The organism is Bradyrhizobium sp. WSM4873 (genome assembly GCF_055811355.1).
The window spans coordinates 1-55281 of record NZ_JBVVPS010000016.1; the positions used below are offsets into that span (position 1 = coordinate 1).

Below are 55281 nucleotides of genomic sequence, written 5' to 3' on the forward strand. Positions count from 1 at the left end.
GCTTTCGAACGAGTAGGTCTTGTCATTGCGATTCTGGCCCTGGTAGTCGTAGGTGCCGTAGGTGAATTTGCCCACTGCCGTAAGCCAGCGGCGGAAGTCGTGATCGACTTCGATCCCGTAGGTATGCACCAGCACGCCGGAGGAGCCGGGGATGGTGGTCTCGGCGATCTGCGTGTCGGTGGCGAATTTCACCGTGGTGAGGCCGCTTGCGTTCCAGATCAGCGAGCCCGAGGTCAGGAAGCCCGCAAGCTGGCTCAGTCGCGGGTCGACATAGTTGCGCGCGGAATAGCCGACCGAGACCTCGCCGGTGAGGATGCGCGAGAATTCGAATGACGTGCCGACCTTGGCGTAGCCGCCGTTTGAATCGCGGAAGTAGCCGTTGCGGTCGGCGGCCTGGTCATGCACGCGGGTGTCGCCCTGGACCTCGACGAACGGTTTCAGGCCCGGCTTCAGTTCGTAGGAGAAGCGCCCGACGCCGCCATACTGGTTGAAGTCGCGGTCATCGTTGCTGAAGGTCGAGCCGTCGGTGAGCTTGGAGTTGGTGTAGGCGGTGCGATCCACGGTGGCGCCGGCCGCGACCTGGAAGCGGTTGAAGGTCTGGTCGAAGCCGACGGTGGTGCCATAGGTGGCGTAAACAGGATATTTCTGCAGGCCGGCCTGCACGTTCGGGCTGCCGGGATTGTCGGTGGCGAGCCGCAGGCGCAGCTGCGTGGTCAGCTTGAGATCGCGATTGACGTCGATGCGGCCGTCGACGTGGCCGTTGAAGTCGGGCCGGTCGACCTCGACCGGCGAGGGCGAGGCAAAGCCGTCGATCGTCGCGGGCATGTTGTTGGTGTAGCCCGAGAACGAGCCGCGCAGATCCGCGACCAGCGCGTGGCGCTCCCAATCGGACACCACGAGCAGGTCGGGCGCGACGACATAGGCCGGCGAGCCGACCGGCTTGTTCAAACGCGCCGGGTTGGTGTCGTAGCCGGTGGAGAGCTCAAGCCCGCCCTTGATCAGGAAGCTGCCGGCATAGTCGCCGACCGCGCCGAACGCATCCTCGTCGAGCTTGAGGCGGCGGCGCAGCGGCTGGCCGGGGACGTTGCCGGCCAGCGCCGGCGGCACCGGCGTCTTGTGCGCGGTCTCGGACGGCGGCGGCGCGATGCGCGGCGGGCCGAGCGTCCGCTCAGGCGTCGCCGGGGGCACTGGCGAGCCGGGGCCGACCGGGCGCTTCGGCTTCGGTTGTCCGGGATAGAGCTTCGGCTGCTGTCGCTTGCGGTTGAGTGAATCGTAGCCGGAGGCGCTGGCGCCATTGGCAGCGGGCAGGCCGTAGATCGGGACCTGATTGGTCGGGTTTGGGTTGGTCGAGTTTTGGCTGTTCGGGTTCTGGCCTGGGCGCGCCGGCGTCTGCTGGCGCTTGCGCAAATCGGCGTTGGGGTCGGGCAGCGTCGGCAGTGCATCCGACGGTGCCTGCGGCACGCCCGCGGTGCGGCGCGTCGGCAGCGTGTCGGGCGAGGCGAAGCCACCGCGGTTGGGACTGAACAGGTCTGGGGTGAGGCTCTGGGCGGCCACGGGGGCGCTTCCGAGGACCGTCAGCGCAAAGCACGGCAAAGCCGCGCGCAGGAAATGCGCGCGCTTGCTCCGGCTCGTGCCTGGAGACGACCCCACGATGGAAGAACTCCAACGAAATCAAACACTTTCGCGATTGCCCCCACCGATCGACGGGAACCATCGTTAATGGAGTTAAAACAACTATGGTTAACGACCGGTTGAGGGTTGGGGCGCCCTCGTCGCCTCGAAGGCCGTGGCGTGCTAAGCAGGCGCCAACGGGCGAACACCCCTCCTCCCTGGACCAGAACATGCCGAGTTCGAAACCGCTGATGACCCAATCATCCGGCCCCATTCCCGACAGCGTCGAATCCGCACTCCGCACGCTGGAAACCGAGAGCGGCGGTATCAATGCGCTCGCCGTCGCCCTGCGCGGCCCGCTTGGCGCGAGCTTCGCCCAGGCGGTCGATCTGATCCGCAACGCGAAGGGCCGCGTCATCGTCACCGGGCTCGGCAAATCGGGCCATATGGGGCGCAAGATCGCGGCAACGCTGGCCTCGACCGGCACGCCCGCCTTCTTCGTGCACACCGCCGAAGCCGCCCATGGCGACCTCGGCATGATCACCACCGACGACGTCATCATGGCGCTGTCCTGGTCCGGCGAGCAGCCGGAGATGAAGACACTGGTGAACTATTCCGCCCGGTTCGCCATCCCGATGATCGCGGTGACGTCAAATGCGGCATCCTCGCTGGGACAAGCGGCCGACATCGTGATCGAGTTGCCGAAAGCGCGCGAGGCCTGCCCGCACAATCTGGCGCCGACCACCTCGACGTTGATGCAGGCTGCGATCGGCGATGCGCTCGCGATCGCCCTGCTCGAAGGCCGCGGCTTCACCGCGCTGGAGTTCGCGCACTTCCACCCGGGCGGCAAGCTCGGCGCCATGCTGAAATTCGTCCGCGACTACATGCGCACCGGCGCGGAGATCCCCCTCAAGCCGCTCGGCACCAAGATGTCGGACGCGGTGATGGAGATGTCGGCCAAGGGCCTCGGCTGCGTCTGCATCGTCAACGATGCAGCCGAGGCTGTCGGCATCATCACCGACGGCGATTTGCGCCGCCACATGCGGCCGGACCTGCTGACAGCGTCGGTCGATGACGTCATGACCAGGCAGCCGAAGACCGTGCCGCCCTCGATGCTGGCCACCGAGATGATCGAGGTGCTCAACACCCGCAAGATCACGACACTGGTCGTGACCGAGGCGGACAAGGTGGTGGGTATCGTGCACCTGCACGATCTGCTGCGGGCGGGCGTGGCGTAGCGCGTCCCTTTCTCTTTCGTCATTGCGAGCGCAGCGAAGCAATCCAGACTGCCTCCGCGGAAAGATTCTGGATTGCTTCGCTACGCTCGCAATGACGGCGGTTAGAGCGGCGCAGGAAATCTTGCCGCCGTCTCCTCCAGCGGCAACCGCAACCCGTTCGCCAGATACGACACCGTGCGGTAGAAGCCGCACAGCAACATGATCTCCAGGATCTGCGCCTCGTCGTAATGCGCCGACAGCGCGGCGAATTCGGCGTCGTCAAGCGACGCACGGTGATGCAGCGCGTCAACGGCGGCGATCAGCGCCTGCTCGGCCGGGGACCAGCACGGCGACGTCGCATCGCCCTGCATGGTGGCACGCACCTCCGGCTCACTCAGTCCCGCCGGCGCGGCAAAGATCGCGACGTGCACGCCCCATTCATATTCGCATTTGTTCAGCGCGCAGGTGCGGTCAATGACGATCTCGCGCTGGCGCAACGAGAGCGGGCCGGGATCGAGCAGGCCGCCGGCGCGAAACTTGTCCCAGGCGCGGGTGTGGCCCGCCATCACCTGGAACAGCAGCAACGGCGGCGCACCGCGCATGATGCGGTCGAACTGCGCCTGGATCTCCGGGGGATAAGGCGGGGTAAGCGGGGCAATGCGCGGTGTGGCCTGGGACATCAGCCGTCTCTCTTGCTACATTTGTTGTAGCGATACGCTACACTATTTGTAGCGACACGCAAGAGGGCGACGATGGCGAAACAGACCTCCTCCAGATCGCGCAGCGTCCGTGGCTCGCGCTCCGGGCGACCGATCATGGCGCTGCTCGACATCCTGGGGCGACGCTGGAGCCTGCGAATCCTGTGGGAGCTGCGCGATGCCCACCTCACCTCGCGCGCATTGCGCACCGCCTGCGACGAGGCCTCGCCGACGGTGCTGCAGGCGCGGCTGGACGATTTGCGCGAGGCCGGATTCGTGGAGCTGGGCGAAGCCGGCGGTTACGGGCTGACGGCGCTCGGGCGGGAATTGTGCGAGACGTTCATGCCGCTGCACCAGCTTGCGGAGCGGTGGAAGAAGGGTTGAGACTGCTGTTCTCCCTCTCCCCGTTCTTACGGGGAGAGGGTTGGGGTGAGGGGCTGCTCCGCAAACAAGGTGAGAGACGGACTCGCCGAGACTCCCCCTCACCCGGATTGCATCTTCGATGCAATCCGACCTCTCCCCGCAAGCGGGGCGAGGTACGATAAGACTACGCCGCCGCCACTGTCAGATTCGCACCGTCCACTTGCACCACCTTCACACGCGTGCCCGCTGGCGTATCGGGGCCCGCGATGCGCCAGACCGTGTCGCCGATACGCATGGTGCCGTTGCCGTCGACGATCGGCTTCTCCAGCGTGAACTCGCGGCCGAGCAGCGCATCCGCGCGCTTGTTGAGGAAGGGGCTGGCGGCAATTGCATCCGGCTTCGGCCGGGCGAGCCGGCGCCATACCGGCACGGCGGCGACGGCGAAGATCGCGAACATCACGAGCTGGATCTGCCAGGATATCGCTGCTCCGAACGAGATCAGGCCGACCAGCAACGCGGCGAGCCCGAGCCAGAACAGGAAGATTCCCGGCGCCAGCACCTCCAGCGCCATCAGGACGAAGCCGAAGATCAGCCAGTTCCAGGTGCCGAGCGATACGAACATGTCGGTCATGACACGACCTCTTTGAAATGGCGCATGCCCTTGTCGGAAAACCGGTGTCCACTTTTCCGGGGCATGCGCTTTACCCCTGCCGCGGCGGCACCGCCGGCGGCGTGCTGCCGGTGGTCGTCGGCACCGAACCGCGACGAGCGGCGGCAGCGGCGGATGCCGCACTCTCGCCGAACGTCGCCTTCGCAATCTCGCCGATGCCGGCGAGCGAGCCCAGCATGCTCATCGCTTCAACCGGAAGCATGATGACCTTCTGGTTCGGCGACTCAGCGAGCTGCCCGAACGCCTTGATATATTTGTCCGCGATAAAATAATTCAGCGCCGCGACGTCGCCCTTGGCGATGGCTTCACTGACCATCTGCGTCGCCTTGGCCTCGGCTTCCGCAGACCGCTCGCGTGCTTCGGCGTCGCGGAAGGCGGCCTCGCGGCGACCTTCCGCCTGGAGGATCTGGCCCTGCTTGGCACCCTCGGCGCGCAGGATCTCGGACTGGCGTGCACCTTCAGCCTGAAGGATGTCGGCGCGTTTGACGCGCTCGGCCTTCATCTGTCGGCCCATGGCTTCGACGAGGTCTGCCGGCGGCACGATGTCCTTGATCTCGATACGATTGACCTTCAGGCCCCAGGGTGAGACGGCGGCATCGACCACACGCAGCAGGCGCTCGTTGATTTCGTCACGGTGCGACAACACCTGGTCGAGATCCATCGAACCCATCACCGAACGGATGTTGGTCATGGTCAGCACCGTGACGGCTTGGGTCAGGTTGGAGACCTCGTAGCTCGCCTTGGCGGCGTCGAACACCTGAAAGAAGGCGACGCCGTCGACCGTCACGGTGGCGTTGTCCTTGGTGATCACCTCCTGCTCGGGAATGTCGATCACCTGCTCCATCATGTTGATCTTGCGCCCGACGCGATCGAAATAGGGCACGATCAGATTGAGCCCGGGGCTCAGCGTCTGGGTGTATTTGCCGAACCGCTCGATGGTCCAATCATAGCCCTGCGGCACCGTCTTTACGCCGGCCACCAGCGTGACGATGACGAGCAAAACCAGGACAATCGCGAAAATGTCGAAACCGCTCATATTTCCTCCAAGGCGGAAAGGATTGTCGGGAAAAGGCCTTTTCCGCGCTGTCATTGGTCGGGATCACGACCCTACCGGTTCAGCGGTCGCGATTCACGTCGGTATCAGCACGATTCTGCACAAGACGCGCTTGGAGGGAACGGCCATGATATGTATTTCCGAAAGGCTCTTGAAACGTGCGGGCGCAAACCTAGCGGCGAAAGTTAACGAATCCGGACATGTCGTCCGTCACAGCCGAATTCATTCGATGACTTCGTTCGCGATTGCGAGCAAGCCCGGCGGAAGCGTGACGCCAAGCGCCTTGGCCGCCTTGAGGTTGACCGTGAGCTCGAACTTGGTGGGGTTCTGCACCGGCAGGTCGGCAGGCCGCGCGCCCTTCAGGACGCGATCGATATAGCCTGCGGCGCGGCGGAGCTGCTCGGCGCTGTCGGTGCTATAGGACATCAGCCCGCCGTCCTCGACGAAACTGCGGCTCCAGAACACCGCGGGCACGTGCGCCTCGGCAATCGCCGCGAGCAGATGGGCGCGGTTGGCCATGGTGAAGAAGTCCGGCAGGATCAGGAAGCCGCCGTCTTTGCGCGACACCAGCGCCGCGATCGTGTCTGCGTCATGGACGGGCGTGGGCTCGACCATCACATGAAGCGTCCGCGCAGCGTCCTCGATCGTACGCAGCATCAGGGGCGCGAACGGCGCGGTGGCGGGATTGTAGACCACGAACACACGGGACGGTCTTGGCGTGACCTGCGTCAGCATCTCAAGCCATTTGCCGGCCAGCGGGCCGTCGTAATCGGTGAAGCCGGTGATATTGCCCCCGGGATGGGCGAGATTCTGGACAAAGCCCTGGCTGACCGGATCGGTGACGACGGCGAAAACGATCGGGATCGTCGTCGTGCGCCGGCGCAGCTCCTCGACCGAGGGCGTGCCGACCGCAAGCAGGATGTCGGGCTTGAGCGCCACGAGTTCGTCGGCGAGTTGCGCGATGCGCGCACGGTCGCCGCCGCCGTTACGCCAATCGATCTCAAGGCTGCCGTGCTCCTTCCAGCCCTGCCCGGCAAGCGCCTCGACCAGGACCGCGCTACGCGTCTGCCCGATCGCGTCGTCCGCCGCAGTGACCGAGAGCACGCCGAGCCGGCGCGTCGCATTCGGTTGCTGCGCCAGCACCGAGGCCGGCAGCGCCGCGGTCACCCCAAGAAGCGCCAGAACCTCGCGGCGGTTCATGGGGCGCTCCTCGGATCCAGGCTCACTAGATCCAGCCCTGGAGCTCGCGCAGCACCAGCGTTCGGATCACATCCATGCCGGGGGCGCTGTCGTTGAGGCAGGGGATCGCGGAAAACTGCTCGCCGCCATTGTGCTCGAAGATCTCGGCATTCTCCTGCGCGATCTCCTCCAGCGTCTCGAGGCAGTCGGCGGAAAAACCCGGCGTGATCACCGCGATACGACGCACGCCCTCTTTCGCCAGACGCTCCATGGTCTTATCGGTGTAGGGCTGCAGCCACTCGTCGAATCCGAAGCGCGACTGGAAGGTCAGCAGCAGCTTTGTCTCGTCCATGCCGAGCCGGCGCCGCAGCGCCTCCGTGGTCGCGACGCATTGGCTCTGATACGGGTCGCCCTTGTCGACATAGGCCTTCGGCATGCCGTGGAAGGAGGCGACGATCAGCTCCGGCGTGAACGGCAGGCTCGCCAGATGCGTCTCGAGCGAGGAGGCGAGCGCCTCGATGTAGGCTTCGTCCTCGTAATAAGGCGGCGTCACCCGCAGCGTCGGCTGCGCACGCAGCCGCGCAAGCACGCGAAACACCTCGTCGCAGACGGTGGCCGACGTCGCGGCGGAATATTGCGGATAGAGCGGTACGGCAAGGATGCGGTCGCAGCCCTTCGCAATCAGTGCATCGACGCCCGACTTGATCGAGGGATTACCGTAGCGCATCGCCCATTCCACCGTGACCTGCTCGCGGTCCGACAGCATGGCTCCGAGCTTGTCGCTCTGCGAGCGCGTGATGGTCTTGAGCGGCGACTCGTTCTTCTCGGTGTTCCAGATCTTGAGATAGTCGCGCGCCTTGGCGCGGGGGCGGGTGCGCAGGATGATGCCGTTCAGCACCGCCTTCCAGATCAAGCCCTGATCCTCGATGACGCGGGCGTCCGAGAGGAACTCCTTCAGATACACCCGCACGCCGCGCGCGTCGGCGGTATCGGGCGTGCCGAGATTGACCAGGAGTACGCCGACGCGCGGCTGGCCGGACTGGGGCAGCGGCTTCGTGGTTTTGAGAGGGGCCAGGATTGTCATGCCTCGTTGGGTCGCGCGTTGCCCCGAGCTTGTCAAGATCAGGCCGGTTTCGCTAGGGTCGCACCGAGGCGGGGAGGAAAGATGACACTCGCGGAATGGTGCGTCTTCGGAGCATTGCTGCTCTATTTGGTGACGATCGTCTCGGTCAAATGGATCAGGTTTCGCGGCTTCGACAATTCGCGGCCGCGCGACCCCGCTTTCTTCGAGGACGCCATCGCGCAGCGCGCGCTCGGCGCGCACCAGAACGGCATCGAGACCTTTCCGTTCTTCGCCTTTGCGGTGCTGCTGGCCGAATACAGGGATTCGCCGCAGCGCCTGATCGACGAGCTCGCGGTGCTGTTCCTGATCGTACGGATCGCCTATGTGCTGACCTATCTCGGCAACCGCCCGACGCTGCGCTCCATCCTCTGGAGCATCGGCTTTGCGATCAATCTCGGGATCTTCTTCATGCCGGCCTTGAAGCGGTTTCTGCCGGTGTGATTCTTTTTCTTCCTTCTCCCCTTGTGGGAGAAGGTGGCGCGAAGCGCCGGATGAGGGGTTCTATCCGCGAACGCAGCTGCAAGAGGATCGCTCGCGGAGACAACCCCTCACCCGCCTCGCCGCTACGCGGCGAGCCACCCTCTCCCACAAGGGGAGAGGGAAAAACTCAAAAACACGTCGTCCGTTCGGCCGCGATGTAACCCAACAACAGGCCTGCACCGAACAGCAGCACGAGCCCGGCGGCGGCGAATTCGATGCCGCGCATGAACAGTGCGCCATTGCCGTCGCGTCCGGCGCTCAGGCGGGCGGCGATGTCCTTGGCGGAGACGGCGACCACCGCGATGGCCGCGACCGTGATCGCTGTGCCGAGCCCCATCAGCAGGGTCGCGGCGATGCCGGCCCAGAACAGGCCTTGGGCCAGCGCGAACACCAGCACCAGGATCGCGCCCGAACAGGGGCGGATGCCGACGGTCAGGATGGCGGCTAAGCCGCGCCCCCAGCCACCGGGGCCGGCGAGCTCGCTCGGCGTGGGGCCGTGGGAATGGCCGCAATGCTCGTCATGGACGTGGTCATGCCCGTGATCGTGATGGGCGTGATTATGGTGATCGTGGTCATGATGGTCATGCACATCATGATTGTGGTGATGGTCGTGATCACCGTGATGCGGCACACCCGCGATCGCGGGCACCGGCTGAACCGCCTGCAGCGCACGGATGAAGGTGCGGCCCTTGACCCAGACCAGGCGCAGGCCAAACAGCGCGATCAACGCGTAGCTTGCGATCTCGATCGCGCCTTCCGCCTTGCACATGGTCTTGGCGGTCGCATTCAGCACCCAGGCCGAGATGCCGACAATCAGGATCGCCACCAGCGACTGCATCAGCGCGGAGGCAAACGACAGCACGATGCCGCGCCGGGCGGTCTCGCGATTGGCGACGAGATAGGAGGCGATCACCGCTTTGCCGTGGCCCGGGCCTGCCGCGTGGAAGATGCCGTAGGCAAAGGAGATGAAGAGCAGCGTCCACACCGCCGAGCCGTCGGACTTCGCGGCGCGGATCGTCGCAGACATCTGGCGATAGAATTCCGACTGTTTTGCCAAGAGCCAGCCGATGAGGCCACTGGCCTCAGGCTCAGCCGCCGGCGCGGATCTTGGGGCGCCGAAAGGGTTCTGCGCGAGGAGATCGTGGAGTGCGGCGTCGGCCGCGGCCACGACGAAAAGAACGCCGGCGCAGACGGCGAGCCCGCGCGCCAATGGCGTGAGTTGCGGCTTCAAGGGCAATCCACCGTGATCTTGTTGGCGAACATCATGCCGAAATTGGTGTTCTCGCCGTTCATGAAGGTCTGCTCGTTGAGCTTCTGGGCACTGGCGGTGCCGTCGCTCGGCCGGTCAAGTTTCATCTGGCAGCCGGCGGGCGCGCCGACCAGCTTGACCGGGTTGTCCTTGGCCATCTGGAAGTCGATGAAGAAGGAGCGGTCGAACACTTCGAGCATCAATTGCTTGGGCTTGACCGGGTTCTTCAGCGGCAGCGTGAAGTGCAGGGTCAGGACCGTATCCTTGTAGTCGAGGAAATAGTCGACTGGCTCCTGGAACCGCTCCTTCTTGCCGTCGGCTCGCGCGAAGGTGAAGTAGGCATATTCCTTCAGCGATTCGACATTGGTCTGTGCCAGTGGAGCCAGCTCCTCGCGGGTGTAGGCGCCCTTGGCCTTGCTCTCCAACCCCTGCACGGCATAGGCCGAGAACATGTCGTCAAAGGTCCAGGCGTGGCGCACGCCGGTGATGGTGCCGTCCTCGGCGTAGAGCAGCTCACTGGTGGCCGTGATCCAGACATGCGGATGCGCCCGCGCCGCGCCTGATGCGAGCGACAGGGCGACGGCAAGCAACAGTCCGAACAGGGCGCGCATGCCCATCAGGCCGCCTTCGGGGCGTCGAGCAGGCCGCGACGGTGCAAGAGCGCGTCCGGCTCCGGCGGCCGGCCGCGGAAGGCCTCATAGGCGGCTTCCGGATCGACCGATCCGCCGCTCGAGTAGATGTCGTCGTGCAGGCGCTTTGCGACGGCGGGATCGAAGATGTCGCCGGCTTCCTCGAATGCACCAAAGGCGTCGGCGTCCATCACCTCCGACCACATGTAGCTGTAATAGCCGGCCGCATAATGATCGCCGGTGAAGATGTGACCGAATTGCGTGGGACGGTGACGCAGCGATATCTCCTCGGGCATGCCGATCTTCTCCAGCTCGCGTCTCTCGAAGGCGCGGACATCCTGCGCGGCGATGGCCGGCTGGGTGTGGAATTCGAGATCGATCAGCGCCGAGGAGACGAACTCGACGGTGGCGAAACCCTGGTTGAATTTTCGCGCGGCCAGGAATCGTTGCAGCAGATCGTCCGGCAGCGGCTCGCCAGTCTGGTAGTGGCGGGCGAACTGCTGCAGCACCTCCGGCCGCTCCTGCCAGTGCTCGTAGAGCTGTGAGGGCAATTCGACGAAGTCGGTGAACACGGAGGTGCCCGACAGCGACGGATAGGTCACGTTGGAGAGCATGCCGTGCAGGCCGTGGCCGAACTCGTGGAACAGGGTGCGGGCATCGTCGGGCGACAGCAGCGAGGGTTCCCCGTCCGCGCCCTTGGAGAAGTTGCAGATGTTGAGGATTAGCGGCGCGACCTCGCCGTCGAGCTTCTGCTGGTCGCGCAGCGAGGTCATCCAGGCGCCGGAGCGCTTCGACGGCCGGGCGAAGTAGTCGCCATAGAACAGCGCCTTGTGCTTGCCGTCCCGCCCCTTCATCTCCCAGACCCGGACGTCCGGATGCCAGACGGGCACGTCCTTGCGCTCGGCGAAGGTGACGCCGAACAGGCGCGTGGCGCAATCGAAGGCGGCGGCGATCATGTGGTCGAGCGCTAGATACGGCTTGATCGCGGCGTCGTCGAAATTGGCGCGCTGAAGGCGCAGCTTTTCGGCATAGAAGCGCCAGTCCCAGGGGGCGAGCTTGAAATTGCCGCCCTCCTCGGTGATCAGCGCCTGCATGTCGTCGCGATCCGCGAGCGCTCGCGCCCGCGCGGGCGTCCAGACCCGCTCCAGAAGGCCGCGCACCGCTTCCGGCGTCTTGGCCATGGAATCCTCGAGCCGGTAGGCCGCGAAGGTCGGATAACCCAGGAGATTGGCGCTCTCCTCGCGCAGCTTCAGGACCTCGACGATGGTCGCGTTGTTGTCGTTGGCATTGCCGTTGTCGCCCCGCGCGGTGAAGGCCTTGTAGGCCTTCTCGCGCAGGTCACGCCGGGCCGAGCTTTTCAGGAACTGTTCGACCGAGGAGCGCGACAGGGTGAGGATGGCCTTGCCGGCCATGCCGCGTTCTTCTGCCGCAGCCTTGGCGCTGGCGACAAAACTCTCCGGCAGGCCCTGGCGGTCGGCCTCGCCGAGCTCCATGAACCATTCCTGCTCGTCGCCGAGCAGATGATGGCTGAAGCTGGTGCCGAGCTGGGCGAGCCGCTCGTTGATCTCCGCCATCCGCGCCTTGGCCTCTTCGGAGAGGCCGGCGCCGGAGCGGTGAAAGCGAGTGTAGGTGCGCTCGAGCAGGCGGAGCTGCTCCGGTGTCAGACCGAGATTGGCGCGGTTCTCGTGCAGCTGAGCGATGCGGCCAAACAGCACGGCGTTCATCATGATCGGATTCCAGTGCCGCGCCATCCGCAAGGAAACCTCCTTGTCGATCTCCAGGATGGCTGGGTTGGAGTGCGCCGAGACGAGGTCGTAGAAGACCGATGCGACCTTGCTGAGCAGCTTGCCCGAGCGCTCCAGCGCCGTGATGGTGTTGGCGAAGTCGGCGGCGGTCGGGTCGTTGGTGATCGCTGCGATCTCGGCGGAGTGGTCGGCGAAGGCCTGCTCGAAGGCCGGAAGGAAGTGCTCCGGCTTGATCTCGTCGAAGGGCGGGGTCGCAAATGGCGTCACCCACGCCTTCAGCAGCGGGTTGGTCTCGGAGTCCGTAGTTTGGCGGGGTTCTGACATTACAAGTCCCGATTTGTGGCTCGATTGTTGCGGCCAGCTATAGCACGCGATGGGGCTTTTTTGGGCCATTTGCCCTTGCTCCCGGCTGCCTTTTCGGGGAGATTGCGGCCCTCCAAGCCTAGGACCCCTGAGCTCATGAACGCGACCTCCTCGTCTTCCCGTCGGATCGTCTGGCCGAGCGTCATCACCGTCATCAGCGCCGCCATCCTGATCGGCGCCGAGGTGTTCGGCGCGGCGTTTGCTGGCGGCTGGGCGCTCGCGATCCTGTTCGGGCTGGGCGAGCAGGGCACGCACATCCTTCAGGCCGCGCTGTTTGCACTCGGCGTGTTCGTGATGACTGCCTTCATCCGCGCCGCTCAGCGCGTCGAGCCGTTCACGAAGCGCGGCTGAAGCGCGTAGGCGTGCGAGAGACACGCGCGCAGAAAACTTAACGCGCGTTCATCTTCCGCGTCGCTCGCGCAACACTGCGCAAGCAGATGTTAGGCAATTCTGTTCGCAGGCTAAAAAATCTCTTGCGAAGCAGAGTCAAAACACTTATGTGCGGATTGCCCAATTTCGCACGTGCCTGTGGTCGTGTGTCAGTCGGTAGGTATCCGGACAAGAGGCCGGACAGCCGCCAAGGGGTGAAGAAGCCGAGGGGCTCTTCGGAAGTGCGGAAGTCGGAAGGCTCATAGCCGGAAGACGAAAGCAAACCCGGAGCGTCCAGCATCTCTCTCAAAGAGATGCCTTGTCGAAGGTGACTTTGCTCTTTGCAACCGTGACTGGCAGCCGGAGGCGAACCGGCGCACCCCGCTCTCAACGGGGGACGCGACTTAAAGCAACGACGGATCGGGCTTTTTTGGTCTCTACCGGCAGTCCAACGCCGGCGCGGGCTACTGAAAAGGCTTGTCCTTCATTGCCAGGTGTGCGGGCGGGAACATTCCCAACCAATCCACGGCAGCACAGTCTGATGTGAGTCTTTGGCTCGTCGCGCCTCCATCGCGCGATTTGGCCGGAGCGCTCTTATCCGACGTCATTTTTTGAACGGATCCCCGTCGCTGGGCCGTTTGGGAGAGTGCTATGACCGACCGTATCCAGGAATTCCTGCGCAACCGCCGCAGCGAGGGCCTCGACACCGAGCCTTGCCTCGTCGTCGACCTCGAAGTCGTGCGCGACAATTACCAGACCTTTGCCAAGGCGCTGCCAGACAGCCGCGTGTTCTATGCCGTCAAGGCGAACCCGGCGCCGGAAGTGCTGGCTTTGCTCGCCTCCATGGGCTCCTGCTTCGACACCGCGACGGTCGCCGAGATCGAGATGGCGCTGGCCGCCGGTGCGACGCCCGACCGCATCTCCTTCGGCAACACGATCAAGAAGGAGCGCGACATCGCGCGTGCCTTCGCGCTCGGCATTCGGCTGTTCGCGGTCGATTGCGCCGCCGAAGTCGAGAAAGTCGCCCGTGCCGCGCCCGGCGCAAAGGTGTTCTGCCGCATCCTCTATGACTGCGCCGGTGCCGAATGGCCGCTGTCGCGCAAGTTCGGCTGCGATCCGGAGATGGCCGTCGACGTGCTCGACGTTGCCAAGCGTCTGGGCCTGGAGCCGTGCGGCATCTCCTTCCATGTCGGGTCGCAGCAGCGCAAGGTGAAGGCGTGGGACCGTGCGCTGGCGATGGCCTCGCAGGTGTTCCGCGACTGCGCCGAGCGCGGCATCAACCTGACCATGGTCAATATGGGCGGCGGTTTCCCGACCAAGTACCTGAAGGACGTGCCGCCGGTGGTGACCTACGGGCGCTCGATCTTCCGCGCGCTGCGCAAGCACTTCGGCAACCAGATTCCGGAGACCATCATCGAGCCGGGCCGCGGCATGGTGGGCAACGCCGGCATCATCGAGTCCGAGGTCGTGCTCATCTCGAAGAAGAGCGACGAGGACGAGGTGCGCTGGGTCTATCTGGACATCGGCAAGTTCGGCGGTCTCGCCGAGACCATGGACGAGTCGATCCGTTACGCCATCCGCACCCCGCATGACGGCGCGGACATGACGCCGTGCGTGCTCGCTGGGCCAACCTGCGACAGCGCCGACGTGCTGTACGAGAAGAACCCGTATCCGCTTCCGGTGACGCTCGAGATCGGCGACAAGCTGCTGATCGAAGGCACCGGGGCCTATACGTCGACCTATTCGGCGGTGGCGTTCAACGGCATCCCGCCGCTGAAGACCTACCACATCTGATCCGCCTCTCGTCCGAGGCCTGACGAACCCGGGAGCCGGCTTGCCGGCTCCCTCCCTGACATTTCGATTTCTGACGACGCCTTGGACCGGCGTGCTTTGCGCACGTCCGTTTCAAGCGGGGACTGACGCGCCATGACTGCTCTTCGGAAGACACAGGTTGCCCCCACCTCGAAAGCCGCTCCGTTCGCGATCCGCAGCGAGCGTGCTGGCGACGTTGCGATGCGTGAAGCGCTGCTCGATGCGTCCTTTGGCGAGAACCGCCATGGCCGCACCTGTCAGCGCCTGCGTGACGGACGCGCACCCGCTGCCGGCCTTGCGCTGGCCGCGATGCGCGAGGGGAAGCTCGTGGGAACCGTGCGGCTGTGGCACGTCAGCGCCGGAGGCAGGCCCGCTCTGGTCCTCGGACCGCTGGCGGTGGACCCTGCCTGCCGCGAGCTCGGGATCGGCGCCGCGCTGATGCAACAAGCGCTGGCTGTCGCCCGGGCGCACGGGCATGCCGCCGTGATCCTGCTCGGCGATGCCCCTTATTACGCCCGCTTCGGCTTCTCGCCTGAGAAGACCGGCGAGCTGTCGCTGCCCGGCCCGTTCGAGCGCGACCGCCTGCTGGCGATCGAATTCACGGCCGGTGCGCTGGATGGCGCCGCGGGGATGATCGTCCCGACTGGCGCGACCCTGCCCAAACGGAGGGTAGTTCGCGGCCTCGAGGCGCGCGCGGCGTAAGGGATTGCCATGATGGCGACAACCAAGCCGCGGCGAGCAGAGATGCTCGCGCGTGCCCTTTGCTTTAGGGTTGCGCGGGCCTGAGAAACGCCCTTTAACCCGCCAAACGCCCCCTTCAGTCGAGGCCCACGACCATGTCCCGTCGCCTGATCTCCACCGGCTCTCCGCTTGAGAAGACCGTCGGCTACAGCCGCGCCGTGATCGACGGCGAGTTCGCCTTCGTCGCGGGAACAACGGGCTATGACTACACCACGATGACGATGCCGGCCGATGTCACGAGCCAGTCACGCAACTGCTTCAAGACCATCCAAGCCGCCCTGCAGGAGGGCGGATTCGAGATGGCCGATATCGTCCGTGCAACCTATTACGTCACCGACGCCAGCTATATCGATGCCCATTTCGCCGTCTGCGGCGAGGTTCTCGGTGACATCAGGCCGGCCGCGACCTTGCTGGTCGTCAGCGGCCTCGCCAAGCCCGAGATGAAGGTCGAGATCGAAGTCACTGCCAAGCGCCGCAGCGCCTGAGCCATCCTCACCATTTGTTCGTCAGCACGTTCCGGAGAAACCATCCCATGAGCCCCGCCTCGCAGATCTACGCGAAGATCACTGGTCCCATCGTCATGGTCGGCTTCGGCTCCATCGGGAAAGGCACGTTGCCGCTGATCGAGCGGCATCTCGATTACGACAAGTCGCGCGTTACCGTGATCGATCCGAAGGACGAGGGGCGCAAGGCCCATTGCGAGAAGCAGAATGTGCGCTTCATCCAGAAGGGCGTGACCAAGGACAATTATCGGGAGTTGCTGACCCCGCTGCTCACCGAAGGCGGCGGCCAGGGCTTTTGCGTCAATCTCTCGGTCGACACCGGCTCAACCGACATCATGGAGCTCTGCAACGAGCTCGGCGCTCTCTATATCGACACCGTTAACGAGCCCTGGCTCGGCTTCTATTTCGACTCCACGGAGGGCCCGGAGGCGCGCTCCAACTACGCCCTTCGCGAAGCGACGCTGGCTGCCAAGAAGGCGCGCCCTGCGGGCTCGACGACGGCCGTCTCCTGCTGTGGCGCCAATCCCGGCATGGTCTCCTTTTTCGTCAAGCAGGCGCTGCTCAACGTCGCCGCCGATCTGAAGCTCAATGCCCCCAAGCCGAAGACCAAAGCCGAATGGGCCGACTTGATGCGACAGGCCGGCATCAAGGGCATCCATATCGCCGAACGCGATACCCAGCGCTCCAAGAAGCCGAAAGAGCCCGATGTCTTCGTCAACACCTGGTCGGTGGAAGGTTTCCTCTCGGAAGGCGTGCAGCCATCAGAACTCGGCTGGGGCACCCACGAAAAATGGATGCCCGAGAATGCGCGCACCCACGAATCCGGGTGCGGCGCCGCCATCTATCTGATGCAGCCCGGCGCCAATACCCGCGTGCGCACCTGGTGCCCGACCCGCGGCGCGCAGTATGGCTTCCTGGTCACCCACAATGAGTCGATCTCGATCGCCGATTACTTCACGGTGCGCGATGCATCGGGCACGGCGGTCTACCGGCCGACCTGCCACTATGCCTATCATCCGGCTGATGATGCCGTGCTGTCGCTGCACGAAATGTTCGGCCGCGCCGCGAAGATGCAGGAGAAGCACCACATCCTCGACGAGAACGAAATCGTCGACGGCATCGACGAACTCGGCGTTCTGCTGTTCGGCCACGACAACAATGCCTATTGGTACGGCTCGCAGCTCTCCATCGAAGAGACCCGCAGGCTCGCGCCCTACCAGAACGCCACCGGCCTGCAAGTGACCTCCGCCGTGCTCGGCGGCATGGTGTGGGCGCTGGAAAACCCGAAGGAAGGCATCGTCGAAGCCGACGAGATGGATTTCGATCGTCTGCTGGAAATTCAGCTGCCCTATCTCGGGCCGGTGAAGGGTTTTTATACCGACTGGACGCCGCTCACCGACCGTCCCGGACTGTTTCCGGAAGATATCGATACGAGCGACCCGTGGCAGTTCCGGAATGTACTGGTGCGGTGAGAGCCGTCACCCAACTCTCCGCTCGTCGTTCCGGGGCGCGCCACTTGGCGCGAGCCCGGAATCCATCAGGCGACAGAATCCGCTGACAAGTGGATTCCGGGCTCGCGCTACGCGCGCCCCGGAATGCAGGGGGCCTACTTCCTCTCGATCGGAGGCGCTATCTTCTCGGCTGGCGCCGGCGGCAATGCTGGTTTGGCCGCGCCGGCAGCCCCTTGCGTCTGTGGGTCGGGCCGCGCGGGCTCCGGAGCGGGCGTGGTCGGCCGGTCGCCGCCGGGCTTGGCTTCGGCAGGCTTGTTCTGGTCGTCGGACGGCGTGCCCTGAAGGGGTTGCGTCGCCTGGGCGGTCTGCATCCGGGTCTCGGCGCGGATTTGCGCCAGCGACATGCCCGACACCACAACGCCGGCTGCGAACAGCGAGCAGGCGACCATCAGGTCGAGCTTCAGTCTGCGCTTGTCATATTGGCCGGGCATGTCGATCACCGCCTTTGTCCTCGGGATCAACTAAATCGCCGGTCTGCGGTTCCCTGCCCGTGGTGGCGGGAACTCGACGCCTGGCGCGCTCAATCCGTGGTGCTGACTTCCCAGGTGGCGTGGCGGACGCCGGGCAGGTGCTGGAGATCGGTCGCCACCGCATTCAGCTCGTTCGGATCGACGGCGCTCGCGACCAGCTTTGCTACGATCTCGATCAAATCATCCCCGGTTTCGACCATTTCGATATCGGCCACCAGATATTTTGCGCCCTCGAGCTTCTCGACGAGCCGGTCACGCATGTCGGGCAAGGCGTCCGGTGCGACCGCGAGTTTGAAGTAATAGGTCGCCTCGGAGGTCTTCTCGTTCAGCGGAATGCGGTTGATGGCGTTGACCAATGGCCGCAACATGGTGTTGCCGGCAATCACGAACACCGTCAGCGCCGCCGCCTGGGCAATCATGTCGGCGCCCGCGCAGGAGCCGACCGCGGCCGAAGCCCATAGCGTCGCCGCGGTATTGAGCCCGCGCACGTCCATCCCCTGCTTCATGATGACGCCGGCGCCGAGAAAGCCGATGCCCGAGACGACGTAGGAGATCACCCGCACCGCGCCGTCGGCGCCGGTCAGGTGCATGGCGAGATCGACGAAAGCGGCGGCGCCGACCGCGACCAGCACGTTGGTACGCAGGCCCGCGGTGCGCTGCCGGTATTGCCGCTCGGCACCGATCAGCGTGCCCAGGACGAAAGCCGTGAACAGGCTGACCAGCGTGTCCGCAAAGTCAGCGATCTGGAAGGTTGTCAGAAACCGCATGGCCCCATCTACGGCCGGAACGATGACAGATCAAAGCTCCAGCAGCCCGCCGTCCCCATTTTCGTCGGCGAACGCCAGCAGCGTCCCCTTGGCGTTCCAGGCGAGCGCGGCCACCGGCGGCGTGCCATTGCGGCGGACAAGGATTTCCGCACCATCCTCCAACCGCACCATCAGCACGGTGCCGTCGCTATAGCCGGCGGCGAAGATGTCGTTCCTGGGGTGGCAGGCGACCACCGACACGCGCGCTTGCAGCGGCGCGAGCATCGCGGGCTCCTTGCCCATCGGCCCGTCCTTGCTGGCAAACGGCCACAGGATCACCGTGTCGGCGCCCGAGGTCGCCAGCGCCTTGCCGCCCGCGCTCCACGACATCGAGCGGACGCGGCCGGGATAGCCGGTCATGCGCATGTGCCTGTTGTCGGCAAGCCGCCAGCCGTGCAGCGCCGATTCGTGCATCGTGGTGACCAGGAATTTGTTGTCCGGGCTGAAGGTGACGCCGAGATGCGAGCCGGCCCAGGGCAGGAATTCGGCCGATCCCGCCATGTTGGGAAACCACAGCGTCGCGCCATTGTAATGGGCGATCGCGAGACGCTGGCCCTTTGGCGCAAACGCAAGGCCGCCAACGGTCGAGGGCACATCGAGCGACTTCTCCTCGCTCTTGCCACTCTTGAAGAAAGCGGTCTTGCCGGCCGACCAGGCATAGGCACCGTCTGGATGCAGCGCCACCGCATCGATCCAGCGCCGCTTCGGGTCAGTCGCAAGCAGCGTCACCTCGCCCTTGGCGTCGAGCGACACGACTTTTCCATCGTCGCCGCCCATCACGAGGCGCTTGCCGTCGGAGGCGGCCGAGAGAATGCCGCCGCTGTGCACGGCGACCTTCCTGATCTCACCCTGGCCATCCACGAACGCGACAGTCTCCTCACCGCCGACGAAGGCGGCGCGGGGCCCAAGGAAATGCACGGAGGTCACGACCATCCCGAGCGCGAGCGGCTTGACGCGCTCGGTGACGGAGACGATCGAGGCGGAATCGGGGTCCGGCGTGAACTCTTTCATCACGAGACGATGCAGCTCTCAAAACCCTGGCGAATGAGATCTTGCGGCAATTCACGCCCGATGAAGACGAGACGACTTTCGCGCGGCTCGCCCTCCTTCCACTTCCGCTGGTGGTTGCCCTCCAGCATCATGTGGACGCCTTGGAAGACGTAGCGGTCGTCGTCGTCGTGGAAGGCGAGAATGCCCTTGGAGCGCAGGATCTTGCCGCCCTCCACCTGCACCAGATTCTGGAGCCAGGGCATGAAGACGTTCGGATCGAGCGGCTTGTCGGTCTTGAGCGACAGCGACTGCATGTCCTCGTCGTGATAGTGCTTCAGGCCGTGGCCGTGATCATGATCGTGATGATGGTCGTGACCGTGGTGATGATCATGGTCGTGGTCATGATCCTCGGCATTCAGGAAGTCCGGCTCGATGTCGAGGATGCGGTCGAGGTCGAAAGCGCCGCGGTCGAGCACGTCCGCCAAAGCCACCGAGCAGCGCTCGGTGCGGTGCAGCTTCGCATAGGGGTTGATGGCGCGGATGCGGGCCTCGACCTCGGCAAGCTCACCCTTGGTGACGAGATCGGTCTTGTTCAGCACGATGACGTCGGCAAAGGCGATCTGGTTCTTGGCCTCGGGCGCGTCCTTGAGCCGGTCGGACAGCCACTTGGCGTCCGCAACCGTGACCACCGCGTCGAGGCGTGCGTTCTTCTGCACGTCCTCGTCGACGAAAAAAGTCTGGGCGACGGGGGCCGGATCGGCAAGGCCGGTGGTCTCGACGATGATGGCGTCGAACTTGCCCTTGCGCTTCATCAGGCCTTCCATGATGCGCACGAGATCGCCGCGCACGGTGCAGCAGATGCAGCCGTTGTTCATCTCGAACACTTCCTCATCGGCGCCGATGATGAGGTCGTTGTCGATGCCGATCTCGCCGAATTCGTTGACGATGACGGCGTATTTCTTGCCGTGGTTTTCCGACAGGATGCGGTTCAACAGCGTGGTTTTGCCGGCACCGAGATAGCCGGTCAGGACGGTCACGGGAATTTTTGGGGCGGTCGCTTCAGACATAACAACTCCGGACTTCGGGCTTTTCGCGCGACGCGAGGCGGGGTGGCCCCTGCCCTAGTGGTCAAGCGCGCTGGTCAGGGCCTTTATATTGTGCCTGACCATATCAATGTAAGTGGGTGCAGGCCCCTTTTCGCCGGTCAAACCGTCCGAAATCAGGGTCCCGCCGACTTTTGAGCCGGTCTCCGCCGCGATCCGCCGGATCAGCCGGTCGTCGCTGATATTTTCCAGGAACACGGCCGGGATTTTTTGGGCCTTGATCTGGCCGATGATGGTGGCGATGTCCCGCGCGCTGGGCTCGGTTTCCGTGGAAACGCCCAAGGGAGCGATGAACTGGAGGCCGTATTCAGCGGCGAAATAGCCGAAGGCATCATGGGTCGAGATCACCTTGCGCCGCTCTTGCGGGATCTTGGCCACGGCCTCGCGGACCTCGCGGTCGAGCGTTTCCAGCTTTTCCAGATAGGCCTTGGCCTGGGCGCGGAAGAACTCCGCATCGTCGGGGTCGGCCGCGGCCAGCGCATCGGCGATGTCGGTGACGTAGATTTTGGCGTTGGGGACGGACTGCCAGCCATGTGGGTCTGCGGCAGAGCCGAGCTTGAGCGGCGCGATGCCGGCGCTCGCGGTGACCACCTGCGCCTTGGATCCAGAGGACTGCACGAGGCGCGGCAGCCAGCCCTCCAGACCAAGTCCGTTCACAACGACCAGCTTTGCGTCCGCGATCCGCTTCGCATCGCTTGGCGCCGGCGTGTAGACGTGGACGTCGCTGTCGGCGCCGACCAGCGTCGTCAGATTGATCCGGTCGCCGCCGACATTGCGGACGAAATCGGCGAGGATCGAAAAGCTCGCGACGACCTTCAGCTGCTCCGCGGCGTGCAGCGGGGAGGCGATCAGCAAGAGCACACAAAGCAGGATGCGCCGCATCGCCGTCACGCTTCCAGATGCCGGCCGGGAAACAGCTGCCGGACGATACCGCCGACGCGGCCGAAAAGGACGGAGACGGTGTAAAGCGCGCTCGCGACCAGGATGATCGCAGGGCCCGACGGCACACGGGTCTGGAACGACAGCACGAGACCTGCATAGCCGGAGACGGCGGCAGCGACGACCGCGATGCAGATCATGACGGTGAGATCGCGCGACCAGAACCGCGCGATGCCGGCCGGCAGGATCATCAGGCCGACCGCGAGCAGCGTGCCGAGCGCCTGAAAGCCGTTGACGAGGTTGATCACGACCAGCGCGAGGAAAGCGAGATGCGCAGGCCCGCCAGCCCGGCTCACGGTGCGCAAGAACAAGGGATCGACGCTTTCGATCACCAAGGGGCGATAGATCACCGCGAGCACCAGCAGCGTCACCGTGGCGTTGAAGGCGACGACCAGCAGCGTCTGGTCGTCCATCGCGAGAATATTGCCGAACAGCACGTGCAGCAGGTCGATGTTGGTGCCCTTGATCGAGACGATGGTCACGCCCAGCGCCAGCGATGCCAGATAGAAGGTCGCGAGCGAGGCATCCTCCTTCAACCCGGTCGAGCGCGCGACGAGGCCTGCGAGGATCGCGACGGCAAAACCTGCGATCAGGCCTCCGGCCGTCATCGCGAACAGATTGAGACCGGAGAGCAGGAAACCGACAGCGGCGCCGGGGAGGATTGCATGTGCCATGGCGTCGCCGACGAGGCTCATCCGCCGCAACATCAGGAACACCCCGATCGGCGCACCCGCGAGCGACAGCGCGGTCACGGCCGCGAGCGCACGTCGCATGAACTCGAATTCGGTGAACGGGCCGATCAGCGCGTCATAGAGCATCGGATATCAAGCCGCCCGTGAACGGGCATCATCGGCCGAGCATGCCGCCGCGCTGTCGTCGAAGGCTTCGCACATCCGCATCGCGGCCAGCAGGTTTTCCGGCGTCAGCACGTCCGCCGTCGGCCCCCACGCCACAGGGCCGCGCGCCAGCACCAGCGTCTCGCTGAAATGGGTGCGCACCATCTCCATGTCGTGGAGTGCGGCCAGCACGGTGCGGCCCTCTTCGTGCCAGTGCTTCACCAGCGCCAGCAGATCGGCCGTGGTCTTGCTGTCGATGGCGTTGAAGGGCTCGTCCAGCACGATCAGCCGCGCGTCCTGGAGCAGCACGCGCGCGAACAGCACGCGCTGCATCTGGCCGCCCGAAAGTGTGCCGATCGGGCGGTTTTCGAAACCGTTGAGCCCAACGGAAGCGATCGCGCGGAGGATCTTTTCGCGCGCCGCCTTGCCGATGCCGCCGAACAGGCCGGTCCCGCGCCACAGCCCGGTGGCAACGAAGTCCAGCACCGAAATCGGGAAGCTGCGGTCGATCTCGGCACTCTGCGGCAGATAGGCGATATCGCGGCAGTCGAGCCCGCCGAGATGGATGCTGCCGTCGAGCGGCCTGAGGATGCCGACGATGCCCCGCAGCAGGGTCGACTTGCCGGCGCCGTTCGGGCCTATCACGGCCAGCAACGCACCCGGTGCGACCTCACCATTAAGATGGTGCACGGCCGGATGACGGTCATAGCCGAGCGTAACGTTGTGGAAATGCAGCGCCGCCATGGTCACCTCATCGCCAGGAAGACCACGCCCCAGAGCACGGCGCAGACCGCGAGCGCGGCCGCGAGGCGGGCGGCCATCGTCATGCGCAGGATCGACCAGTGCGCCGCCTGGGCCGGATGCGGAGAGGCCGCATCGTGGACATGGGCGTGGGTGTGATCGTGTCCATGCGAATGCCCGTGGCCATGGGAATGGCCATGAGCATGATCGTGATGACGGGCTTGGGACGCGGCGGGAACCATGCCGGGACGTTATATTATAACATTACCCCTGTCCACGCCGGGCTCAGGGCTTGCCGATCACCATGGCGATGGCGGCGGCGACGAACGGGAATGGCAGCGAAACCGCACAGCGGAACCAGACGAAACGGGCCGGCATGAACGGAATTTCCCACAAAATCACCCGTTGGAAGGCAAACAGCGCCCAGGCAACGACATAGGCAACCACCTGCGGCACCCCACCGCCTGATTTCAGCGCCACCGTACCGATGGAGAAGCCGATCACCGGGCCGCCGGGGGTCGCGGCCCCGGCGACCACGGCGGTCGCGACCCCGAGCCAGCCGCTGTCCGGGCCGAGCCAGCCGCTGATCACCTCCTGCGGGATGATGGCGGCGATGTAGCCGGAGCCGATCACCCCCAGCGCAATCCGCGGCACGATGTTGATGAAGTCCATCGAGCCTTCGCGCAGCGAGGCCTTGAACACCGGTGGGCCGCGGCGAAAGGCGATCAGGCCGACGCCGAACACCGAGCCCCACAACAGGATGTCGATCAGAAGCGCGGCGCTCAATTCTCGTCGTCCTTGATGGCCGGCTTCGGATAAAGCCGGACGTAGACGAAGCGGCCGAGCGCGCCTGCGAGCACCGGCAACGGCAGCGAGATGACGATGCGCCACAGCGTGAAGTCGGTACCCATGATCGGGATTTCCCAGGCCACTGCCCGGCCATAGCCGATCAGGGTCCAGCTCACGACCATGGCGATGGTGGCACCGAAATCGGCGCCGACCGCGAGCAGCGCACTCGCCACGGGATAGGCGGTGAAGGGACCGCCAGGCAGGATCGCGCCGAAGGCGGTGCCGATCAGAAGGCCTTTCAGGCCCGATTTCGGCCCGAGCGCGCGCGAGACTTTTTCGTGCGGCAGGATCTCGGAGATGAACGCGCCGAGCAGGCAGCCGGCCAGCACGCGCGGCAGGATGCCGCCGAACAGCGAGAGATCGTGGGTCAGTATGTCGAGAACACCGTCGGTGCCGTCACGCCGCCAGACCAGACCCGCGCTCACCGCCACCAGCGCCGCGATGATGATGGTCGACCAGCCGATCGGCTTGCGCACGCGACCCGGCCGTGGCTCGGCGTCCGCGTCCTCGGCGGGCGCCGGGTCTTTCGGGGAGGGTTCTGACAACGGGCGCGTTCGGCTCGAGGGTGATGCCCGTCCTGATTAAGGGCGCCGCAGATGCGATGCAAACAGTACGATGACGGGAGCGATGCGCACATCGCGCAGGGCCATGCGGGCGAATTGCGAATTCCGCACAGCAAAAAGGCGGCCGCACGAGCGACCGCCTTTCGCTATTCCGATGAGGCTTAACTCAGGCCTTGTCGAACAGGGACTCGACGTATTCCCAGTTCACGAGGTTCTCGACGAACGCCTTGAGATAATCTGGACGACGGTTGCGGTAGTCGATGTAGTAGGAGTGCTCCCAGACGTCGCAGCCGAGGATCGGGGTGGCACCGTGCACCAGCGGATTCTCGCCGTTCGGGGTCTTGGCGATCTCGAGCTTGCCGTTCTTGACCTGGAGCCAGCACCAGCCGGAGCCGAACTGGCCGACACCGGCCGCCTGGAAGTCCGTCTTGAACTTCTCGAAGCCGCCGAGGTCCTCGTTGATCTTCTTCTCGATCTTGCCCGGCAGCTTGGTGCCGCCGCCATTGGGCTTCATCCAGCTCCAGAAATGGATGTGGTTGTAGTGCTGGCCGGCATTGTTGAACACGGCGGGGTTCTTGCCGAACGAGCCCTTGACGATCTCCTCAAGGGACTTGCCTTCCCATTCGGTGCCCTTGAGCGCGTTGTTGCCGTTGGTGACATAGGCCTGATGATGCTTGTCGTGGTGGAATTCGAGCGTTTCCTTCGACATGAATTGCCCGAGGGCGTCATAGGCGTAGGGGAGTGGGGGCAGCGTAAAGGTCATGGGTGTTGTCCGCGACTGATGGGGGAACGAGACTTAACGGTCACCCCTTATAGAAGGTTCCGTAGCCGTTAAATACCGCGAATTTTCCAAAAGGCATGGTGCGGCGGCTTGGCCGGATTGCATAAAATCGTCGCAAGGATGTCGGCGTTTCAACCGGGCCGTAAAATCTCATTGCCTTTGAGGTGCTTATGGCCGAACGAAACGCACCCATTGCGCGGAGCTGCGAAAGAGAGAGCGATGAGCATCGAGATCGACATTTTGAACGGCGACGCCTCTTGGCGGATGGCGCAGCCGCTGCATCAGGCGGTCTTCGGACCTGATGTCGTCGGGAAGCAGCCCTGGGCTCACGTCAAATGGGCCAATGCCGACCTGCGCGTGCTGATCGAGACGCCCGAGGATGGTCTCGTGTGCCACGTCGGCGTCTACTTCCGCACCGTCACCTGGAACGGGCAGAAGGTTCACATCGGCGGCATCGGCGGCGTCTGCACGCGGGAGGACCGGCGCGGCCGCGGCTATGCGACCATGGCGATCGACGCCGCGGTGCATACCATGCGTGCCAACGAGGCGGTCCGCTTCGCGCTGCTGTTCTGCGAACCGCATAATGTGGCGTTCTACCAGGCCCGCAGCTGGCTCCCCTTCAAGGGCGAGGTCTATTGCGAGCAGCCGGAGGGGCGGATCCGCTTCACCCACATGGCGCCCTATGTCTGCAACATCGTCAGCGCGCCGACGCTGGGCACGATCGACCTCTGCGGCCTGCCCTGGTGAGCCCTGCGTGAAGGGAGGCTGGTGCCGGCGTTGCACGCCATATAATATGTCGAGCATCATCCAATATTCCGCGCGGTGACCCATGACGATCGACGCCTCCCTGGACGCCGTGCCGCCGCCTGCCCCGGTCGCCTCCCCGATCGCCAGCTTGCTGACGGCACCGATCCTGCCGACGCTGCTGCGGCTCGCGATCCCCAACATGATCGCGATGGTCGGCAGCACGCTGGTTGCGATCGCGGAGACCTCCTATATCGGCCGGCTCGGCACCATCCCGCTCGCGGCGATCGCGCTGGTGTTTCCGTTCGCCATGCTGACGCAGATGATGAGCGCGGGCGCGATGGGCGGCGGCGTCTCGTCCGCGATCAGCCGCGCGCTCGGCGCAGGCGACCGGAGCCGTGCGGCGACGCTGGCGTTGCATGCGGCCATCATCGGCCTCTGCGGCGGGCTTTTCTTCACGGTGACGATGCTCGTCTTCGGCCGCTCGTTCTTCACGCTGCTGGGCGGGCGCGAGCGCGTGCTCGAGGAAGCCAGCGGCTATTCGCAAATGCTGTTCTCCGGCGCGGTCGCGATCTGGCTCGTCAACACGCTGGCATCGGTTATCCGCGGCACCGGCGACATGCGTCTGCCCTCGATGGCGCTGATCGGGACGAGCGCGCTCCAGATCGCGCTCGGCGGCACGCTGGGGCTCGGCCTGTTCGGCGCGCCGCAATTCGGCATGCCCGGTGTCGCCGCCGGTCAGTTGATCGCATTCACCTGCGCTGCGATCTTTTTCCTCTGGTATCTCTGGTCCGGCCGCAGCCGGCTGCCGCTGGATTTCCGCGCCTTCCATTTCGATCGCGCGTTGTTCTTCGACATCCTCAAGGTCGGCGCGGTCGCCTGCCTGTCGCCGCTCCAGACGGTACTCACCATTTTGATCTTCACCAAGATCCTGGCGACCTTCGGCACCGAAATGCTGGCCGGTTACGGCATCGGCTCGCGACTCGAATTCTTGCTGATCCCGATCACCTTCGCCTTCGGCATCGCGTCGGTGCCGATGGTCGGCATGGCGATGGGCGCCGGACAGGTGAAGCGCGCGCGGCGCGTGGCTTGGACCGCGGCCGCGGCCTCGGGAATCACGGTCGGCCTGATCGGCGTCGTCATCGCGCTCGATCCGTCACTGTGGGTTTCGCTCTTCACCAGGGATCCCGGCGTTGCCGCCGCCGCCCACAGCTATTTCCATTGGGCGGGCCCGACCTTCGTGTTCTTCGGCATGGGCGTGTCGCTGTATTTCTCCTCGCAAGGCGCTACGCGCGTCGGCGGTCCGGTGCTCGCCTCCACCGCGCGGCTTCTGATCGTCGCGATCGGTGGCGGCGGCCTCATGATCGCGCAGGCTCCGGCCTGGACCCTGTTTGCGCTGGTTGGCGGCGCCATGGCGGTATTCGGGCTTTCGACCGCAGGCTCGGTCGCCTTGGTGCGCTGGGGCAAATGAGCGCAGGTCATTGCACGCAGGCAGATAAACGCAGGAATGTGATTCCATCCAGCGTTGCACTATCCTGCTGGGCTGCTATGGAGGCGCTCCACTTCGGGGCTTCTCCATGACTTCCAGATTCGCTGCACTCATCGTCCTTCTGGCTGCGCTCGTTGGCGCGACTGCCGCCCGTGCGCAGAGCGCCGACGGGACCTGGCTGACCCAGGCCGGCGATGCCCGCGTCAAGATCAGCAAATGCGGCGGCGGCATCTGCGGCAATGTCGTCTGGCTGCGTGAACCCCACGACACCGCGACCGGCCAGCCCGCCACCGACAGCAAGAATCCCAATCCCGCCCTCGCCAGGCGCCCGATGATCGGCTTGCCATTGTTCAGCGGCATGCAGCCTTCAGGGCCGAACAAATGGTCGGGCCAGATCTACAATGCCGACGACGGCAGCACCTATGCGAGCAGCGTTACCGTGATATCAGCGGACTCGCTGCGGGTCGAAGGCTGCGTCGGCGCGCTCTGCGGCGGCGAAACGTGGACCCGGGCGGGACGCTAGCGCTTCACGCCATCATCGCCTTCAGCGCCGTCGCCGCCGAGGCATAGCCGCCCCGCGCGCCATCGATAAAATGGACGTGATCGCTGCGCAACGCCGACGGGGTGAAGCAGGTCATCATCGCAGCGTCCTGCTGGTAGAGGCCGTAACGCACGATGCCGTCGCGCGCGGCAGTCGCGAGGCGATCGCTCAGCGCCCGTTCGAGCTCCGGCGTACAGTCGAGGATCATGCGCAGGCCGTCGTCATATTTTCGGAAATCGGAGTTCTCCACGACCTGCCGTGTATAGAGCTTCGGCACGAAGCCGCCGACCTTGAGATCGAAGCGCATGATCAGATAGACGAAAAGCGTGTAGGCCAGCGCGCGGGCGCGGCGTGCGAGCAGCGGACCTCCGCGCATGGTGCGCGCCTCATATTCCAACCCCTGCGGCGGCCATGTCAGCGGCGGCCCTTGTGGCGGCACGGGCCGACCGGCGTCCGGGCTGCGCTCGACGAGACGGATGACGTCCTCGATCACCTTGCGGAAGACCCGCGGGTCGGCCCCCTGGGCCGGCATCACCAGCACGGACAGGATCAGGCCGCGCGCAGCCGGAATCACCTCGAAGCGGCAGGACAGGCCGGAGAGATCGGGCTGCGTGCCCGCGGGCGCTTCGGTGATCGCAAACTCGCCGCGCTTCATCGCTGCGTCCGCCCAGGCGAGCCCGCCGCCAGAAAACATCGCATAGGACAAATTGGCCGACGGACCGAAGCGCGCGACGCGCACGTCGAGGCCCTGCGCGCGGATGGCGCCCACCGGCACCAGCGCGACGCGCATCCGCAAATCGAGATCTTCCCGGACCCAGGTCGCGGTCGCAGCCAAAGCCTTGCGAGCCAGTTCGAGATCATTAGGTGCGACCGCAAAACTCGCGCCGTCGCCGCCGAACACGAAGGGAAATTCGCGTCCCTCCAATGCGTTCGTCACGGCCGCGATCACTGCGGCACCGGCCATGTTCACCGCCTTGTAGCGCTGCGCCGCGATGGCCTTGGTCGAATCCACGATGTCGGCAACGCCGACGCTCCAGTCGTCGGGTAGCGGCGAATACAAAGCGGGGTCCATCAGGCTGGTGAAGCCGCGAAAGACCGGAATGCCGCTATAAAAGGCTGATGTCATCGGATGATGCCGGATGGTTGGGACGCGCGTCCAAAAGACATACGTAGCAGGATCGATCCGGGTTCGCCCGGGGGCGCGCCCTCGCAACCATTGGCCGAAATGGACCCGGACAACAAGATGAGGACCGCTGCAATGCCACAGAAGGTCATTGATCGGCATCAAACAGCGGGCCGCAAATGGCGTCTAGTCTCGATGATCTGACATGATTGCGCGGGAACATCGACGTGTCCGACTTCGACGGGAAGGACTCCATCGCTCCGGTAAGCCGGCGCACTGGGCGTGATCCGATCAGCGCGGTGAAGATGCCGGAAAGCCTGACCGCCGCCGTCGATAGTTGGGCCGAAACCCATCACCTGTCGCGCTCAGATGCCATCCGTCAGCTGGTCGAGCTGGGCCTGAAGGTCGCGCCCCCGGCACTACCGCCAGGGCACCCGCTCGCTTCGGATGCCACCAGGATCGAAGAGCTTGCGGTGCATGAACTCGAGGGACTGCTCGATCCTGCCCTATCTGAAGACGAACGCGAGCGCAGGATCCGCCGCCTGACCGACGGCCCGCCGGAGTTCTCACACGAACGGATTGACCTGCCGAAGCACCGGACCTGAATGTCTAGTGCAGCTTCTCGCCCTCGCGCTTACGCGGCGCCGATGAGGGGACGTCGTGGCAGCCGACCAGACGCACGAATTTCTGCGGATACATTTCGTAACCGTGGTCACCGGAATTTTGATGAGACATCGGCTCGCAGTGAACGGCCTGGCTGTGAACGTCGCTTTGCTGTGCGCAAGATGGCTTTGCCGACGCCTTGATCTGGCTCGAAGCGGTCATGGACTGCTCCCTAACGATTAGGGCAGATCGATTGACGTAACCCAATCGATTGCGCGGGATCTTACGACCAAATCCGGATGATGTCATTGCGCCGGATCAATGCAATTGTGGCGGTGAAGTTCCGCCTAGGCCGTGTTGCCCGCGTCGACCGTGAACACGGTACCCGTCACATTGCGACCGCCCTCGCCCAACAGATATTCCACCATCCGCGCGACGTCGTCGGTCTCCGGCAGGCGGCGTAGCGCGCTGCGGCCGGCGATGCGCTTGCGGCTGTCGTCGGACAGGTTGTGCGTCAGCTCGGTGTCGATGAAACCCGGCGCGATCGCGTTCACGGTGATGCCGAGCTTGCCGACCTCGCGCGCGAGCGAACGGGTGAAGCCGGTGGCGGCGGCCTTGGTCGCACCGTAAACCGAGAGGCCGTTATAGCCGGTCGTCGCAATGATCGAGGAGATGTTGATGATGCGGCCGGCGCCGTCGGCCATCATCTGGCGCGCGACATATTTGGTGAGAATGATTGGCGACAGCACGTTGAGCTGCACCAGCGCCTCGATCTCGGAATTGTGCATGGTCGCGAGCAGGCCTTCGGTGCCGAGGCCGGCATTGTTGACGAGGCCGTAGATCGGGCCGAATTCATCGCGCACGAGTTTTGCGAAAGCGGGAATCGCATCGATCACGGCGAGGTCGCAGGCGCGGAAATGGAGACGCCCTTCCGACCCGGCAATCGCCCTCTTGAGCTCGTCGCTCTCGCGCCGCGCCGCCGCGATCACGTTGTAGCCGCCATCGACAAGCCGCTGGCCGATCGCAAGGCCGATGCCGCGGCTACCACCCGTGACGAGAACATTATGCATCGATGCGCGCCAGTTTGCCGGCCGGGGTGACGTCGAGCGCTTCGACGAAGCGGATCACCGCCGGCACCTTGTGGGACGCGAGCTGCGCGCGGCACTGATCCAGGATCTGGTCGCGGATCTCTTTCGCGCGCGCCGGATCGGTGCCATCGGCCAGGATCACGTCGGCGACGACGATGCCGCCGGTGATCGGGCTCTTGCGTGACTTCGCCCGCGACATCCGCACGTCGGGATGACGGTTGATCACCGCCTCGATCTCTTCGGGGTGAACCTTCAGCCCACCGATATTGATGATGCCGCCGCGGCGGCCGACGAAATAGTAGCGGTCGCCGCGCAATTCGACGATATCGCCGCTATCGACATACCCGTCCGCATCGGTGAGCGCGGCCGCGTCGCGGCCGATATAGGCGTGCGCTGTGCGGGTCGAACGGATACGGAGCGAGCCGTCGACGACCTTCATCTCGACGCCGTTGCGGTTGCCGAGATAGTCGGCCGGAAAGCCCTCCAGCCCGTCATTGACGGCAAAGCCGACGCCGGCCTCGGTCGATGCATAGGCATGGCCGACGGAGGAATTCGGGAACGCCGCCTTCAAGCCGTCCAGCACCGCCTGGTCGGCGATCTCGCCGGAGAGGCGGACGTAGCGCGGCGCGAATCGCGCGGCCGAGCCACTCATCAACAGCTTGCGCCAGTGCGAGGGCGTGCCGGAGATATGGGAGACGCCGCGCGCGTTCAGCCGCGTGACGTGATCGCCGAGCGCCTCATGCGGATCGGACAGCACCATCGATCCGCCGGAGAGGACGGCGCGGAGGAATATCTGCAGGCCGCCATAGCGGCGGATGTCGTAGAACGTCGCCCACACTGGCGCGGGCCCCTTCGCGGGGCCCTCGGCAACGATCGCCCCGGTAAGTGCCTCCAACGTATGGCCGGCGATTTTCGGCACGCCCGACGTGCCCGAAGTGAGCATCAGCCATTCCGTGGCGCGTTCGGTCCTGGCCGGCGCGGTGGCTTGAAGCGGCAGCTGTGCGGTGACGACCAGCGGCACGCCGGTCTCGGCCCAGCGATCGGGCTCGTCGGTGACGACGGCATCAATCCCGGCATCCGCCATCAGCGCATCGAGATGCGCGGGGTTGAGATCGGGCGGGCACAGCAGCATGCGGCGCGCGATACCGTCGAGCTCGATCATGGCAAGACCCGACCGGAGCTGGTCGGACAATTTCAGCAGCACCGCGCGACCGGACAGCTCGCCCAAGCGTCCACCCAGGACCGTCTGCGACAGGATATCCGTCAGCGACACGACATCGCGCGCATCCGACAGCGTGCGGCCGGTCAGCTCCGCGCCGAGATGGTCGCGAAGCGCAAAGATCTCACGCGGGGACATTTTCGTAGGCTCGCACGAAATCGCCCACGGTGGCGGGGAACGCTGCGTCCTCGGAGATGGTAAAGGGGTCGACGCCGGTCTCGTCCTCGAGGCGCGCCACCAGGATGGCGAAGGCGAGCGAGTCGAAGCCCGTCTCGTGCAGGGACAGATCGTCCGAGAGTGCGGGAAGCGCGACGTGCTGTTCCTTGGCGATCTGCTGGATCGCTTCAATGACCTTAGACCGTACGGACATGGCTGGCTCGCTTCTGTTGTCGTTCGTGTTCCGGCGGCTCTTGATGACCGCCTCCCTTGGCCGCTTGTTTACCCGACAGAAGTAAATGGCTTCTTGGACAATTCGGATAAAATTGGACTTATCTCCGAATTTTCGGGAGCTAGAGCCGGATCGTACCCTCGTTGATTTGCGCATACGTCTCCGCGTCCAGCGCGACATAGGCGCCGGTGTTCGGGTCCAACATGAACAGCGGGTCGGAGACCGCGCCCGGATCAAACCCCTCGCGCGCGAGCTCGCCCTTTTTTTGCTTGAACGTCTCGGTCGCGTCGAGCTCACGCGAGATGCGTATGAAGACGGGATGAGCATAGGCCGGCAGGCGCTGTGCGAGATGGGCGGGCAGCGCCTCGACGGCGAAGCCCTCGTTTACCACGATCGCGCTCATGCCGGCGCGGCCGTCGGTGCCGGGGATGCTGACGCCGTAGGTGGTGGCGTCGACCACGCCGCTGAAGTCGCGCACGGCGTCATTGACCTCCGAAGTCGCGACGTTCTCGCCCTTCCAGCGAAAGGTGTCGCCGATGCGGTCGACGAAGTGGAAGAAGCCCTTCTCGTCGAGCCGCATCAGGTCGCCGGTGCGGAACCAGGAATCGCCCTTAGCAAAGACATCGCGCAGGATCTTCTTCTCGGTCTCGCTCGCCTCGGTGTAGCCCTCGAAGCGACCGCCGCCCTCATTCGCCGTGCCGATGCGGCCTATGGCTTCGCCGGCTTCGCCGCGCGCGCAGGGAATACAAAACCCCTCCGCATTGCGCAGCGGCGCGCCGTTATCAGGGTCGAGCTTGACGAGACCTGCAGGGAAGCGATGCGCGAGCAGCGGCGGAACGCGGCCGATCGCGCCGGGCTGGCCCTCGACGTTGAACAGCGAGAAATTGCCTTCGGTCGCCGCGTAGAATTCGAGGATGCGCGGAATGGCGAAACGCGCCTGAAAATCGTCCCAGATGTCACCGCGCAGGCCGTTCCCGCAGACGAGTCGGAGGCGATGCCGGTTCTCGTATTCCGACGGCGGCGCCTTGAGCAGGTAACGGCAGAGCTCGCCGATATATTGAAACAACGTGCAGTCGTGGCGCACGACGTCGGGCCAGAAATTTGATGCTGAGAATTTTTCCGCGATCACCACCGAACCGCCGGCGGCGAGCATGCTGCATGGCGCGACGATGCCGCCGACCGAGTGGAACAGCGGCAGGCAATCGTAGAGCCGATCCTGCGGCGTCGCACCGGTGAGGCCGGCGAACCAAAAGCCCCAGTTGAGGATGCGGCGGTGGCTGATGCTTGCGGCTTTCGGCAGGCCGGTCGTGCCGGAGGTGTAGATCAGCAGGGCGCGGTCGCCGATGGTGACGTCGCCTCGCTCGTCCGGCGAAAGCGGCCCGTCATCGAGGGCGGCAAGCGCGACATCGATCGCACGCTCGCAGCGAGCATCGCCATGGGTCCAGACCTTTGCTTCCGTCTTCAGCTGCGGCGACGCGTCGTCCAGCGCATCCTTGCGTTCGTGCACGACAATGATGTGAGCGGGCCTTGCGACTCGGATGCAATGCGCGAGCGACTGGCCGACGAGCTTGGTGTTGATCAACGCCACCACGCCGCCGACGCGGCTGATGCCGAGCCAGGCCGCGACATAGTCGATGCCGTTCGGCATGATCAGCGCGACAGTGTCGCCCTTGGCTACACCGGCCGAGCGCGCCCACCGCGCATAACGATTGATGCGTTTCGAAAGCCCCTCATAGTCGAGGCTCGTGTCATCGGTGGCCAGCGCAATGCGATCGGGTTGGCGCTGCGCCCAATCGTCGACGACGTCGGCGAACAGCCGGCCCGGCAGCGTCTCGATCCGTGCAGTGAGCTCGATCGCCTTCAGCCAGATTTTCGAAGCCGAAGGTGCGCGCCCGGCTTTTGGTGGTTCGATCACGCCGGTTGTCATGCCGTTCATTCTTTCGGAACGTGTCTGCTGTTCCCGGCAGCTTAGCTCGCACGCCCTGCCCAGATGTTAAGAGACAGGGTAAAACCGGGTTAGTGCGCGATTAACTCTAGTCATCCTTTACCAAACCGGTGGGATCGGCGTGCGCGACATCGCAATTCTTGCAATAGCAAAGCCACCTGTCGGGGCGCGTTGCGCGTGTCCCCTCGCCCTGCTTGCGGCGAGGTGAACTGGAGAGTGTGATGATCACCAAGCGACATTTCCTTCAGGCTGCGGCCTCTGCCGCAACCGTGCTCGGCACGCCACGTGCCTTCGCGATCGGGAATCCCTCCTATCCCTCGCACAGCGTGAAATGGGTGGTGCCCTATGCGCCGGGCGGGGCCACCGACGTGCTGTCGCGGCTGCTCTGCCAGCGCCTCTCCGACCGGCTCGGCCAGACCTTCGTCGTCGAAAACAAGCCTGGCGCCGGCAGCAATATCGGGACGCAGGCGGTGATCGCGTCCGCCCCCGATGGTCACACCCTGCTGCTGACCTCGACCGCGAACGCCATCAACGCCTCGTTCGACCCGGCGCTGCCGTATGATTTCGCCCGGGGCATCGCGCCGGTCGCCGGCGTCGCACGAATTCCGCTGGTGCTGGTCGTCAACAACGACCTGCCGGTGACCAGCGTCGCCGACTTCATCGCCTACGCCAAGACCAATCCCGGCAAGATGTCGATCGCCTCATCCGGCATCGGCACCTCGCTGCATCTCTCCGGAGAGCTGTTCAAGTCGCTGGCCGGTGTGCAGTTCATCCACGTGCCCTATCGCGGCTCGGCTCCCGGATTGACCGACGTGATGAGCGGCCAGATCCAGGGCATGTTCGACAACGTTACTTCATCCTTCGAGCTCGTGCACGCCGGCAAGCTGCGCGCGCTCGGCCTCACCACGCGCGAGCGCTCGCAGATTCTGCCGGACGTGCCATCGATCGCGGACACGCTCACCGGCTACGAAACGAGTTCGTTCTACGGTGTCGGCGCTCCGCACGACACGCCGCGCGAGATCGTTGATCTCCTCAACCGCGAGATCGACGCCGCGCTGTCCGATGCGGAGATCAAGTCCCGCATCGCCGGGCTCGGCGCGATCCCGCTGCACGGCAATGCCGGTGAATTCGGCGGCATGCTGACGGCGGAAACAGACCGCTGGCGTAAGGTGGTGGAGCTGTCGGGCATCCGGAAGGAGTAGCGTCTGCACGCGAAGCGGAAGCGCTGGATCCGCGCAGCGCTAGCCTCGCTGATGGCGCAAGCGCTGCGGCGATGCGTTGAACGGATAATACGGATTGAGATCGCAGCTAGCGGAGCGGCCCGAAGCGGTAGCTTGGCACTGCGGCACTGAGGTGAAAGAGCAATCGTACCACTCCCCGCCGCCACCGTTCGCACCGGAATAGACGTGCATGCAGACGGGATAGCGCGGATCGAAGGTCTGCGCATGCGACGGCGCGGCCGTGAGCAGGGCACCGACGGTCATGATCAGGCTGAATAAGCGACGCATAAGAATTCCCCCTGAAAGCCGCATTGCAGAACGCTAGTGCACCTTCTTGTGGCGCCGGCGGGGCCCCGGCGGGGGTTGGTCGAACGCATAGTAGGGATTGACGTCACAGCTTGCCGAGCGACCCGAAGCCGTGGCACGGCACTGCGGCAGTGAGGTAAAGGAGCAATCGAAATAATCGCCGCCGCCACCGCCGAAGCCGCCGGGCATATAGACGTGCATGCACACCGGGTAACGCGGATCATAGGTCTGGGCGCTGGCATCTGCCGCCGCGAACAGCGTAACAATTGCGGTGAGGGTCAGGATCGGCAGGCGCATCGGACATTCCTCGAATCGGTGGCAACGGCACGCGTTATGTCATTTCGATATGGCACAACTGCGCGGCAGAAGCGATTGTTCCTATTTCATACCTCTCCGGCTTGTGACACGCGACGAAATGGGTGAGACATCGCGCCGCAAAGATGCGGAAGTGGAAAGCACCCAGTTTTCCGGCCTGCGCGGAACGCATAACTCGGTGCAGCTCTCCTTCGACAAAGGTCGCAAAGCATCCAGCGCAGGAATCCGTTCGCTGGCCGAAGCGAACGTACTAGTCTTTCGATCACAACGCCGGCCCGGACCGACGATGTTCCAGGGCAATCAACAGGCAAATGGGCTGAAGGAAACGCACTTGCGCTCTCGGGCGCGACTCCGCTGTGCGCGGGGAGAAGATGCGCTGGCCAGGGCTGTGGTGTCAGGGCATGCAAGAGAGCTTCTCGTCTCCGTTCATCCGCTATCCGATCGGCACCTCACTGCTGATGGCGGGCATCCTGTTCGTAGGCCTCGTGGCCTATCCTCTGCTGCCGGTTGCACCGCTGCCTCAGGTCGACTTTCCGACCATTCAGCTCTCGGCTTCGCTCCCCGGCGGCAGCCCCGAGACCATGGCCTCTTCCGTGGCGCAGCCGCTCGAACGCCAGCTCGCACAGATCCCCGGCATCACGCAGATGACGTCGACCAGCTCACTGGGTTCGGCGTCGATCACGATTCAGTTCGACCTCAACCGCAAGATCGACGCCGCCGCCAACGATGTGCAGGCAGCGATCAATGCAGCGAGCGGCCAATTGCCGAAGAACCTGCCCTCGCCTCCCACCTATCGCAAGGTCAACCCGGCGGACTCGCCGGTGATGATCCTGTCCGCGACGTCCGACACGCTGCCGCTGACCGTCGTCAGCGACCGCACCGATGCGCAGCTCGCGCAACAGATCAGCCAGTTATCCGGCGTCGCCCAAGTGTTCGTCGGCGGACAGCAGAAACCCTCCGTACGCATACAGATCGATCCGGCCAAGCTCGTCGCCAAGGGCCTGTCGCTGGAGGACGTGCGCGCCCAGATCGCGGCAGCGACCGCCGACAGCCCGAAGGGCAGCATCGACGGGGCCAAGCGCGCCTACACGATCTACGCCAACGACCAGCTCACCCAAGCCCAGCATTGGCAGGACGTCATCGTCGCCTATCGCAACGGCGCTCCATTGCGGATCCGCGACATCGGTGAGGCCGTGGCAGGGCCGGAGGACATGAAGACGGCGGCTTGGGCCGACGGCAAGCGCGGCGTGTTCCTCGTCATCTTCAAGCAACCCGGCGCCAACGTCATCGAGACCGTCGATCGCATCAAGGCGCAGCTGCCGCGGCTGGTCGCGGCCATCCCGCCCGCGATCTCGATCAAGGTCATCAGCGACCGCACCATCACCATCCGCGCCGCCGTCGAGGACGTACAGATCACGCTCATGACCACTATCGCGCTCGTGGTGATGGTGATCTTCATCTTCCTCCGCAGCTTCTGGGCGACGATCATCCCGAGCATCACGGTGCCGCTAGCGCTACTGGGAGCCTGCTCGCTGATGTGGGTCTTCGGCTATTCGCTGGACAACCTCTCCTTGATGGCGCTGACGATCGCGGTCGGCTTCGTGGTGGACGACGCCATCGTGATGCTGGAGAACATCACCCGTTACGTCGAGCAGGGCGAGAGGCCGCTTGCTGCGGCCTACAAGGGCGCGGCCGAAATCGGCTTTACGATCGTCTCGATCAGCATCTCTCTCATCGCGGTGCTGATCCCGTTGCTCCTGATGGGCGGCATCATCGGCCGGCTGTTCCGCGAATTCGCGGTCACGCTGGCGATGGCGATCCTTGTTTCTCTGGTGGTGTCGCTGACCCTGACGCCGATGATGGCCTCGCGCTTCCTGCGCGCCAACCATGAGGCCCGGCACGGCCGCTTCTACCAGTGGAGCGAGCGGATGTTCGAAAGGGTGCTCGGCGCCTACGAACGCGGGCTCGACGTCGCGCTGCGCCACAGTTTCGTCACGCTTTGCATCTTCTTCGCGACCGTAGCACTCTCGATCTACCTCTTCATCCTGATCCCGAAGGGTTTCTTCCCGCAGCAGGACAACGGCTTCCTCACAGCCGTGTCCGAGATGCCCCAGGACATCTCCTTTGCCGAGATGAAACGGCGCCAGGTGGAACTCAACACCATCGTGCAGGCCGACCCTGCCGTCGATTCGATCGCGATGTTCATCGGCGGCGGCGGTACGGCACTGAACTCGGGGCGCATGTACATCACCTTGAAACCGCTGGAGGAGCGCGATGCCGGCGCACAGCAGATCATCGCGCGGCTGCGGCCCAAGATCGCCAAGGTGGAGGGCGCCAAGCTCTATATGCAGGCCTCGCAGGACGTTCGTCTCGGCGGCCGCGCCACCCGCACTCAGTTCGAATTCACGCTCCAGGACGCTAACCTCGCCGAACTGAACGAATGGGCGCCGAAAATCCTCGATGCGATGAAGACGCTGCCGCAACTGCGCGACGTCGCGACCGACCAGCAAACCGAAGGCACGACGGTTCAACTCAGGATCAATCGCGACACCGCCGCACGCTACGGCATTCACCCGCAGCTGATCGACGACACCCTCTATGACGCGTTCGGCCAGCGTCAGGTCGCGCAATATTTTACCCAGACCAACAGCTATCACATCGTCCTGGAGATCACACCGGACCTGCAAGGCCAGCTCGGTACGCTCGACAAGATCTATCTCAAATCACCGCTTACCGGCGACGAGGTGCCGCTCTCGGTGTTCTGCAACTGGACCAATGTGCCCGTGCGACCGCTTGCGATCTCGCATCAAGGCCAATTTCCGTCGGTGACGATCAGCTTTAATCTCGCCGAGGGCGTGGCGCTGGGACAGGCGACCGACGCGGTGCTGCACGCGGTCCGCGAGATGCGCGCGCCGCCGGCGCTGGCAACAAGTTTTCAGGGTACCGCGCAGGCATTCCAGCAATCGCTCGGCACCGTGCCGTTGCTGATCCTCGCCGCACTGGTTGTGGTCTATTTGATTCTGGGCGTGCTCTACGAGAGCTACATTCATCCTCTGACCATCCTGTCCACGTTACCCTCGGCTGGCGTCGGCGCCGTCGCGATCCTGATGATCTTCGGCTTCGACTTCAGTCTCATTGCCCTGATCGGAGTCATTCTCCTGATCGGCATCGTCAAGAAGAACGGCATCATGATGGTGGATTTCGCCATCGCGGCCGAACGCGAGCAGCATCTCACCCCGGAGCAATCGATCCGCCAGGCGGCGCTGCTGCGCTTTCGCCCGATCATGATGACAACGATGGCCGCCCTGCTAGGCGGCGTGCCGCTGATGCTCGGAAGCGGCACCGGCTCCGAAATCCGCCAACCGCTCGGTTATGCGATGGTCGGCGGCCTTCTCGTAAGCCAGGCGCTGACGCTGTTCACGACCCCGGTCGTCTACCTCTACCTCGACCGCTTCTCCGACCTGCTCTCGCGCTGGATGGAGAAGAAGCCGCAAGCCACCGTCGCGTGCGATGAGCAGAAGGATCACGCGGCGGAATGAGCGCGGCGGCACATATGTCCTGCGCCGGCTACCCGCCGAGCCCCTGCAACACCAGCCGGTTCAGTCTGGCCGCAAACGCCGCAGGGTCCTCCGGCAGCTCGCCGTCCAGAATCTGCGCCTGTTCGAGCAGGAGCAGGCTGAGATCGTCAACCGTCTTGGAGCCGGCCTGAGCCTTCGTGATCGCCGTCACCAGCGGATGGCGCAGGTTGATCTCGAGGATCGGCTTGGTGCGCATGCCACGGTTCTGCTGAGCCAGGATGCGCTCGAGCTCGCGGCTCGGGCCCTGGCTGTCGGCGACGAGGCAGGAAGCGGAGCTGGTAAGACGCGTCGAGGCCTTGACGTCGCTGACGCGCTCGCCGAGCGCGGCCTTGATCATCGCGATGCTGGCGGCCTCGTCGGCGGGCGGCTCGTCCTTTTTCGCCTCGTCGGCCTCGTCGACGCGCGGGATCAGGTCGAGATTGAGATCGCCCTGGCTCAGCGACTTCAGCGGCTTGCCGTCAAACTCCGAGGGCATCGAGGTCCAGAAGGCGTCGACGGGATCGGACAGCAGCAGCACTTCGATGCCGCGCGCAGTCGCAGCCTCGAGCCTGGGGTTCGACTTCAGCCGGTCGATGCTGTCGCCGACGAGATAATAGATCTCGGTCTGGTTCGGCTTGAAATCGGCGATGACGTCCTTGAGCGAGCGCTTCTCGCCCGAGGTCGTGGTGAAACGCGACAACGCGAGCAGCTTTTCGCGGCGCTCGAAATCCTCGTAGATGCCTTCCTTCAGCACCGCGCCGAAGGCCTCCCAGATCTTCGCGAAGTTCTCCGGATCCTTCTCCGCCAGGCTTTCGAGCTCGGACAATACGCGGGTCGCCACGGCCTTGCGGATCTGCGCGAGCTGCGGATTGTTCTGAAGCATCTCGCGGGAGATGTTGAGCGGGAGATCCTCGCTGTCGACGACGCCGCGGATGAAGCGGAGGTAGCCCGGCAGCAGATCGGCATCGTCGGTGATGAAGACGCGGCGGACATACAGCTTGACGCGCCCCTTGCGGTTCGGCTCGAACAGGTCGAACGGTTTGGTCGACGGCGCGAACAGCAGCACGGCGTAGGAGTAACGCCCCTCCGCGCGATAATGCAGCGTCATCGCGGGATCGTCGAAGGCGGAGGCGATCTGCTGATAGGCCTTCTTGTAGTCTTCCGGCGTGAGCTCGGATTTCGAGCGCTGCCAGAGCGCGCTGGCAGAATTGATCTGGCGCGGTTCACCCTCTTCAGGCACGAGCTCGATGGGGAAGAGGATGTTGTCGGAATAAGCGCCGACGATGCGCTCGATCTCGTAAGCTTCGAGATATTTCTTCGCATCGTCCTTGAGATGCAGGACGATCTCGGTGCCGCGCTGCACGCGGCCCGCATCCTCCTCGCTGGCACGCGCGATCTCGAAGCCCGACCCGCCTGTGGACGTCCAGGTCCACACGTCGCTCTCGCCGGCGCGGCGGCTGACCACGACGATCTTGTCGGCGACCATGAAGGCGGAATAGAAGCCGACGCCGAACTGGCCGATCAGGCCGAGGCCATCCTTGGCCTCCTTGAGCTTCGATACGAAGGCCTTGGTGCCCGAGCGGGCGATGGTGCCGAGGTGGTCGATCAGCTCCTGCCGCTCCATGCCGATGCCGTTGTCGGCGATCGCAAGCGTTCCAGCCGTCTTGTTCGGAATGATCCGGATCTTGAGCGCGTCGCCTTCGCCCAGCAGCGCCGGAGTAGCGATGGCCTCATAGCGCAGCTTGTCGCAGGCATCCGATGCGTTGGAGACGAGCTCGCGCAGGAAGATATCGGTCTCGGAATAGACGGAATGCACCATCAGGTGCAAAAGCTCGGAAACCTCGGCCTGGAAGGGCTGCGTATGCACAGCCGTGTCTGACGTCGTCATGCGTTTACCCGGTCAATCGAAAGGGGAAGAAACCCGGGATACAACGCGAGGGGGCGGGGGATCAAGTGGACGTCAGCAATCGCCCTCCGGGGGGAGGGCGACTTGTCCGTGGCAAACGCCGGTCAGGTCACGCAGCGGCCGGGCTGGAGCAGTTTTGCGACCTCGGTCAAGGAGCTCACCATCGGCTCGCAGGCGATCGTCGGCTTTTTGCGGATCTGCTTCTGGTCCGGGAGCAACACCGGCGGCTTGGCGTTGCCGGTCTCGATCACCGCGGGGACCCGCAGCAGCACCGACGTGTCGGTCAGATCGTTCAGCCGCATCGACACGGTGCGGGTCGGAACCTCAGCCTGCTTGATCTCGGCCAGCCGGTCGGCTTTGCTGGAGCGATTGACGTTATGGCCCGGCTTGTCAGCGACCGGCTGCCAGCGGTCGGCCAGATCATGGCCGGACGCCAGCTGCACGGCGCCGACCTGGACGGCGCCAAGCGTCGCGGCGATCGCGACGGCACCTAAAAATACCTTTTGAATCTGTGACATGGTTGTCGGTCCCTCGCCCCATGGCGATCGCGGGAACAACGCGAGGAGGTGACCGGGAGTTCTCAGTCGTTAAGATCACTTAACCGTGTGCGAAAAAGGCACGCCGCCGCGAAAAATTCCCACGAAAAATTTCGCAACCGCCTGGAACGACTTTCGCGGACGGGAGTCGTCTCAACAGCCGGCTATTCCCCCCTGCCCCATAAGCCGGCGACGTAGGGCGCGACTGTGGTGATGCCAGTCGCGCCTTACTTTTGTCTGGCGTTCAGTTCCCCTTCCCCGCGAGCCACTCCCGCCCCTCCCCATAGAGCTTCTCGACCTCGGGCCCGGTCAGGCCCGGCATGTCGCGCTTGACCTTGTAGCCGATCAGCTCCTGCATGTAGGCGAGGTGGCGGTAGCCTTCCGGGAGCGCGGCAAGGGCTTTCTGGTCGAGCTGAAGTGTCGCGGCGGGATCGACCGGGTCGATCCGGTCCTTCTCGTAGATCGGCTGGCGGCGGACGATGCCCCATTTTTCCTGCCGCTTCTCCAGGAAATCGTAGAAGCGCCCGGTGCAGACGACGTCGCAGGGCACGTCGTGCACCGGCGCGCGCTGCGAGATGGTCATCTTGGTCTGCGCGATGGCGCGCGCCCCCTCGAGGTCGATACTGCAGCCGCCGAGGAAATGCAGGATGCGCACGCCCTTGGCGAACCCCTCCTGGCTGACCCGCATGAAATCCCGCGCCGGCCCCTGAAACCAGGTGGCGGACATCCAGCCCTCTTCATGCCAGACCGTGGCAAAGCGCTCCCAGTCGCCGGCGTCCCGCCACACCGCCCAGTTCTCGACGAGGTCGCGGATGGCGAGACGATCGAGGAGTTGCTGGTCCATGAACACTTCTCCGATGGCAGCGCGGCTGCAACGCAGCCGCTGCATGAGGTATGAGCGGCGAATTCGATAGCCGTCAAGCGTGGCAAGCCGGTCAACGAAAATCCGGCGCACCTTGCGGTACGCCGGATCGGATTTCGTCAAATGCCGGTCGCAGTTACGCCGCCGGCACCTTCGGCGCGCGGTTGCGGGAGTTGCGCTGGAAGAACAGCGCCTGGCTCGCCACCGCCGACACCATCGCCGGCTGGAACGGCTTTGAGATCAGGAACGCCGGCTCGGGACGCTCGCCGGTGAGGAAGCGCTCCGGGTACGCCGTGATGAACACCACCGGCACTTCGAAGGTGCGGAGCAGCTCATTGACGGCGTCGAGGCCCGACGAGCCGTCGGCGAGCTGGATGTCGGCGAGGATCAGCCCGGGCCGCTTGTTCTTGGCCAGGGCGACCGCATCGGCGTGGGTGCGGGCGACGCCAACGACATTGTGGCCGAGATTCTTCACCAGGCTCTCCAGATCCATGGCGATGAAGGTCTCATCCTCGATGATCAGCACGTCGGTGGCGATCTCGGCGGCCATCTCACGCCCTGCGGCATCTGCAAGCCGGCGCGTCTCGCCGACGTCGGTGCCGAGAATATAGCCGACCTCTTCTTCCGAGAATCCCTCGAGCGAGAGCAGCAGGAAGGCCTGCCGCGGCAACGGCGTGATGTTCGACAGCCGCCGCTCGGGCGGCATCGGCAGGTTCGTCACCTCGGAATCGTCGTTGACCGAAACGGAATTCCATATCTGGGTGAACAGCCGGAACAGGCCGGCGCGCGGCCCGTGGCTCTCGTCGAGCACCGACGGATCTCCCAGCATGGCTTCCAACATGGCTGCGACATAGGCGTCACCGGAGGACTGGCTGCCGGTCAGGGCGCGTGCGTACCGGCGCAACAACGGCAAGTGTTCAGCAACGAGCTGTGAACGGGACATCCCCACTCCATATATCTTCGGGCCGACCTTGACGTGCAGGCGTTAGGCGGGGGGCCCGGGTTCCCCTGCTGGGTTGATTACGCCTCAGGCGGAGAAAAGTTCCGCATAGGGGCGGAACTTTTTCTCGCAACTCGCATTGAGCCTATCCAGGGAACGGCTCCCGGTTGAGAGAACTTCTCGATTTTACAGCTACTTAACTCGGGGAAACGTGGAACAGGTCATGAAAGATCTCAAGTCTCAAGCCAGCAAAAGCACGACCCCCGGCAAGGGAGGGCTCACTCCGGAGATCCAATCCCGGATCGGGCACCAGCTGCGCGCCATGTACGACGACGTGGTGCGGCAGGGGGTTCCGGACCGGTTCGCGGAACTGATCAAGAAACTTGATGCGCCGGGAGCGGCACCCCAAGTGGAAAATGGTGGCGGCTCTAACGACAACAATGGGAGGGATTGATGCCTCTCACGGACTCCCTGCGTAACGACATCCTGGCGGCCGTGCCCAGCCTGCGCGCGTTCGCCATTTCGCTCAGCGGCAATGCCGATCGCGCCGACGATCTGGTCCAGGAGACGCTGTTGCGCGCGCTCGCCAACATCGACTCGTTCCAGCCCGGCTCCAACCTGCCGGCGTGGCTGTTCACGATCCTGCGCAACCTGTTCCGCTCCGACTATCGCAAGCGACGGCGGGAAGTCGAAGATGCCGAAGGCAACTATGCCAAGACGCTGAAGACGCAGCCCTCGCAGAACGCCCATCTCGAGTTCGAGGAATTCCGCACGGCGCTCGACAAGCTTCCGCAGGACCAACGTGAAGCGCTGATCCTCGTCGGCGCCTCCGGCTTCTCCTATGAGGACGCGGCTTCGATCTGCGGCTGCGCAGTCGGCACGATCAAGAGCCGCGTCAACCGTGCGCGCTCCAAGCTCGCGGCGCTGCTCTATGTCGACGGCGCCGAGGATTTCGGGCCCGACGAGACCATTCGCGCCGTGATCGGCGGCAGCGGCGGCTGACGGCCGGCGTCAATCGGACTGAGACCGCGATGAAGGCGGCCGCTTCCGCGGCCGTCTTCGTATATCTGAAGCGTGAAACTTGATGCGTGCCTGCGCCGCCTCGATCACTCGTCCACGAAGGTCACGGTCTCGGCCACGCTCGCACGCGACGTGCGGTAGCTGTTGACCTTGTGGGCATTGTCGGCATAGCCGAACGAAATGCCGCAAACGATGCGGCGATCATCAGGCAGATTGAAATGGCAGCGGATCAGGCCGGAGTGGCGCGCAAGCGCTGCCTGCGGAATCGTGCCGAGCCCGAGCGCCTGCGCGGCCAGCATGAAGTTCGAGACATAGGCGCCGCAATCGATCGCACCGTAGATGCCGAGCGGCTCGTCGGTGTGGATGATGGCCACATGCGGCGCACCGAAGAAATTGTAGTTCTCCAGCGCCTGCTTCGCGTAGGCCATCTTGTCTCCGCGCGCGATCCCGAGCGTGTTGTAGAGCTGAAAACCGCTCTCGCGACGACGCTCGAGATAGGCGCCGAGATATTCGCGCGGCGGCGGGAAATCATAGTCGTCCCCGAGACCGCCCGAAGCCTCCTTGTAGATCAGCCTGCGGAAACGCTCCTTGGCCTCGCCGCTGGCGATGACGACCTGCCAGGGCTGGCTGTTGCACCACGACGCCGTGCGTTGCGCGGTGGTCAGCAAATGTTCGATCGTCGAGCGATCAACTTCCTTGGCCAGGAAGGCGCGCACCGAGTAGCGCTCGTTGAGCAGCTCTTCGAGCACGCCAATGCGGTTGTTCTGATTGACTGCAGCGTCCATGGATCAGCTCGCACTCTTCTCGTAGGGTAGGCAAAGGCGCATAGCGCCGTGCCCACCGACAGACTTACCTCGGCGCATCTGCATATGGTGGGCACGCTTCGCTTTGCCCACCTTACGAGATGCAGCGAGAGGCTAGATCACCGTCCCTTGGCCGGAATCTTGTTATACGGCACGTCTTTGTCGACGCGGATGTCGCCCGGCAATCCCAGCACGCGCTCGGCGATGATGTTGCGCAAAATCTCGTCGGTGCCGCCCGCGATGCGCATCGAGGGCGACGACAGTAGCATCTGCTGGAACTGACCCTGCACGGTCTCTTCATCCGTGCCGGTGAGAACGCCGGCCGCGCCCTGGAGGTCCATGGCATAGGTCGCGATGTCCTGCAGCATCATGCCGGAGACGAGCTTGCCGATCGAATTCTCCGGGCCCGGCCGCTCGCCCTTGGACAGCGCCGAGATCGCGCGGTAGCTGGTGTATTTCAGCCCGCTCGACTTCACCGCCCAGCTCGCAAGTTTTGAGCGCACGGCGGGATCGTCGATGGCGAGGCCATCCTCCAGCATCAGATTGGAGCAGAACTCGAACATCTCGGGGACGCCGGTCGCAAGCCGCGAGCCAATCGACATCCGCTCGTTCATCAACGTGGTCAGCGAGACGCTCCAGCCCTCGCCGATCGCGCCGAGGCGCTGGCTGTCGGGAATGACGACGTCGGTGAAATAGACCTCGTTGAACTCCTGCATGCCGTTGGCCTGCTTGATCGGCCGCACCTCGACGCCGGGGCTCTTCATGTCCAGGAAGAACATGGTGAGCCCCTTGTGCTTGGGTACATTGGGATCGGTGCGCGCAATCAAAAGTCCGTAGTCGGAATAGTGCGCACCCGAGGTCCAGATCTTCTGGCCGGTGACAACCCAATTGTCGCCCTTCTTCTCCGCGCGCGTGCGCAAGCCTGCGACGTCGGAGCCCGCCGACGGCTCGGAGAACAGCTGGCACCAGATCTCCTCGCCCGCGGCGAGCTTCGGCAAATGGCGCCGCTTGGCGTCCTCGCTGCCAAAAGCCATCACGGTTGGGCCGCACATGCCCTCGCCGATCTGGAACGGCTGCGTCAGCTTGCCATAGACGCCTTCCTCCTGCTGCCAGATCACCCGCTCGATCGGCGTTGCACCCCGGCCGCCATATTCCTTGGGCCAATGCAGGCAGGCCCAGTTGCCTTCGGCCTTCTTCTTCTGCCAGGCCTTGCCGACATCGACGATGTCGTGGTTGGCGAGCCGGATGCGGCCGAGCGAGGATTTTGACAGCTCGGCCAAAAACTCCTTCGGCGCATTAGCCTCGACCCATTTGCGCGCGGTCTCGCGGAATGCGGCTTCCTGCGGGGTGTCGTCGAAATTCATCTTCGAACTCTCCTCTCTCGTGCCCCGGACGCTGCGCAGCGCGAAGCGGTGCGCTGCAGAGCCGGGGCCCATTGCGGCCTCCTGGGTCCCGGCTCTGCGGCGCGGTACTTCGTACCGCACCGCGTCCGGGACACGATCAGCCTCTTCCCTTCGTCGGGATCTTGTTGAACGGCACGTCCTTGTCGACCCTGATGTCGCCGGGCAGGCCCAACACCCGCTCGGCGATGATGTTGCGCATGATCTCGTCGGTGCCGCCTTCGACGCGGGTACCCGGCGCGCGCAGCAGCATCGCCTGGAAGCGGCCGGCGAGTTCGGCATCCTCGCCGCTGACCACTCCGCCCGCACCCTGCAAATCCAGTGCGTAGGTCGCGACATCCTGGATCATCGATCCCGCCACCAGCTTGCCGATGGAATTTTCCGGTCCCGGCCGCTCGCCCTTCGACAGCGCCGAGATCGCGCGCATGCTGGTGTATTTCAGCCCGCTCGCCTTCACGGCCCAGCTCGCCAGCTTCGAGCGCACCGCGCGGTCCTCGATTGCCGGGCCATCGTCCAGCACTAGGCTCGAGCAATAGTCGAACAGCTCGGGGAAGCCGGTCGAGACCGCCGCGCCGATCGCGCTGCGCTCGTTCATCAGCGTGGTCAGCGAGACGTTCCAGCCGTCACCGACCTCGCCGAGGCGCTGGTGATCGGGAATGCGGACGTTGGTGAAATAGACCTCGTTGAAGTCGGAAGCGCCGCTCGCCTGCTTGATCGGCCGCACCTCGACGCCCGGGCTCTTCATGTCCAGGAAGAACATGGTGAGGCCCTTGTGTTTGGGCACGGTCGGATCGGTGCGGGTGAGCAAAATGCCGTAATCGGAATAATGCGCGCCCGACGTCCAGATCTTCTGGCCGTTGATCACCCAGTCATCGCCATCCTTCTCGGCGCGCGTGCGCAGGCCCGCAACGTCGGAGCCGCCGGCCGGTTCGGAGAACAGCTGGCACCAGACCTTTTCGCCGGAGGCGAGCGGCGGCAGATAGGCGCGCTTATGCTCCTCGCGCGCGAACGCCATCATGGTCGGCCCGCACATGCCGTGGCCGATGATGAACATGCGGGATAGCTGACCGAACGGCCCCTCTTCCTGCTGCCAGATCACACGTTCGATCGGCGACGAGCCGCGGCCACCATACTCCTTCGGCCAATGCAGGCAGGCCCATCCGGCATCGGCCTTCTTCTTTTGCCAGGCCTTTGCCACTTCCAGAATGTTGGCGTTCTTCAATTGCGTGCGGCCGAGCGAGGACTTGCGAAGCTCCTCCTCGTACTGCTTGGGCGCATTGGCCGCGATCCAGGCGCGGGCAGTGGCGCGAAATTCAGCTTCCTGCGGGGTATCGTCGAAGTTCATGACGTTGCCTTTGCCTACGCCGCGTTCTTCTTGCGCATGCGGTCGATCAATTGGTCTTCCCAATAAGAGAGGCTGCCGAGCCCGAGCGCCATGGCGTTGGCGCGGCGGTAGTACATGTGGCAGTCGAACTCCCAGGTGAAACCCATGCCGCCGTGAACCTGGATGTTGTTCTTGGCGCAGTGCTGGAACGCCTGCGTCGCGCTGATGCGGGCCGCGGCGGCGGCTTCCGGCAGTTCCGCGGCGTTGGTCGAGAGTGCCCAGGCGCCGTAATAGCTGTTGGAACGCGCCAGCGTCGCCGACACGTACATGTCCGCCAGCATGTGCTTGACGGCCTGGAACGAGCCGATCTGTCGGCCGAAAGCGATGCGGTCGAGCGCATAGTCGCGGCCCATCTCCAGCGCGCGGTCGGAGCCGCCGACCTGCTCGAACGCGCAGAGCACCGCGGCGCGATCGAGCACCTGAGTCAAGATGCTCCAGCCTTCGCCGGTCGCACCCAGCGGCTCGGCCTTGCAATCCCTGAAATTGATCTCGGCCTGCCCGCGGGTCGGATCGAGATTGGAAAGGCTCTTCACCTCGACGCCGCCAGCCTTGAGATCGACAATGAACAAGGAGATGTCGCCGTCGCGCCCGCTCGATCCCGTGCGTGCCGCGACCACCGCGAAGTCGGCGATCGCGCCATCGGCGACCGGCTTCTTGACACCGTTGAGCACGCCATTCGCAGCCGAGAGCTTGACGTTCTTCGGTGAAGGATTGCCCTTACCCTCGAACAGCGCCAGCGTGCCGATCGCCTCGCCCGAGGCAATCGCCGGCAACCATTTCTTCTTCTGCGCGTCGCTTCCCGCGATCAGCAGCGCTTCGGCCGCGAGATAGACGGTGGAGGAAAACGGCACCGGTGCGTTCGCCCGGCCCATCTCTTCGGCGATCACGCAAAGTTCGAGATGGCCGGCGCCGGCACCGCCAAAGTCCTCTGGGATTGCGACACCGAGAAAACCCATCTCGGCGAGGCCCTTCCAGAGCTCCTTGTCGTACGGCGCCTTGCCGTCGAGAACTGTGCGCACAACTTTGGGCGAGCATTTCTCGGTAAGGAATTTGCGCGCCTGATCGCGGAGCTGCTTCTGGTCGTCGGAGAAATCGAAGTTCATGGCGCGTATCCGTGTTGATGATGTCGATTACTTGAGAATGATGACGTCTTGGTCGGGCTTGTCCGCATAAAGCCGCTCCACCAACGCGGCACGGCGCTCCAGGCCGGCGCGCTGGTTGATGTAGCCCTTGTCGGTGAGCTCGTTGCCGTCGATCGAGGGCGGTTCCTCCATCAGCATGGCGCGCGCGATGATGCGACTGCTGGCGCCTTCGCACTCCTTGTTGTGAGCCTCCAGCCCGCGCCTGAAGCATGCGATCACCTCGGGGTGCTTCACGGCGTCCTCGAAGCTCAAATCGGGAGTACCGACGAGTTGGCGGCAGGCGTGCAGGTTCGGCCAGGCGAGCAGGCCGATGAAGGCGCGATCCTGCCCCGCGACCAGCGCATCATGCACGACGGGCGTCGCGGCGGCGATCGCATCTGTACGCAGCGAGCCTACATGAACGAAGGTGCCCGTGGTCAGCTTGAAGTCCTCGACCACGCGCCCGGCAAAGATGATGCCCTTCACCGGGTCGGTGTCGTCGACGAAGATTCCGGCGTCACCGATGCAATAAAACCCTTCCTCGTCGAACATTTTCTTCGTCAGGTCAGGCTGGCCGAAATAGCCCGGCGTGACGTTGACGCCGCGCAGACGCAGCTCGTATTTCGAGCCGCACGGCACCATCTTCAACTCGACGCCGGGGAACGGCAAGCCGATCAGACCGACGCGCTCGGTGTCCCAATAGGTACCAGTCGAGGTCGGCGCGGTCTCGGTCGAGCCCCAGCCGGTGTAGAACACGATGCGCTCGCCGGTGGTCTTCACGGCGAGAGCCTGCATGCGGTCGTAAAGATCATCAGGCAGGCGCGCGCCGCCATAGGCCATGATCGAGAGATTCTTGAAGAAGGATCGGCACAGCGCGTCGTCCTTCTCCATGGCGGCGGCGAGCGCGACATAGCCGGCGGGCACGTTGGCGTAATAGGTCGGCGAGATCTCGCGCAGATTCCGGAGAGTTTCCTCGAATTGGCCCGGCATCGGCCGGCCGTCATCGATATAGAGCGTGCCGCCATCGACCAGGATCGGGTGAAACGCCGCGTTGCCGCCCATGGTGTGGTTCCAGGGCATCCAGTCCAGCATGGTCGAGATCGGACCGCCGGGATCGCGCGGCCGCACCTGCATCATCATCGCCGCATTGGCGCACATCATCGCTTGCGTGTTGATGACGGCCTTGGGCATGCCGGTAGAGCCTGATGTGAACAGCAGTTTGCCGACGGTCTCAGGCGTGATCTTCCCGATCGACGTTTCGACATCGGCAGTCACGGCTGTCGCCGCGAGCGCGGCAAAGCTGACGCTCTCGATGCCCTCGCAGGGCCGCAAGACGTGAACGACGGTGACGCCGGTGAGATCGAGCGCTTTCAGCGGCTTCTCGAAAGTCGGGCCGTCCTGCACCATCACCACGCCGGGCTTGATCAGGTCGAACAAATATTTCAGCTTGACGTGATCATGGCTCATCAAGGAGTAGGCGGGCGAGACCGGCGCGGCCGGGACGCGCGCCTGCATCGCGGCTTGCGTCATCAATGCGTGCTCGATCGAATTGCCGGAGAGGATCGCGACCGGGCGACCATCGAGCGCGAGATTGAGCAGGCCTTGCGTCAGCGCATCCACGGTGCGCTTGGCTTCGCCATAGGACAATTTGCGCCATTCGCGGTTCGGGCCGCCACGCTGGGCAAGCCAGATCCGCTCGGGCGCGTCCTTCGCCCATTTTGCCAGCGAAGCCGGGATATGCGTCTCGTAGGTCTGCAGCGGGATGCGCGACTTCAGAACCACCGTGCCGTCGTTGCGGCGCTCGACGTCGATGTCGCGCGCGAGCCACTCAACCTTGCGAAAGGCGGGCTTCGTCATCACCGCCGCCGCGCTTCCACTCATTTTGCGTCTCCCGGAATTTCTCGTCCTTTACGGATCTTCATTGTCAGCGCCTGATATAGACAGGCTTTCGCTTCTCAAGGAAGGCCTTGATGCCTTCCGAAAACTCCTCGGAGCGGCTGCACAGGACCTGGTTGCGATCCTCCATCGCGATCACGGCTTCCAGCGATCCGGCATCGACACTCATGTTGAGACATTCCTTGGACAGGCGCAGGCCCACGGGCGAGGCCATGATCATCGCGTCGACATAGGGTTCGGCGGCGGCATCGAGCTTGTCCTCGTCGACGATCTCGGAGACCAGCCCGACCGCGAGCGCGCGTTCGGCGCCGATGAAGCGGCCCGTGAGGATCAGCTCCGAGGCAACCGAGACACCGACAAGGCGTGGCAGGAAATAGCTGGTGCCGATGTCGCAGCCGCCAAGGCCGAGCTTGATGAAAGCGCAGTTCATCCGCGCCGATCTCGTCGCGATGCGGATGTCGGAGGCGAGCGCCAGCGCAAAGCCGCCGCCGGCTGCCGCGCCCTGTACCAGCGCGAGGATCGGCTGCGGGCAGCGCCGCATCAGCATCACGATATCGGCGATGCGCCGCTGCGAGTCGAGCGACTCCGTGACACCGGGCGGCTCCTGCTGGCCGGCACGGCGCGCCATTGCGGCCTTGAGATCGAGTCCTGCGCAAAAATTCTTTCCGGCGCCCTTCAGCACCACGACGCGCGTGTCGCGGTTGCGCTGGAGGCCCTGGAAGTAGACGTTGAGCGCGTCGATCAGCGCAGGATCGAGCGCGTTGAGGTATTCGGGACGATTGAGCGTCACGGTGTCGACGCCGTCATTGTGCTCGATCAGCAGCGGTTGGGACATGAGGCGCCTCGTGCTTGCCGCCATTCGCGGTGCCGATTGCTGCGCCCTCTCCCCTTGTGGGAAAGGGCATGTACGCTGCGAACCCGGAATTCGCTTGGGTGAGGGGTCTGTCTCCGCGGATAGAGACCCCTCATCCGGCGCGCTACGCGCGCCACCTTCTCCCACAAGGGAGCAGGAAAAAGAGCCCTACCGCGGCGCCATGCGGATCGCGCCGTCGAGACGGATGGTCTCGCCATTGAGCATCGGGTTCTCGACGATGTGCACGGCCAGCGAGCCGTATTCATTGGCGTCGCCGAGACGCGCGGGATGCGGCACCTGGGCACCGAGGCTCTTGCGGGCCTCTTCGTTCAAGCCCATCAGCAGCGGCGTCAGGAACAGGCCGGGCGCGATGGTGTTGACGCGGATCTTCTGGCTCGCGAGGTCGCGCGCCGCCGGCAGGGTGAGACCGACGACGCCGCCCTTCGACGCCGCATAAGCGATCTGGCCGATCTGGCCTTCGTAAGCCGCGACCGACGCGGTGTTGACGATGACGCCGCGCTCTTCACCGACCGGCTCGATCGTGACGAGGCGCTCGGCGAACAGACGCAGGCAGTTGAAGGTGCCGACCAGATTGACGTTGATGATGCGCGCGAACTTTTCCAGCGGGTAGACCCCATCGCGGCCGACAATGCGCTGCGAACCGCCGATGCCGGCGCAGTTCATCAGCACGCGCGCGACGCCGTGCGCGGCTTCCGCCTTGGCGATCGCCGCCTTGATCTGCTCCTCGCTGGTGACATCGGCGTGGAGCGCGATGCCCTTCACTTCGGCGGCAACCTTTTCGGCGTTTTCCTTGCTCTGATCGATCACGCCGATCTTCGCACCCTTGGCGGCCATGGCGCGGGCGGTCGCGGCACCAAGGCCCGACCCGCCGCCGGTGATGAGAACTGCAACGTCTTTCAACTGCATCGTAAGCTACCTTTTCCTTGGGCGTTTCTTCTCTAGACTTCTGCGTTCTGGCCGGATTATCCGGCCGCGGCAGCTTCCTCGATATTCGTGAGGATGCCGCCGCAGATCAGCGTTTCCATGTGCTTGATGTATTGCCGGCAAACGTCGTCGGTGACCGGGCCGACGCCGGTCGCGCGCGACATCGCGTGCCGGCCGAAGAACAAATGATCGCAGGCGCCGATCAGGCTGGTGTAGAACAGCACCGGATCGGTGGCGCGGAATTCGCCCTGACAGACGCCTTCGGCGAGCAGGCGGCGATGAAAGTCGAGCAGCGGCGCGACGAAGAATTTCGAGACTTCGTCCGCGGAGCCCGCGACGCTCTCGTGCAACAGATAGTGGATCAGCCGGTTCATGTAGGGAAACCGGTGATAGGCGCGGATGATGCCGCCGATATGCAGCTTCAGCTTCGCGGTCGGCGTGATCGGCTGCGCCAGCAGATATTCGAGATTGGACAATTCCGTCCCCGCGTCGCGCTCGAGCAGCGCCAACAGCAGGCCGTCCTTGTTGCCGAAGTGATATTTGACCAGCGCGGCATTGGCGCCGGACTTCTGGGCGATGTCGCTCAGCGAAATCTCGATCGAGGAGCGTTCGATCATCAGCTCGCTCGCGGCCACGAGCAATTTCTCTGCCGTGGAATTCTTTCCGCTGGGGAGCCTGTTCGGTACGCTGGTCGTCACGGAGATCCCTGATTTTGGCGCGAGAGCGGCCGCAGATAAGCCCAAGCAGCGCCTCCCCACAAGAGTTAATTGATCGATTGACTAAACAACCGGTCACCCCTTAAATCCACCCCGACAACCAACCATTCAGAATAATCCAGGGAGAAACCGACATGGCCGAGGCTTATATCGTCGCCGCTGCGCGTACCGCCGGTGGGCGCAAGGGGGGCCGCCTCGCCGGATGGCATCCGGCCGATCTCGCCGCGAAAGTGCTGGACGAGCTGGTCGATCGCACCAAGGTCGATCCCGCGCTGGTCGAGGATGTGATCATGGGCTGCGTCATGCAGGTCGGCGAGCAGTCCAACAATGTCGCGCGCAACGCCATCATGGCCTCGAAACTGCCGGAGAGCGTGCCGGGCACCTCGATCGACCGCCAATGCGGCTCCTCGCAGCAGGCGCTGCACTTCGCAGCCCAAGCCGTGATGTCCGGCGCGATGGACGTGGTGATCGCCGCTGGCGTGGAATCGATGACGCGCGTGCCTATGGGTCTGTCGTCGCAGCTTCCGGCCAAGAACGGCTTTGGCAATTACAAGAGCCCAGGCATCGAGCAGCGTTATCCGAACATCGTGTTCAGCCAGTTCACCGGCGCCGAGATGATGGCCGAGAAGTACGGCCTCTCCAAGGACGAGCTCGACGAGTACTCCTACAACAGCCATCAGCGCGCGATCGCGGCAACGCAGGCCGGCCACTTCAAGAAGGAGATCGTGCCGCTCGAGATCACCCGCGCCGACGGCTCCAAGGACACCCACCACATCGACGAGGGCATCCGCTTCGACGCCACGCTCGACGGCATCAAGGGCGTCAAGCTGATCGCCGAGAACGGCAAGCTCTCCGCGGCCAGCGCCAGCCAGATCTGCGACGGCGCCTCCGGCGTGATGGTGGTGAACGAGCGCGGCCTGAAGCAGCTCGGCGTGAAGCCGCTGGCGCGCGTCCACCACATGACCA

General features: G+C 64.5%; 57 protein-coding genes (1 of these 57 only partly in view). 17 read left to right on the top strand and 40 right to left on the bottom strand.

The genetic code is table 11. From position 1 onward, the window contains the following. On the bottom strand, window positions 1-1650 hold a 1650-nt coding region (locus tag AC0L21_RS20935; RefSeq protein ID WP_473263733.1), incomplete at its 3' end, for an outer membrane beta-barrel protein. Window positions 1651-1841: 191 nt separating this feature from the next. Here AC0L21_RS20935 and AC0L21_RS20940 point away from each other — a divergent pair. Next, the gene (locus AC0L21_RS20940; RefSeq protein ID WP_473263734.1) at window positions 1842-2849 is read left to right on the top strand and encodes a KpsF/GutQ family sugar-phosphate isomerase; all 1008 of its coding nucleotides are present in this window, start codon (window positions 1842-1844) and stop codon (window positions 2847-2849) included. Window positions 2850-2950: 101 nt separating this feature from the next. Here the strand turns inward: AC0L21_RS20940 and AC0L21_RS20945 are convergent, their stop codons facing one another. Then, the gene (locus AC0L21_RS20945; RefSeq protein ID WP_473263735.1) at window positions 2951-3508 is read right to left on the bottom strand and encodes a carboxymuconolactone decarboxylase family protein; all 558 of its coding nucleotides are present in this window, start codon (window positions 3506-3508) and stop codon (window positions 2951-2953) included. A 72-nt stretch (window positions 3509-3580) separates the two neighbouring features. Between AC0L21_RS20945 and AC0L21_RS20950 the strand changes: the two genes are divergently transcribed. Beyond that, window positions 3581-3910: a winged helix-turn-helix transcriptional regulator gene (locus tag AC0L21_RS20950; protein WP_473263736.1), complete on the top strand. Its 330-nt coding sequence runs from the start codon at window positions 3581-3583 to the stop codon at window positions 3908-3910. 163 nt (window positions 3911-4073) lie between these two features. Here the strand turns inward: AC0L21_RS20950 and AC0L21_RS20955 are convergent, their stop codons facing one another. The 4 genes from AC0L21_RS20955 to hemH all read right to left on the bottom strand — a co-directional run bounded on the left by AC0L21_RS20955 (window position 4074) and on the right by hemH (window position 7876). Then, window positions 4074-4520 (bottom strand): NfeD family protein, encoded by a 447-nt coding sequence (locus tag AC0L21_RS20955; protein ID WP_473263737.1) that lies wholly within the window; start codon window positions 4518-4520, stop codon window positions 4074-4076. Window positions 4521-4590: 70 nt separating this feature from the next. Continuing rightward, complete coding sequence (locus AC0L21_RS20960; protein ID WP_473263738.1) at window positions 4591-5595, bottom strand: SPFH domain-containing protein; 1005 nt, start codon at window positions 5593-5595, stop codon at window positions 4591-4593. 240 nt (window positions 5596-5835) lie between these two features. Continuing rightward, the gene (locus AC0L21_RS20965) at window positions 5836-6813 is read right to left on the bottom strand and encodes an ABC transporter substrate-binding protein (protein ID WP_473263739.1); all 978 of its coding nucleotides are present in this window, start codon (window positions 6811-6813) and stop codon (window positions 5836-5838) included. A 25-nt stretch (window positions 6814-6838) separates the two neighbouring features. Further along, a complete protein-coding gene (gene hemH / locus AC0L21_RS20970) occupies window positions 6839-7876 on the bottom strand; it encodes a ferrochelatase (RefSeq protein WP_473263740.1) in 1038 nt (345 codons plus the stop codon). An 81-nt stretch (window positions 7877-7957) separates the two neighbouring features. Here hemH and AC0L21_RS20975 point away from each other — a divergent pair, with 81 nt between their 5' ends. Then, on the top strand, window positions 7958-8356 hold the full coding sequence (locus AC0L21_RS20975; protein ID WP_473263741.1) for an MAPEG family protein: 399 nt from the start codon (window positions 7958-7960) through the stop codon (window positions 8354-8356). Window positions 8357-8522: 166 nt separating this feature from the next. Here AC0L21_RS20975 and AC0L21_RS20980 read toward each other — a convergent pair whose 3' ends face one another. From AC0L21_RS20980 to AC0L21_RS20990, 3 genes are read right to left on the bottom strand one after another with little or no spacing between them, the layout of a single operon-like run. Next, complete coding sequence (locus tag AC0L21_RS20980; protein WP_473263742.1) at window positions 8523-9626, bottom strand: nickel/cobalt transporter; 1104 nt, start codon at window positions 9624-9626, stop codon at window positions 8523-8525. Continuing rightward, window positions 9623-10261 (bottom strand): DUF1007 family protein, encoded by a 639-nt coding sequence (locus AC0L21_RS20985; RefSeq protein ID WP_473263743.1) that lies wholly within the window; start codon window positions 10259-10261, stop codon window positions 9623-9625. Before AC0L21_RS20985 ends, AC0L21_RS20980 begins: the two co-directional genes overlap by 4 nt. Beyond that, a complete protein-coding gene (locus tag AC0L21_RS20990) occupies window positions 10261-12342 on the bottom strand; it encodes a M3 family metallopeptidase (RefSeq protein ID WP_473263744.1) in 2082 nt (693 codons plus the stop codon). The genes AC0L21_RS20985 and AC0L21_RS20990 overlap by 1 nt, the downstream gene beginning before the upstream one ends. A gap of 135 nt (window positions 12343-12477) precedes the next feature. Here AC0L21_RS20990 and AC0L21_RS20995 point away from each other — a divergent pair, with 135 nt between their 5' ends. The 5 genes from AC0L21_RS20995 to AC0L21_RS21015 all read left to right on the top strand — a co-directional run bounded on the left by AC0L21_RS20995 (window position 12478) and on the right by AC0L21_RS21015 (window position 17278). Next, the gene (locus AC0L21_RS20995; protein WP_473263745.1) at window positions 12478-12732 is read left to right on the top strand and encodes a hypothetical protein; all 255 of its coding nucleotides are present in this window, start codon (window positions 12478-12480) and stop codon (window positions 12730-12732) included. A gap of 669 nt (window positions 12733-13401) precedes the next feature. After that, entirely contained in the window at window positions 13402-14544 is a 1143-nt protein-coding gene (locus AC0L21_RS21000) for a type III PLP-dependent enzyme (RefSeq protein WP_018453321.1), read from the top strand. A gap of 132 nt (window positions 14545-14676) precedes the next feature. Next, on the top strand, window positions 14677-15264 hold the full coding sequence (locus AC0L21_RS21005; RefSeq protein ID WP_473263746.1) for a GNAT family N-acetyltransferase: 588 nt from the start codon (window positions 14677-14679) through the stop codon (window positions 15262-15264). A 134-nt stretch (window positions 15265-15398) separates the two neighbouring features. After that, complete coding sequence (locus tag AC0L21_RS21010; protein ID WP_473263747.1) at window positions 15399-15788, top strand: RidA family protein; 390 nt, start codon at window positions 15399-15401, stop codon at window positions 15786-15788. 47 nt (window positions 15789-15835) lie between these two features. Then, the gene (locus tag AC0L21_RS21015) at window positions 15836-17278 is read left to right on the top strand and encodes a homospermidine synthase (protein ID WP_473263748.1); all 1443 of its coding nucleotides are present in this window, start codon (window positions 15836-15838) and stop codon (window positions 17276-17278) included. 134 nt (window positions 17279-17412) lie between these two features. Here AC0L21_RS21015 and AC0L21_RS21020 read toward each other — a convergent pair whose 3' ends face one another. The 11 genes from AC0L21_RS21020 to AC0L21_RS21070 form a co-directional block, all read right to left on the bottom strand. After that, the gene (locus AC0L21_RS21020; protein ID WP_007597175.1) at window positions 17413-17748 is read right to left on the bottom strand and encodes a hypothetical protein; all 336 of its coding nucleotides are present in this window, start codon (window positions 17746-17748) and stop codon (window positions 17413-17415) included. A gap of 89 nt (window positions 17749-17837) precedes the next feature. Continuing rightward, window positions 17838-18554: an MgtC/SapB family protein gene (locus tag AC0L21_RS21025; protein ID WP_219680356.1), complete on the bottom strand. Its 717-nt coding sequence runs from the start codon at window positions 18552-18554 to the stop codon at window positions 17838-17840. A gap of 30 nt (window positions 18555-18584) precedes the next feature. Further along, a complete protein-coding gene (locus AC0L21_RS21030; protein ID WP_473263873.1) occupies window positions 18585-19604 on the bottom strand; it encodes a WD40 repeat domain-containing protein in 1020 nt (339 codons plus the stop codon). Further along, window positions 19604-20650, bottom strand: a complete 1047-nt coding sequence (locus tag AC0L21_RS21035; RefSeq protein WP_473263749.1) for a CobW family GTP-binding protein — start codon at window positions 20648-20650, stop codon at window positions 19604-19606. The genes AC0L21_RS21030 and AC0L21_RS21035 overlap by 1 nt, the downstream gene beginning before the upstream one ends. Window positions 20651-20704: 54 nt before the next feature. Beyond that, entirely contained in the window at window positions 20705-21568 is an 864-nt protein-coding gene (locus AC0L21_RS21040; RefSeq protein WP_473263750.1) for a metal ABC transporter solute-binding protein, Zn/Mn family, read from the bottom strand. A gap of 5 nt (window positions 21569-21573) precedes the next feature. Further along, complete coding sequence (locus AC0L21_RS21045; RefSeq protein WP_473263751.1) at window positions 21574-22443, bottom strand: metal ABC transporter permease; 870 nt, start codon at window positions 22441-22443, stop codon at window positions 21574-21576. 6 nt (window positions 22444-22449) lie between these two features. Then, window positions 22450-23205 carry a metal ABC transporter ATP-binding protein gene (locus AC0L21_RS21050; RefSeq protein WP_473263752.1) on the bottom strand — a complete coding sequence of 252 codons (756 nt, stop codon included), beginning with the start codon at window positions 23203-23205 and terminating at the stop codon, window positions 22450-22452. Between the two features lie 2 nt (window positions 23206-23207). Beyond that, the gene (locus AC0L21_RS21055) at window positions 23208-23444 is read right to left on the bottom strand and encodes a hypothetical protein (RefSeq protein WP_473263753.1); all 237 of its coding nucleotides are present in this window, start codon (window positions 23442-23444) and stop codon (window positions 23208-23210) included. A gap of 43 nt (window positions 23445-23487) precedes the next feature. After that, window positions 23488-23988: a hypothetical protein gene (locus tag AC0L21_RS21060; RefSeq protein ID WP_027514082.1), complete on the bottom strand. Its 501-nt coding sequence runs from the start codon at window positions 23986-23988 to the stop codon at window positions 23488-23490. Then, a complete protein-coding gene (locus AC0L21_RS21065) occupies window positions 23985-24596 on the bottom strand; it encodes a permease (RefSeq protein WP_473263754.1) in 612 nt (203 codons plus the stop codon). Before AC0L21_RS21065 ends, AC0L21_RS21060 begins: the two co-directional genes overlap by 4 nt. Window positions 24597-24780: 184 nt before the next feature. Next, entirely contained in the window at window positions 24781-25377 is a 597-nt protein-coding gene (locus tag AC0L21_RS21070; protein WP_007615200.1) for a superoxide dismutase, read from the bottom strand. 237 nt (window positions 25378-25614) lie between these two features. On the opposite strand from AC0L21_RS21070, the gene AC0L21_RS21075 reads away from it, so the two are divergent. The 3 genes from AC0L21_RS21075 to AC0L21_RS21085 all read left to right on the top strand — a co-directional run bounded on the left by AC0L21_RS21075 (window position 25615) and on the right by AC0L21_RS21085 (window position 28151). Continuing rightward, window positions 25615-26142, top strand: a complete 528-nt coding sequence (locus AC0L21_RS21075; protein WP_473263755.1) for a GNAT family N-acetyltransferase — start codon at window positions 25615-25617, stop codon at window positions 26140-26142. An 82-nt stretch (window positions 26143-26224) separates the two neighbouring features. Further along, the gene (locus AC0L21_RS21080; protein WP_473263756.1) at window positions 26225-27610 is read left to right on the top strand and encodes an MATE family efflux transporter; all 1386 of its coding nucleotides are present in this window, start codon (window positions 26225-26227) and stop codon (window positions 27608-27610) included. A gap of 106 nt (window positions 27611-27716) precedes the next feature. Beyond that, on the top strand, window positions 27717-28151 hold the full coding sequence (locus AC0L21_RS21085; protein WP_473263757.1) for a DUF2147 domain-containing protein: 435 nt from the start codon (window positions 27717-27719) through the stop codon (window positions 28149-28151). A gap of 4 nt (window positions 28152-28155) precedes the next feature. On the opposite strand, the gene AC0L21_RS21090 is transcribed toward AC0L21_RS21085, so the two are convergent. Continuing rightward, complete coding sequence (locus tag AC0L21_RS21090) at window positions 28156-29295, bottom strand: DUF3095 domain-containing protein (protein ID WP_473263758.1); 1140 nt, start codon at window positions 29293-29295, stop codon at window positions 28156-28158. A gap of 224 nt (window positions 29296-29519) precedes the next feature. On the opposite strand from AC0L21_RS21090, the gene AC0L21_RS21095 reads away from it, so the two are divergent. Beyond that, window positions 29520-29897 carry a ribbon-helix-helix domain-containing protein gene (locus AC0L21_RS21095; protein ID WP_473263759.1) on the top strand — a complete coding sequence of 126 codons (378 nt, stop codon included), beginning with the start codon at window positions 29520-29522 and terminating at the stop codon, window positions 29895-29897. 4 nt (window positions 29898-29901) lie between these two features. Here the strand turns inward: AC0L21_RS21095 and AC0L21_RS21100 are convergent, their stop codons facing one another. The 5 genes from AC0L21_RS21100 to AC0L21_RS21120 form a co-directional block, all read right to left on the bottom strand. Next, window positions 29902-30117 (bottom strand): hypothetical protein, encoded by a 216-nt coding sequence (locus AC0L21_RS21100; protein WP_473263760.1) that lies wholly within the window; start codon window positions 30115-30117, stop codon window positions 29902-29904. A gap of 125 nt (window positions 30118-30242) precedes the next feature. Next, window positions 30243-30965 (bottom strand): SDR family NAD(P)-dependent oxidoreductase, encoded by a 723-nt coding sequence (locus AC0L21_RS21105; protein WP_473263761.1) that lies wholly within the window; start codon window positions 30963-30965, stop codon window positions 30243-30245. Beyond that, window positions 30958-32340, bottom strand: a complete 1383-nt coding sequence (locus AC0L21_RS21110) for a class I adenylate-forming enzyme family protein (protein ID WP_473263762.1) — start codon at window positions 32338-32340, stop codon at window positions 30958-30960. Before AC0L21_RS21110 ends, AC0L21_RS21105 begins: the two co-directional genes overlap by 8 nt. After that, the gene (locus AC0L21_RS21115) at window positions 32327-32572 is read right to left on the bottom strand and encodes an acyl carrier protein (protein WP_007597226.1); all 246 of its coding nucleotides are present in this window, start codon (window positions 32570-32572) and stop codon (window positions 32327-32329) included. The genes AC0L21_RS21110 and AC0L21_RS21115 overlap by 14 nt, the downstream gene beginning before the upstream one ends. A 139-nt stretch (window positions 32573-32711) precedes the next feature. After that, complete coding sequence (locus AC0L21_RS21120) at window positions 32712-34526, bottom strand: long-chain-acyl-CoA synthetase (RefSeq protein WP_473263763.1); 1815 nt, start codon at window positions 34524-34526, stop codon at window positions 32712-32714. Window positions 34527-34756: 230 nt separating this feature from the next. Between AC0L21_RS21120 and AC0L21_RS21125 the strand changes: the two genes are divergently transcribed. Next, window positions 34757-35737 carry a Bug family tripartite tricarboxylate transporter substrate binding protein gene (locus AC0L21_RS21125; protein WP_473263764.1) on the top strand — a complete coding sequence of 327 codons (981 nt, stop codon included), beginning with the start codon at window positions 34757-34759 and terminating at the stop codon, window positions 35735-35737. A gap of 39 nt (window positions 35738-35776) precedes the next feature. On the opposite strand, the gene AC0L21_RS21130 is transcribed toward AC0L21_RS21125, so the two are convergent. Both AC0L21_RS21130 and AC0L21_RS21135 read right to left on the bottom strand, forming a co-directional pair. Then, on the bottom strand, window positions 35777-36043 hold the full coding sequence (locus tag AC0L21_RS21130) for a DUF3551 domain-containing protein (RefSeq protein ID WP_473263765.1): 267 nt from the start codon (window positions 36041-36043) through the stop codon (window positions 35777-35779). Between the two features lie 33 nt (window positions 36044-36076). Then, entirely contained in the window at window positions 36077-36358 is a 282-nt protein-coding gene (locus AC0L21_RS21135) for a DUF3551 domain-containing protein (RefSeq protein ID WP_473263766.1), read from the bottom strand. 419 nt (window positions 36359-36777) lie between these two features. Between AC0L21_RS21135 and AC0L21_RS21140 the strand changes: the two genes are divergently transcribed. Continuing rightward, the gene (locus tag AC0L21_RS21140; protein ID WP_473263767.1) at window positions 36778-39915 is read left to right on the top strand and encodes an efflux RND transporter permease subunit; all 3138 of its coding nucleotides are present in this window, start codon (window positions 36778-36780) and stop codon (window positions 39913-39915) included. A gap of 28 nt (window positions 39916-39943) precedes the next feature. On the opposite strand, the gene htpG is transcribed toward AC0L21_RS21140, so the two are convergent. The 4 genes from htpG to AC0L21_RS21160 form a co-directional block, all read right to left on the bottom strand. Then, window positions 39944-41821: a molecular chaperone HtpG gene (gene htpG / locus AC0L21_RS21145; protein ID WP_473263768.1), complete on the bottom strand. Its 1878-nt coding sequence runs from the start codon at window positions 41819-41821 to the stop codon at window positions 39944-39946. Between the two features lie 122 nt (window positions 41822-41943). Further along, window positions 41944-42357, bottom strand: a complete 414-nt coding sequence (locus AC0L21_RS21150) for a hypothetical protein (protein ID WP_473263769.1) — start codon at window positions 42355-42357, stop codon at window positions 41944-41946. A 262-nt stretch (window positions 42358-42619) separates the two neighbouring features. Then, a complete protein-coding gene (locus AC0L21_RS21155; protein ID WP_473263770.1) occupies window positions 42620-43219 on the bottom strand; it encodes a nuclear transport factor 2 family protein in 600 nt (199 codons plus the stop codon). Between the two features lie 154 nt (window positions 43220-43373). Continuing rightward, window positions 43374-44180, bottom strand: coding sequence for a response regulator (locus AC0L21_RS21160; RefSeq protein ID WP_007597237.1), 807 nt, complete (start codon window positions 44178-44180; stop codon window positions 43374-43376). A 220-nt stretch (window positions 44181-44400) separates the two neighbouring features. Here AC0L21_RS21160 and AC0L21_RS21165 point away from each other — a divergent pair, with 220 nt between their 5' ends. Both AC0L21_RS21165 and AC0L21_RS21170 read left to right on the top strand, forming a co-directional pair. Beyond that, window positions 44401-44631, top strand: coding sequence for a NepR family anti-sigma factor (locus AC0L21_RS21165; protein ID WP_027565572.1), 231 nt, complete (start codon window positions 44401-44403; stop codon window positions 44629-44631). Beyond that, a complete protein-coding gene (locus AC0L21_RS21170) occupies window positions 44631-45179 on the top strand; it encodes a sigma-70 family RNA polymerase sigma factor (RefSeq protein ID WP_007597240.1) in 549 nt (182 codons plus the stop codon). Before AC0L21_RS21165 ends, AC0L21_RS21170 begins: the two co-directional genes overlap by 1 nt. 104 nt (window positions 45180-45283) lie before the next feature. Here the strand turns inward: AC0L21_RS21170 and AC0L21_RS21175 are convergent, their stop codons facing one another. The 8 genes from AC0L21_RS21175 to AC0L21_RS21210 all read right to left on the bottom strand — a co-directional run bounded on the left by AC0L21_RS21175 (window position 45284) and on the right by AC0L21_RS21210 (window position 54342). Then, a complete protein-coding gene (locus tag AC0L21_RS21175) occupies window positions 45284-45982 on the bottom strand; it encodes a nitroreductase (protein ID WP_473263771.1) in 699 nt (232 codons plus the stop codon). Window positions 45983-46119: 137 nt separating this feature from the next. After that, window positions 46120-47364, bottom strand: a complete 1245-nt coding sequence (locus AC0L21_RS21180) for an acyl-CoA dehydrogenase (protein ID WP_473263772.1) — start codon at window positions 47362-47364, stop codon at window positions 46120-46122. Between the two features lie 136 nt (window positions 47365-47500). Continuing rightward, entirely contained in the window at window positions 47501-48745 is a 1245-nt protein-coding gene (locus tag AC0L21_RS21185) for an acyl-CoA dehydrogenase (protein ID WP_473263773.1), read from the bottom strand. A gap of 14 nt (window positions 48746-48759) precedes the next feature. After that, entirely contained in the window at window positions 48760-49887 is a 1128-nt protein-coding gene (locus tag AC0L21_RS21190) for an acyl-CoA dehydrogenase family protein (protein ID WP_473263774.1), read from the bottom strand. A 27-nt stretch (window positions 49888-49914) separates the two neighbouring features. Then, window positions 49915-51786 carry an AMP-binding protein gene (locus tag AC0L21_RS21195; RefSeq protein WP_473263775.1) on the bottom strand — a complete coding sequence of 624 codons (1872 nt, stop codon included), beginning with the start codon at window positions 51784-51786 and terminating at the stop codon, window positions 49915-49917. Between the two features lie 43 nt (window positions 51787-51829). Beyond that, the gene (locus AC0L21_RS21200) at window positions 51830-52636 is read right to left on the bottom strand and encodes an enoyl-CoA hydratase/isomerase family protein (protein ID WP_473263776.1); all 807 of its coding nucleotides are present in this window, start codon (window positions 52634-52636) and stop codon (window positions 51830-51832) included. 186 nt (window positions 52637-52822) lie between these two features. Beyond that, the gene (locus AC0L21_RS21205; RefSeq protein ID WP_473263777.1) at window positions 52823-53581 is read right to left on the bottom strand and encodes an SDR family NAD(P)-dependent oxidoreductase; all 759 of its coding nucleotides are present in this window, start codon (window positions 53579-53581) and stop codon (window positions 52823-52825) included. 56 nt (window positions 53582-53637) lie between these two features. Beyond that, window positions 53638-54342, bottom strand: coding sequence for a TetR family transcriptional regulator (locus AC0L21_RS21210; protein ID WP_473263778.1), 705 nt, complete (start codon window positions 54340-54342; stop codon window positions 53638-53640). A gap of 107 nt (window positions 54343-54449) precedes the next feature. Between AC0L21_RS21210 and AC0L21_RS21215 the strand changes: the two genes are divergently transcribed. Further along, window positions 54450-55281: the 5' portion of an acetyl-CoA C-acetyltransferase gene (locus tag AC0L21_RS21215; protein ID WP_473263779.1), read on the top strand. 341 nt of this gene lie beyond the right edge of the window; 832 of the gene's 1173 nt are visible here — the first part of the coding sequence; the start codon lies at window positions 54450-54452; the stop codon falls past the right edge of the window.

Excerpts from the sequence above, each read along its gene's own strand:
- AC0L21_RS20940 (WP_473263734.1), top strand. The coding sequence starts at position 1,842 with ATGCCGAGTTCGAAACCGCTGATGACCCAATCATCCGGCCCCATTCCC.
- AC0L21_RS20945 (WP_473263735.1), bottom strand. The coding sequence starts at position 3,508 with ATGTCCCAGGCCACACCGCGCATTGCCCCGCTTACCCCGCCTTATCCC.
- AC0L21_RS20950 (WP_473263736.1), top strand. The coding sequence starts at position 3,581 with ATGGCGAAACAGACCTCCTCCAGATCGCGCAGCGTCCGTGGCTCGCGC.
- AC0L21_RS20955 (WP_473263737.1), bottom strand. The coding sequence starts at position 4,520 with ATGACCGACATGTTCGTATCGCTCGGCACCTGGAACTGGCTGATCTTC.
- AC0L21_RS20960 (WP_473263738.1), bottom strand. The coding sequence starts at position 5,595 with ATGAGCGGTTTCGACATTTTCGCGATTGTCCTGGTTTTGCTCGTCATC.
- AC0L21_RS20965 (WP_473263739.1), bottom strand. The coding sequence starts at position 6,813 with ATGAACCGCCGCGAGGTTCTGGCGCTTCTTGGGGTGACCGCGGCGCTG.
- hemH (WP_473263740.1), bottom strand. The coding sequence starts at position 7,876 with ATGACAATCCTGGCCCCTCTCAAAACCACGAAGCCGCTGCCCCAGTCC.
- AC0L21_RS20975 (WP_473263741.1), top strand. The coding sequence starts at position 7,958 with ATGACACTCGCGGAATGGTGCGTCTTCGGAGCATTGCTGCTCTATTTG.
- AC0L21_RS20985 (WP_473263743.1), bottom strand. The coding sequence starts at position 10,261 with ATGGGCATGCGCGCCCTGTTCGGACTGTTGCTTGCCGTCGCCCTGTCG.
- AC0L21_RS20990 (WP_473263744.1), bottom strand. The coding sequence starts at position 12,342 with ATGTCAGAACCCCGCCAAACTACGGACTCCGAGACCAACCCGCTGCTG.
- AC0L21_RS20995 (WP_473263745.1), top strand. The coding sequence starts at position 12,478 with ATGAACGCGACCTCCTCGTCTTCCCGTCGGATCGTCTGGCCGAGCGTC.
- AC0L21_RS21000 (WP_018453321.1), top strand. The coding sequence starts at position 13,402 with ATGACCGACCGTATCCAGGAATTCCTGCGCAACCGCCGCAGCGAGGGC.
- AC0L21_RS21005 (WP_473263746.1), top strand. The coding sequence starts at position 14,677 with ATGACTGCTCTTCGGAAGACACAGGTTGCCCCCACCTCGAAAGCCGCT.
- AC0L21_RS21010 (WP_473263747.1), top strand. The coding sequence starts at position 15,399 with ATGTCCCGTCGCCTGATCTCCACCGGCTCTCCGCTTGAGAAGACCGTC.
- AC0L21_RS21015 (WP_473263748.1), top strand. The coding sequence starts at position 15,836 with ATGAGCCCCGCCTCGCAGATCTACGCGAAGATCACTGGTCCCATCGTC.
- AC0L21_RS21020 (WP_007597175.1), bottom strand. The coding sequence starts at position 17,748 with ATGCCCGGCCAATATGACAAGCGCAGACTGAAGCTCGACCTGATGGTC.
- AC0L21_RS21025 (WP_219680356.1), bottom strand. The coding sequence starts at position 18,554 with ATGCGGTTTCTGACAACCTTCCAGATCGCTGACTTTGCGGACACGCTG.
- AC0L21_RS21030 (WP_473263873.1), bottom strand. The coding sequence starts at position 19,604 with ATGAAAGAGTTCACGCCGGACCCCGATTCCGCCTCGATCGTCTCCGTC.
- AC0L21_RS21035 (WP_473263749.1), bottom strand. The coding sequence starts at position 20,650 with ATGTCTGAAGCGACCGCCCCAAAAATTCCCGTGACCGTCCTGACCGGC.
- AC0L21_RS21040 (WP_473263750.1), bottom strand. The coding sequence starts at position 21,568 with ATGCGGCGCATCCTGCTTTGTGTGCTCTTGCTGATCGCCTCCCCGCTG.
- AC0L21_RS21045 (WP_473263751.1), bottom strand. The coding sequence starts at position 22,443 with ATGCTCTATGACGCGCTGATCGGCCCGTTCACCGAATTCGAGTTCATG.
- AC0L21_RS21050 (WP_473263752.1), bottom strand. The coding sequence starts at position 23,205 with ATGGCGGCGCTGCATTTCCACAACGTTACGCTCGGCTATGACCGTCAT.
- AC0L21_RS21055 (WP_473263753.1), bottom strand. The coding sequence starts at position 23,444 with ATGGTTCCCGCCGCGTCCCAAGCCCGTCATCACGATCATGCTCATGGC.
- AC0L21_RS21070 (WP_007615200.1), bottom strand. The coding sequence starts at position 25,377 with ATGACCTTTACGCTGCCCCCACTCCCCTACGCCTATGACGCCCTCGGG.
- AC0L21_RS21075 (WP_473263755.1), top strand. The coding sequence starts at position 25,615 with ATGAGCATCGAGATCGACATTTTGAACGGCGACGCCTCTTGGCGGATG.
- AC0L21_RS21080 (WP_473263756.1), top strand. The coding sequence starts at position 26,225 with ATGACGATCGACGCCTCCCTGGACGCCGTGCCGCCGCCTGCCCCGGTC.
- AC0L21_RS21085 (WP_473263757.1), top strand. The coding sequence starts at position 27,717 with ATGACTTCCAGATTCGCTGCACTCATCGTCCTTCTGGCTGCGCTCGTT.
- AC0L21_RS21090 (WP_473263758.1), bottom strand. The coding sequence starts at position 29,295 with ATGACATCAGCCTTTTATAGCGGCATTCCGGTCTTTCGCGGCTTCACC.
- AC0L21_RS21100 (WP_473263760.1), bottom strand. The coding sequence starts at position 30,117 with ATGACCGCTTCGAGCCAGATCAAGGCGTCGGCAAAGCCATCTTGCGCA.
- AC0L21_RS21105 (WP_473263761.1), bottom strand. The coding sequence starts at position 30,965 with ATGCATAATGTTCTCGTCACGGGTGGTAGCCGCGGCATCGGCCTTGCG.
- AC0L21_RS21110 (WP_473263762.1), bottom strand. The coding sequence starts at position 32,340 with ATGTCCCCGCGTGAGATCTTTGCGCTTCGCGACCATCTCGGCGCGGAG.
- AC0L21_RS21115 (WP_007597226.1), bottom strand. The coding sequence starts at position 32,572 with ATGTCCGTACGGTCTAAGGTCATTGAAGCGATCCAGCAGATCGCCAAG.
- AC0L21_RS21120 (WP_473263763.1), bottom strand. The coding sequence starts at position 34,526 with ATGAACGGCATGACAACCGGCGTGATCGAACCACCAAAAGCCGGGCGC.
- AC0L21_RS21125 (WP_473263764.1), top strand. The coding sequence starts at position 34,757 with ATGATCACCAAGCGACATTTCCTTCAGGCTGCGGCCTCTGCCGCAACC.
- AC0L21_RS21130 (WP_473263765.1), bottom strand. The coding sequence starts at position 36,043 with ATGCGTCGCTTATTCAGCCTGATCATGACCGTCGGTGCCCTGCTCACG.
- AC0L21_RS21135 (WP_473263766.1), bottom strand. The coding sequence starts at position 36,358 with ATGCGCCTGCCGATCCTGACCCTCACCGCAATTGTTACGCTGTTCGCG.
- AC0L21_RS21140 (WP_473263767.1), top strand. The coding sequence starts at position 36,778 with ATGCAAGAGAGCTTCTCGTCTCCGTTCATCCGCTATCCGATCGGCACC.
- htpG (WP_473263768.1), bottom strand. The coding sequence starts at position 41,821 with ATGACGACGTCAGACACGGCTGTGCATACGCAGCCCTTCCAGGCCGAG.
- AC0L21_RS21150 (WP_473263769.1), bottom strand. The coding sequence starts at position 42,357 with ATGTCACAGATTCAAAAGGTATTTTTAGGTGCCGTCGCGATCGCCGCG.
- AC0L21_RS21155 (WP_473263770.1), bottom strand. The coding sequence starts at position 43,219 with ATGGACCAGCAACTCCTCGATCGTCTCGCCATCCGCGACCTCGTCGAG.
- AC0L21_RS21160 (WP_007597237.1), bottom strand. The coding sequence starts at position 44,180 with ATGTCCCGTTCACAGCTCGTTGCTGAACACTTGCCGTTGTTGCGCCGG.
- AC0L21_RS21165 (WP_027565572.1), top strand. The coding sequence starts at position 44,401 with ATGAAAGATCTCAAGTCTCAAGCCAGCAAAAGCACGACCCCCGGCAAG.
- AC0L21_RS21170 (WP_007597240.1), top strand. The coding sequence starts at position 44,631 with ATGCCTCTCACGGACTCCCTGCGTAACGACATCCTGGCGGCCGTGCCC.
- AC0L21_RS21175 (WP_473263771.1), bottom strand. The coding sequence starts at position 45,982 with ATGGACGCTGCAGTCAATCAGAACAACCGCATTGGCGTGCTCGAAGAG.
- AC0L21_RS21180 (WP_473263772.1), bottom strand. The coding sequence starts at position 47,364 with ATGAATTTCGACGACACCCCGCAGGAAGCCGCATTCCGCGAGACCGCG.
- AC0L21_RS21185 (WP_473263773.1), bottom strand. The coding sequence starts at position 48,745 with ATGAACTTCGACGATACCCCGCAGGAAGCTGAATTTCGCGCCACTGCC.
- AC0L21_RS21190 (WP_473263774.1), bottom strand. The coding sequence starts at position 49,887 with ATGAACTTCGATTTCTCCGACGACCAGAAGCAGCTCCGCGATCAGGCG.
- AC0L21_RS21195 (WP_473263775.1), bottom strand. The coding sequence starts at position 51,786 with ATGAGTGGAAGCGCGGCGGCGGTGATGACGAAGCCCGCCTTTCGCAAG.
- AC0L21_RS21200 (WP_473263776.1), bottom strand. The coding sequence starts at position 52,636 with ATGTCCCAACCGCTGCTGATCGAGCACAATGACGGCGTCGACACCGTG.
- AC0L21_RS21205 (WP_473263777.1), bottom strand. The coding sequence starts at position 53,581 with ATGCAGTTGAAAGACGTTGCAGTTCTCATCACCGGCGGCGGGTCGGGC.